Here is a 57,088-nt window from a genome sequence, read left to right on the forward strand (position 1 = left end):
GACCCGCACGCACTCCCCCCAGCGCCCACCTCTCCATCCGGATCGGAGCCCCCCGGTGACCTCGACCGCAACCCGCCCCACGGCATCGGGGCCGGCCGATCGGCCCACACCCGAACGCGTCCCGCGCGTCCTGTCCTTCTCCCACCGCGTGAGCCGCTGGGATCTGAAGTTCTCGCCCTACCTCTACATCTCGCCGTTCTTCATCCTGTTCGCGATCGTGGGACTCTTCCCGATCGTCTACACGGCGGTCATCTCTTTCCAGGAGTGGGACCTCGTCCGCAACTCCGGCACGTTCGTCGGCTTCGACCAGTACATCTGGATCCTGTCGCAGGCCGACTTCTGGGTGGCCCTGCGCAACACGTTCAGCATCTTCCTGCTGTCGTCGGTGCCGCAGCTGATCCTCGCGCTGTTCATCGCGGCGATGCTCGACCGCAACATCCGGGCCAAGACCTTCTGGCGGATGAGCGTCCTGCTCCCGTACGTCATGGCACCGGTCGCCGTCGCGCTCATCTTCAGCAACATGTTCGGCGACAACCACGGCCTCGTGAACAACATCCTCACCAGCATCGGGCTCGACCCCATCGCATGGCACAAGGACCCGTTCTGGAGCCACATCGCCATCGCCACGATGGTCAACTTCCGTTGGACCGGCTACAACGCCCTCATCCTCCTCGCCGCCATGCAGGCCGTTCCCCGGGAGTACTACGAGGCCGCCACGGTCGACGGCGCGAACGCGTTCCGCCAGTTCTGGAGCATCACGCTGCCGTCGCTGAAGCCGACGCTCATCTTCGTGATCATCACCTCGACGATCGGCGGACTGCAGATCTTCGACGAGCCGCGCATGTTCGACCAGACCGGTCGCGGCGGCGCAGCCGGCCAGTGGCTCACGATCACGCTGTACCTCTACAACATCGGCTGGGGCGAGTTCAACTTCGGCCGCGCCGCAGCCCTGGCATGGATCCTGTTCATCATCATCCTCGCCATCGGACTGATCAACCTCGGCATCACCCGTCGCCTCGTGCGCGACGAGGGCGGTCGCGGCGTCATCCAGCGTCGCCGTCGCCGGAAGGGAGCCCAGCAGTGAGCGCAATCAGCACCCCGCCTCTCGCCGTCGTCGAGGAGAACCTCCCGAACGCGCGCGGCAGCCGTCGCACGACCAAGATCCGCGGCGTCCGCGCCGGGTTCTGGGTCTACATCGGCCTGGGCGTCGTCATCGTCTCGGCGATCTTCCCCTACTACTGGTCGTTCCTGATCGGCTCGGGCGACGCCAGCACCATCAACAACCCCAACATGTCGTGGCTGCCCGGCGGCAACTTCATCGCCAACGCTCTGGCCGTCGTCAACGACCCCGCCGTCAACTTCTGGCTGGCGCTCTGGAACTCCATCTTCAGCTCGACCGTGATCGCGGCATCCGTCGTCATCTTCTCGACGCTCGCCGGCTGGGCGTTCGCGAAGCTCCGCTTCCCGGGCGGCAAGTGGCTGCTGGCCTTCGTGGTCGCCACCATGGCCGTGCCCATGCAGCTCGGCGTGGTGCCGCTGTACCTGCTCTTCTCCGACCTGGGCTGGACCGGCCAGATCGGTGCCATCATCGTCCCCGCGCTGACCAGCGCATTCGGGGTGTTCTGGATGACGCAGTACCTGTCGCAGACCGTGCCGGACGAGCTCATCGAAGCGGCACGCGTGGACGGGGCATCCATGATCCGCACGTTCTGGACGGTCGGCGTCACCGCGGCCCGCCCCGCGGCGGCCATGCTGTTCCTCTTCACCTTCGTCGGCGCCTGGAACCAGTTCTTCTGGCCCTTCATCGTGCTGGACCGGCAGAGCCCCACGCTGCCCGTCGCGCTGTCGCTGCTGCAGTCCAACTACTTCGTCGACTACTCCATCGTTCTGGCCGGCGTGCTGCTCGCCACGATCCCGCTGCTCATCCTGTTCGCCTTCGCGGGCAAGCAGCTGGTCAGTGGAATCATGGCCGGTGCCGTCAAGGGCTAGGCCTACCGCCTCGGCGCGGCCTCAGTCATCCTGAATTCAATGCATCCAGAGAGGACCCTCCCCTCATGACGACCGCGATCCCGCGCGCCTTCCCCTCGGACTTCCTGTTCGGCGCCGCCACCGCTGCGTACCAGATCGAGGGAGCCGCCCACGAGGACGGCCGCCGCGACTCCATCTGGGACGCGTTCAGCCGGGTTCCGGGCGCGGTCATCAACGCCGACAACGGCGATGTCGCGTGCGACCACTACCACCGCTACGCGGACGACGTGGCGCTCATGAAGGACCTGGGGCTGCAGACGTATCGCTTCTCGACGTCGTGGTCGCGCGTGCGGCCCGACGGCGGGGCGGTCAATCCCCAGGGCGTCGACTTCTACAAGCGACTGGCCGATGAGCTGCTGGATGCCGGCATCCTGCCATGGCTGACGCTCTACCACTGGGACCTTCCGCAGGCACTGCAGGAGAAGGGCGGCTGGGCGAACCGCGACACCGCGGACCTGTTCACCGAGTACGCGCTGACGATGCACGACGCGCTGGGCGATCGGGTGAACGTCTGGACGACGCTGAACGAGCCGTGGTGCTCGTCGTTCCTGAGCTACACCGCCGGCATCCACGCGCCGGGCCACTACAGCGTCGAAGAGGGCGTGCTCGCCGCGCACCACCTGCTGCTCGGCCACGGGCAGGCCGTCCGCGAGCTGCGGGCGCGCGATTCGTCGCTGAAGCTGGGCATCACGCTCAACCTCACGGTCGCCGAGCCGGTCGACGAGAACGACCCCGCCGACGCCGACGCCGCCCGTCGCATCGACGGCCAGTTCAACCGGTGGTTCCTCGACCCGATCTTCCGTGCGCAGTACCCCGCCGACATCGTCGAGGACATCCGGAAGGTGGATGCCGCAGCCGTCGCCGCGTGGGAGTCCGCCGTCCGTCCGGGCGACCTCGAGACGATCGCGACGCCGATCGACACGCTCGGCGTCAACTACTACCACGGCGAGTACGTCGGCGGTCACGAGCCCGTCAACCCGCCGATCGGCGGCGACGCCCCGACCGACCGCCCCGGCCACTCGCCGTTCCCCTCGCACGAGGGCATCTTCTGGCACGAGCGCGGGCTGCCGCGCACGCCCATGCAGTGGGAGGTGCAGCCCGAGGGGCTCACCACCCTGCTGCACCGGGTGTGGGACGAGTACGCCGAGCCTGCGGGCACGGTGCTCTACGTCACCGAGAACGGCGCGGCGTACGACGACGAGCTCGTCGTAGACGGCGGCGAGAAGCGCGTCCACGACGCGGATCGCGTGGAGTTCCTGCGCGGCCACCTCGGGGCGATCCTCGACGCGGCCGAGGCCGGCGTCGATGTGCGGGGATACTTCTACTGGTCGCTGCTCGACAACTTCGAGTGGGCGTGGGGGTACGAGAAGCGGTTCGGCATCGTGCGCGTGGACTACGACACGCAGGAGCGCACGCCGAAGGACAGCGCCCTCGAGTACCGCCGGATCATCGGCGCACGTGCCCTCGACCTGGAGTCCGCCCGCGCGGCGGCCACCACGCCGTAGCGGCCCCGGCCCTCACGTCGGGCCGTAGCATTCGGGAGGAGGACAGATGAGCACCGAGATCATCCGATCGGCTGTCACGATCGAAGAAGTCGCCGCCGCGGCGGGCGTCTCCCGCTCCACCGTGTCGCGCGTCGTGAACGGCTCGACGGCTGTCAGCCCCGAGGCCCTGGAGTCGGTCAAGCGCGCCATCGCCGATCTCAACTACGTCCCCAACCGGGCCGCGCGGTCGCTGGCGAGCCAGAAGACCCACGCCGTCGCGCTCATCGTTCCCGAAGACACCACGAGATTCTTCGGCGACCCCTTCTTCGCCGCCATCGTCTCGGGCATCAACTCCCGCCTGAGCCGCTCGGACTACGTCCTCAACCTGTTCATCGCGAGCGACGACCCGGGCGACAAGACGACCAGCTACGTCCGCAGCGGCGCCGTCGACGGCGCCGTGGTGGTCTCGCATCACACCAGTGACACGTTCATCGACCGCATCGCCAGCGTCGTGCCGGTCGTCTACGGCGGCCGGCCGGTGCGCGAGCGCGAGCGCGACTACTACGTCGACGTCGACAACGTGCGAGGGGCGTACGACGCAACGGTGTACCTCATCGAGAGCGGGCGGCGTCGCATCGCCACGATCACCGGTCCGCGCGACATGCCCGCCGGCATCGACCGGCTGCAGGGCTACCGCGACGCGCTCGCGGCGTGGGAGCTCGACGAGATCGCCATCGAGGACGGCAACTTCACCGCCGACGGCGGCGCCGACGCGATGCGGCGGATCCTCGCGACGGGCGCACAGCCCGACGCGCTGTTCGTCGCGAGCGACCTGATGGCGCGGGGCGTCCTCACGGTGCTCGCCGGGGCGGGGCTCCGGGTCCCGGAGGACATCGCCATCGTCGGCTTCGACGACTCACCCGTGGCGACGTCGGTCACTCCGCAGCTGACGACGGTGCGCCAGCCGTCGTTCCAGCAGGGGGAGCGCATGGCGTCGGTGCTGATCGATCTGCTCGCGGGGCGGCATCCGCGTCACGTCACGATCCTCGAGACCGAGCTCGTCGTCCGCGAGTCCGTCTAGCGCCGCGTTTCCGCGGGCTCCGGCGGGCCCTCGGGCCCGTGGTCTCGTCGAGACGGGGGATTCGCGCCGAAACCGGGGGCGACGCCCCCTGGCTCGCCGGGATTCGCCTGTCTCGGCGAATCCGAGGTGAATCCGCCGGCCGGATCGCCGGGCGCGGGACGGCTCCGGTCAGCCGCGGCCGGGAACGGTGGCGTGCAGGAGGTTGCGCCAGGGGTCGTCGAACGACAGCGTGCGGCCGTCGTCGCGCACCTCGAGGCCGTGGTGCCGCAGACGCTCGGCGAGTGCGCCGAGCGCGTCGGCGTCGGGCAGCGACAGATCCACCCGGCCGAGGCCGAGCGCCGGCATCCGCGGTCCCGCGCCGCGCGAGTTCCACACGTTCATCGCCATGTGGTGGTGGTACCCGCCGGCGCTCACGAACAGCGCCTGATCGCCCATCGCGACGGTCTGATCGAACCCGAGTGCGTCGACATAGAACGCCCGCGCGCTCGCGACGTCGCCGACCGACAGGTGCACATGACCGACGGATGCCGCGTCCTGCCCGCTCGCGCCGCTCAAGGCTCGCTCGGTGAGATGCTCGCGCAGGAAGGTGTTGGGATCGAGGTAGAGGGTCGCCATCTCGATGCTGCCGTGGGTCCACGACCACTCGGTGCGGGCGCGGTCCCAGTACAGCTCGACGCCGTTCCCCTCGGGATCCGTCAGGTAGAAGGCCTGGCTGACCAGGTGATCCGCCGAGCCGGTGAAGGTCTGCGGCGCGTGCTGGGCGACGCTGTACAGCGCGGCGGCGAGGGCCTCCTGGGTCTCGAAGAGGATCGCGGTGTGGAACAGGCCCGCCGCGCCCGGCGCCGCATGGCGCAGCGCCGGCTCGTGGCGCAGCATCACGACGGCGCGGCCGCCGCGGCCGAGCACGACCTCGTCGCCGTCGGCCGCGAGCACCTCGAGCGTGATGACGTCGCGGTAGAACGCCGTCATGCCGTCGAGGTCGCCCACGAGGAGCGTGACGGCTCCCATCGAGGTGTCGGCGGCGAGACGGTCGGGCACCGCGAGTTCTGCATTCACATGAATGAGAACCTCTCGCCTCCGCCCTTCATTCCCCCGCCCGATGGCTCCAGGTGGCCCGGAGGCCCCGGGGTCATCTGGGTTTGGGGCGCGCCGCGACCGTTCGGGGCGCGCGCGGCACGCCCCGAACGGCCGCCGTGCGCCCCAAACCCGAGAAGGACGACGGATGCCGCCACCCGGGGTCGACTCGACGGCCGGGGTGGCGGCATCCGCTGTCCGGCTACTGCGGGTCGCCGCCCAGCTGACCCACCGCGGGGATGGGGCCGCCGTCGTCGGCGCCGGTCTTGCGCCAGCGGGCGATGGCGTTGCCGAGGTGGTAGATCAGCAGGGCTGCCGCCGCGCCGATCACGATCGCGCCGAGCTGGAAGTCGCCCCACTGCATGGTGAAACCGGCGATCGCGATGACGAGCGCGACGGCGCCGGTGTACTGGTTCACCGGGCGCGAGAAATCGACGCGGTTGTCGACCCAGATCTTGATGCCGATGATGCCGATGAGACCGTACAGCGCGGTCGTCACCCCGCCGAGCACGCCGGCAGGGATCGAGTTGAAGACCTCGCCCACGACCGGCGACAGCGACAGCAGGATGGCGAACAGTCCCGCGACCCAGTACGCGGCGGTCGAGTACACGCGGGTCGCCGCCATGACGCCGATGTTCTCGCCGTACGTCGTCGTGCCCGAGCCGCCGAAGCTGCCCGCGAGCACCGTGGCGGCGCCGTCGGCGATGAGTGCACGGCCGGTGTACTGGTTGACGGAGGACTCCGTCATCGTCGCGACGCCGCGCACGTGGCCGACGTTCTCGGCGATGAGCACGAGCACCACGGGGAGGAACATCGCGATGACGCTCCAGGTGCCCGGGTCGCCGAACGTCGGGAACGCGAAGGTCGGGAGGCCCACCCACTGCCCGCTCGCGACGAGCTCGTCGACGGCGCTGAAGTCGACCTCACCGCGCAGCAGTGCGACGACGTAGCCGACGATCACGCCGAGGAAGATCGAGATGCGTCCCAGGAAGCCGCGGAACAGCACGCTGAACAGGATCACGGCCACGAGCGTGATGGTGGCGGTGATCGGCGCCTGCTGGAAGTTCGTCCACGCGACGGGTGCGAGGTTGAAGCCGATGAGCGCCACGATGGCACCGGCGACGACCGGCGGCATGAGCTTCTCGATCCAGCCGAGGCCGGCGAACTGGACGATGAAGCCGACCGCTGCGAGCAGCACGCCGACAGCGACGATGCCCGCGAGCGCCGAGCCCATGCCCTGCGAGGCGGTGGCGGCGGTCACCGGCGCGATGAACGCGAACGATGAGCCGAGGTAGCTGGGGAGCCGGTTCTTCGTGATGAGCAGGAACAGCAGCGTTCCGATGCCCGAGAATAGCAGCGTCGTCGAGACCGGGAAGCCGGTGATCGCCGGCACGAGGAACGTGGCGCCGAACATGGCGATGACGTGCTGCGCGCCGATCGCGACGGTGGCGGGCCAGTTCAGACGCTCGTCGGGCTTCACCACCTTGCCGGGTTCGACGGTCCGGCCGTTGCCGTGAATGGTCCACGTTGGCATGTGCGCTCCTTGCGCTCGGGGGATGGTGCGAGCATCACCCTAGCGAGCGCCGGCGGGCTGCGAGTTGCCCTGGCGGCGCGGCATCCGAGAGGCTGGTATGACGCCCCCGGCGCCGACGCGTGCGAAACCGATGTGACGGAGAGATGTGACCGATCCAGCGATGCCCCCGACCTCCCCGCCTCCGGCCGCCCCGGGTCCGGCGCCCGCACCTGCGAGCGCGGGCGTACCTGCGGCGTACGCTGCTCCGGCGAGCGCCGGTGTCCCTGCCGCGGACGGAGCGCCGGCGGCCTTGGAGCTCCGCGGCCTGCACAAGCGGTTCGGCCAGAAGGTGGCGGTCGAGGATCTGAGCCTGCGGGTGCCGGCCGGGTCGTTCTACGGGCTCGTCGGGCCCAACGGCGCCGGCAAGACCACGACACTGTCGATGGCGACGGGTCTCCTCGCACCCGACGCGGGCCAGGCCTTGGTGCACGGGGTCGACGTCTGGCGTGATCCCGTCACCGCCAAGGCGATGCTCGGAAACCTCGCCGACGGCGTCAAGCTGTTCGACCGGCTCACCGGCGAGCAGCTCGTCACCTACAACGGCCTGCTGTTCGGCATCCCGCACGATGAGATCGGGCGCCGCACGACGGACCTGCTGGCACTGATGGATATGACGGATGCCGCGGGCACGATGGTCGTCGACTACTCGGCGGGCATGACCAAGAAGATCGCGCTCGCGTGCGCGCTCGTGCACGCGCCGCGGCTGCTCGTGCTCGACGAGCCGTTCGAGTCGGTCGACCCGGTGTCGGCCGCGAACATCCAGGACATCCTGACGAGCTATGTCGCCGGCGGTGGCACGGTGATCGTCTCGAGCCACTCGATGGACCTCGTGCAGCGCATGTGCGACCACGTCGCGGTCGTCGCCGCGGGACGCCTGCTCGTCGCCGGGCGCGTCGACGACGTGCGGGCCGGGCAGTCGCTGCAGGACCGCTTCGTCGAGCTCGTCGGGGGCCGCCGCCACACGGAAGGGCCGGAATGGTTGCGACGCTCCTGAGGCTGCGCTTCCGGGTGCTCGGCAATCAGCTCGCGCGGAGCCCGTGGCAGCTCGTCGGCTTCATCTTCGGCGCCCTGTACGGCCTCGGCCTGCTGGTCGGCATCGCCGTGGGGCTGGTGCTGCTCGGCTTCGGCACGCTGCCGCTGGCGAGCAGCGTGATCGTCGGAGTCGGCTCGGTGGTGACGCTGGGGTGGGCCCTCGTGCCGCTGGTCGCCTTCGGCGTGGACACCACGCTGGATCCGGCTCGGCTCGTGGTGTTCCCGATGTCGCTGTCGCGCATGATGGTCGCTCTCACGTTCGCGGGGGTCTGCGGCATCCCGGGCATCATCACCTCCGCCGCGGCGATCGCGACGATCGCCACCTGGGTGCACTGGCCGGCGGCGATCGTCGGCTGGCTCGTCAGCACGCCGCTGGCCGTGCTGACCGCCGTCGTGGCGTCGCGCACGGTCGCCTCGCTCGCCTCCGGGCTCGGCGGAGGCCGCCGCTTCCGCGAGGCCGCGGGCATCGTCGTCTTCATCCCGCTCATCCTGGCCGGGCCGATCATCGCCGGGGTGGCGACCGGCTTCGCGGTGAACGTCGACACGCTGGCGTCGACGATCCCGGTGCTGGGCTGGACGCCGCTCGGTGCCGCGTGGGCCGTCCCGGCGGCTGCCGCAGCGGGTGATCTCGCGGGGGCGGCCGCCAAGCTCCTGATCGCCCTCGTGACGCTCGCGGTGCTCTGGCTGGTGTGGAAGGCGTCGCTCGGAAGGTCGCTGGCACACCCTCGCCAGACGTCGGCAGCCCCGGTGCGCGCCGGCTCCATCGGCTGGTTCGGCCGGGTGCCCACCGGTGCTGCGGGCGCCGTCTTCGCGCGCGCGGTCACCTACTGGACGCGCGACCCGCGCTACCTGCGCCAGCTCATCGGCGCGCCGCTGGTGCCCGTGCTGCTGTGGTTCTACGCCCGCGACGGCGACCCGCTGATCGCGCTGACCTTCTCGGGTCCGATCATCGCGATCGTGATCGGCATCGTCGTGTACGCCGACATCTCGTACGACGGCACGGCGTTCGGCACCGAGCTCATCACGGGCGCCCCGGGGCGCGCCGACCGGATCGGCCGCAGTCTCGCCGCCGCCGCGGTGGCGCTGCCCCTGGTGCTGCTCGCCGTGATCGTGCCGATCGCCCTGTCCGGCGAGTGGGAGCAGTTCCCTGGCATCCTCGGCATGTCCGTGGGCATCCTGCTCACCTGCTACGGAGTGTGCGCGGTCACCTCGGCGCACCTGGTGGTGCCCGTGTCCGCCTCCGGCGACAACCCGTTCAAGCGGGTGCCCGGCACGACGTTCCTGCAGGGCATGGCGTTCTTCGGCATCTGGCTGGTCGCGCTGGTGCTGTCGGCACCCGTCGTGATCGTCGGCCTGATCGGCTACTTCACGCAGAACGCGACGCTCAGTTGGTTCGCGTGCGCGGTCGGGATCGTCGTCGGCACCGCTGTGCTCGTCGGCGGCATCCTGATCGGCGGCCGCGCACTGGACACCACGGCGCCGGTGCTGCTCTCACGGCTCAAGGCGATGAAGAACGCCTGACGCGTTTCGTCTCGCTCGTTCCTCGCTCGCTCAACGACCGGCATCGTCCCGCTCGCTCAACGACCGGCATCGTCCCGCTCGCTCAACGACCGGGATCCGGAACGGAGCGCCCCTGGCCCGGTATTGCCGCGGCCGGAGGTCAGGCGCCGGTGAGGCGCTCGAGCAGCTCGCGGTAGCGCGCGGTGGTGCGCGCGACGATGTCGGCGGGAAGCGCCGGCGGCTCGCCCTCGCGCGGCGCGGGCCAGTTCGCGGCGAGCCAGTTGCGCACGATCTGCTTGTCGAAGCTCGCCATGCGCTCGTCGGGGGTGGTGCCCGAGGCCCAGGCCGCGGCATCCCAGTACCGTGACGAGTCGCTGGTGAGCACCTCGTCGGCGAGGGTCATCACGCCGTTCTCGTCGAGCCCGAACTCGAACTTGGTGTCGGCCAGGATCACGCCGTGCGCCTCGGCCGTCGAAGCGGCGCGGGCGTAGATCTCGAGCGACAGGTCGCGCAGCTCAGCCGCACGCTCGGCGCCGACGAGCTCGACGGTGCGCTCGTACGAGATGTTCTCGTCGTGCTCGCCCATCGGCGCCTTGTAGGCGGGCGTGTAGATCGGCTCGGGCAGCCGATCGCCGTTCGACAGGCCGTCCGGCAGCGTGATCCCGCACACGGTGCCGCTCTCGCGATACTCCGACCACCCCGAGCCGGTGAGGTACCCGCGGACGACGCACTCGATCGGCTGCATGTCGAGACTCTTCACGACCATCGCACGCCCGATGACGGCATCCGGGATCAGGCTCTGGAGGTCGTCGGCGGTGTTGGCCTCGCCGTCGGCGCCCAGCGTGAGGGTGTGCGATGCGGCGAGATGATTCGGGATGCTGCGCCCGCCGTCGGCGCCCGCCAGCTGGTCGAACCACCAGAGGCTGAGGGTGGTGAGCAGCTCGCCCTTGCCCGGGATGCCGGGCGAGAGCACGTGGTCGAATGCGCTGACGCGATCGCTGGCCACGACCAGAAGCCGCGCGGGGTCGCCGCCCTCGGGCGCTGAGCCTGTCGAAGCGTCGGCCGGGACGTAGAGGTCGCGCACTTTGCCGGAGTACGCGTGGCGCCAGCCGGGAAACTCGGTCGTGGGGGTGGGGGTAGCCGTCACCCGCCCCATTATCCCGGCTGGCGGTCGCGGATGACGGGTGGGCGCGTGATCCTCCGGGTCGGGTCAGCGTGATCGGGTCACGGGGTCATCGCGTCTACGTGCGCGAAGGCCTCTGCGACGAGCGGGGCCCACAGGTCCGCGGCATCCGTCCCCACGGTCGCCCATTCGCGCATCGGCCTGCCCCGCATGACCGCCGGCTGCGCCTCGTTGGCCTCCGCCAGCTCGCCGACGCGGCTCTCGGGCAGCTTGACCATCAGCTCGCCCGCGAAGGTCACGAAGGCGAACACCTTGCCGCGGACGTTCAGACCCTCCGAGCCGAACATCGCCCCCAGGGCGACGTCGGGGCGCGCGGTCCATTCCGCCACGATCGGGTCGAAGATCGCGTAGGACTCCGGGAACTTCTGGCGGCGCACGACGGCCTTGTCTGCCATGCCCTCACGGTACGACGCCCCTGTGACATCGCACGAGGGGTGACGGCATCCCGATTCGAGAGGTATAGTCCATGTGGACTAATTGACATGGAGGATCACTGTGACGGACGCTGTCGCACGCCTGACCCCGCTCGGGGTGGCCGTGCTCGCCCTCCTCAGCGAGGGTGACATGCACCCGTACGAGATGATCCGGCTCATGCACCTGCGCCGGGACGACCGCCTGGTCACCATCACGAACGGCACGGTCTACCACACGGTCGCGCGCCTCGAGCGTGCGGGGCTCATCGCCGAGGTCGGCGTGGACCGCGACGGCAATCGCCCCGAGCGCACCACCTACACGCAGACGGATGCCGGAGCCGCCGCGGTGCTGGAATGGGTGCGCCGAGAGCTCTCGCGCGTCGATCGCCCAGCCGAGTTCCGCGTCGCGCTCGCGGAGGCGCACGGCCTCGCTCGCGAGGAGGCGGTCGCTCTGCTCGACGCGCGCCGAGCGGCGCTCGCGGACGCCCTCGACTCCCTGGCCACCGGCCGCCGCCACGCCGTCGGCAAGGGCGTGCCGGAACAGTATCTCCTCGAGCTCGGCCGCGAAGAGGCGCTGCTCCAGGCCGAGCTGGCCTGGATGGACGCGACGCTTCCGCGTATCGCCGCTCCCGATTTCCCCTGGGGTCCTGACGTGACGCCCTCGGAACGCTATTTCGCCCAGAGAAAGGCAGCACGCCAGTGACCGACGCATCGACAAGCTCAGCAACCGGGGCACGCGGCCCGGAAGCCACCCGCGCCGCGGGCGCGGCATCCGGGACCGCCTCGGCGGCACACCCGCCCACCGGTGCCTACGCCGCCGGACACAAGCCCCGCAGCCCGTGGCCGGCCCTCTGGGCCCTCGTCATCGGGTTCTTCATGATCCTCGTCGACACGACGATCGTCTCGGTCGCCAACCCGGCGATCAAGGCCGCGCTCGACCCCGACACCAACAACCTGGACAACGTGGTGTGGGTCACCTCCGCCTACCTGCTGGCCTACGCGGTGCCGCTGCTCATCACCGGGCGGCTCGGTGACCGGTTCGGCCCGAAGTACATGTACCTCGGCGGCCTCGCCGTCTTCACCCTCGCCTCGCTCGCGTGCGGGCTGTCGCCGACGCTGGGCGCGCTCATCGCGTTCCGCGCGGTGCAGGGCCTGGGTGCGGCGCTCATGACGCCGCAGACGATGGCGATCATCACACGCACGTTCCCGCCGAACCAGCGCGGTGCGGCGATGGGACTCTGGGGCGCGACCTCGGGCGTCGCGATGCTCGTCGGGCCGCTCGCCGGCGGCCTGCTCGTCGACGGCTTCGGCTGGGAGTGGATCTTCTTCATCAACCTGCCGGTCGGCGTCGTGGGCTTCGTGCTGGCGTGGATCCTCGTGCCCAAGCTCGAGACGCACCCGCACAAGTTCGACCTCGTCGGCGTCTTCCTCAGCGCCATCGGCCTCTTCCTCATCGTGTTCGGACTGCAGGAGGGCGAGACCTACGACTGGGGCGTCATCTGGGGTCCGATCACGGTGTGGGGGCTGATCATCGCGGGGGTGCTCGTGATGGGGCTGTTCATCTGGCAGCAGGCGAAGACCAAGAGCGAGGCGCTGGTGCCGTTGGAGCTGTTCCGCGACCGCAACTTCTCCGTCGCCAACATCGGCATCTCGACGGTCGGCTTCACCGTCACGAGCATGTCGCTGCCGCTGATGTTCTTCCTGCAGCTGGCGCGCGGGCTCACGCCCACGGAGTCGGCGCTGCTCCTCATCCCGATGGCCGTCGCGGCCGGCGTGCTCTCGCCGCTCGCGGGCCGGTGGCTCGACCACACCGACCCGCGGGTGCTGCTCGTTCCGGGTCTGTTGCTGGTGGCCGGTGCCCTCGTCCTCTACTCGGTGCTGATGAACCTCGACACGCCGATCTGGATGTTCCTCATCCCATCGCTGATCATGGGCATCGGCAACGCCGGCATGTGGGGGCCGCTCGCGACCACCGCCACTCGCAACCTCGCTCCGCGGCAGGCGGGCGCCGGTGCGGGCATCTACAACACCACGCGCACCATCGGCTCGGTGCTGGGCTCGGCCGCCATCGCGGTGTTCATGCAGAGCCGCATCGAGGCGAACATCCCCGGTGCCGCCGACGCGGCCGGTGGCAGCTTCGGCTCCGGCGCGCTGCCCGAGGTCGTCGCCGAGCCCTTCGCGACGGCGATGGCGCAGTCCGTGCTGCTGTCGGCGGCCGTGATGCTGATCGGCGTCGTCGCGGTGCTGTTCCTTCGCCGGCCGAAGGCTACGTCGACCGAGGACTGGCAGGCCGCGAACGCGGCGGTCGCCGCCGACTGAGCCTGACCGCGGATCCACCCGCTCGCCGCCGGCGAGCGGGTGGATCGCGACCTCGGCGCCTGGCTCAGTCCGGGTCGGACGGGTCGATCGGCGCGTGGTGATCGAAGCCGGCAGCGCCGCGTTTCCAGTACCCGCTGAGCGAGACCTGCTCGGCCGGCAGTGCGAGCGTGCGGCGCAGATGACGGCGGACGGGAATGAGAGCGGATGCCTCGCCCGCCGCGAAGACGAAGGTGGAGGCATCCACGCCCACCGTGTCGAGAGCCGTGACGAGCGCGTCCGGGTCGCCGGCGTCGGGCCGGTGCACCCTCACGTCGGTGCGGCCGGACGTCTCGGCGATGTACGCGTCGACCCACGCGCCACCGTCCGCTGCGGTCGCGACGAGGTCGACCGTCGTGGTGGCGGGCACTTCGGCCGCCCACCGGGTCGCCGAGGGCAGGGCCGTCTCATCGACGACGAGCACGAGCCGGGCCGCGCCCTGGGGCGCCGCCTGCGAGCCGCGCGGACCCACGATCACCAGCTCGTCGCCGACGCGCGCGTCGCTCGCCCAGCGCGAGGCGGGACCGGGCGACGGGTGGAGGTAGAAGTCCAGGTCGACAGCGACCTCCGCCTCCGCCGTGGTCACGCGCAGCGGCGTGAAATCGCGGGCGTGCATCGGGGCCTCCGGCCGTACGATGCCGTCCTGACCGGGGCCGGCGGCGGTGGGTGCGACGAGATCACCGGTCTCGGGATCCGGGAAGAACACACGCACATGGTCGGCGGGTCCGCCGCTCTGGAAGTCGGCGAACTCCGGACCGGCGACGCGCACACGGAGCAGCACCGGCGAGACCTGCTCGACCGAGACGACGCGCGCCCGGCGGGCCGTGAAGCGGTGGCGGCCGCCGGCGCGGTAGAAGGGCGAGGTCGGGTCGGGGCCGGGCCGGGCAGCGCGGGGGCTCTGCGCGGAGGTCGCGGTCGGGGCATCCGTCATGGTCTTCTCCTCACCGGGGCGGCACGAGCCGCCCGTTCCAGCAAACCACGCGACGCTATGGACGGGCTGCTCGAGGCTGAGATGGGCCTAATCCCGACGAGGTGCGGTTGTCAAGCGGTTGGCCCGAGCGCCGGCATCCGGCCACGATGGTGTCATGACCGGACTTGCAGTGATCCTGCTCATCGTCGGAATCGTCCTGCTTCTGCTGGGTGTGTTCATTGAAGCGGCGAAGTTCCTCCTCTGGATCGGCCTCGTCATCATCGTCATCGCGGTGATCGCCTGGCTGATGCGCTTCATCCGCCGCCAGACCTGATCCCGCCTGGAACGCGTTCTGGCACTGCCGCAGCGCGTGACATCGGCGTAGCCTGACCGATAGGGACGTCCCGGACCCCGACATCCGCGGACCGCACGCGCGTGCGGCCGGAGGATCGGGGGCGAGCACATGACCGACCAGCTCACCGGAGGCGTTCGCGCCACGGTGGCACGAACCCCCCGAGCGGGCAACGACTTCACGGACCTTGCCAAGATCATCGGCGCCAGCGGTCTGATGCGCCGGCGCTACGGGTACTACTGGACCAAGCTCGTCGGCGCGGTGGTTGTGCTCGCCGCAGCCCTTGTCGTGTTCTTCCTGATCGGCGACACCTGGTGGCAGCTCTTCACGGCCGCAGGTTTCGCGATCCTGTTCACACAGATCGCCATGCTCGGTCATGATGCCGCGCATCGGCAGATCTTCGTCTCGGGACGCTGGAACGACTGGACGTCGATGGTGCTGGGCAACCTGCTGGTCGGGATGAGCTACGGCTGGTGGCAGCACAAGCACACGCGCCACCACGCGAATCCGAACAAGATCGGCTCCGATCCCGACATCGAGCTGCCGGTCGTGTCGTTCACGAGCGATCAGGTCGAGCAGCGCGCCAAGAGGTACGGGCCCGGGCTGGCGTGGGTCATGGCCCATCAGGGGATGTTCTTCTTCCCGATCCTGCTGCTCGAAGGCCTGTCGCTCCATGCATCCAGCGTGCGCCGCGTCGTCGCGCGTGAGCCGCTGCGTCGACGCAGCGCCGAGATCGTCTTCCTCGTCCTGCGCATCGGCGGCTATCTCGCCCTGGTGTTCCTGGTGCTGTCGCCCGGTATCGCGGCGGTCTTCCTGGCGGTGCAGCTGGGCCTCTTCGGCGTCTACATGGGAATGGCCTTCGCCCCCAATCACAAGGGGATGCCGCTGGTGCCGGCCGAGGTGAAGGTCGACTTCCTGCGCAGACAGGTGCTGATGAGCCGCAACATCCGGGGCAGCAGGCTGCTCGACGTGGCGATGGGCGGGCTCAACTACCAGATCGAGCACCACCTCTTCCCGTCGATGCCGCGTCCTCATCTGAGGACGGCCTCCGGAGCGATCAGGGACTACTGCGCGGCTCACGACGTGCAGTACACCGAGACAGGGCTCTGGGAGTCGTACCGGATCGTCACGCGCTACATCAACCGGGTCGGGCTCGGGGAGCGCGACCCGTTCGAATGCCCCCTGCTGCAGCAACGGCAGGCGGTCTGACCGGCCTGGGGCCGGGTGCGAGCTCGGGCGTCCTCCGCGACCTGCTGTGGGGTCGAGTCGCGGACGACGGGTCGATCTCCCGCCCGGAGTGCCGGCTCAGGCGTCGTCCGCGACCCGATGTTGGGGGACGGGTCGCGGACGACGCAGGGCCTCGGACGGACCCGCGGAGAGAGTCCGACCGCCTTCATTCAGGAGGGCGGCTCCGTCCCGGTCCCCGTGCGGGTGCGCCTGGGTCTCGGCCCGATCGTCGCCGCACCCGGGGACGGGTCCGCCCGTGGAGCACCGAGATAGTGATCGATGATGTACTCGGCGATCGCGATCGAGCTGGTGGCGGCAGGCGAGGGGGCGTTCCGCAGCAGCGTGACGGGCCCGACCTGGTCGACGGCGAAGTCGTCGAGGAGCTCGCCGGCGCGGCCCCATGCCTGCGCGCGAACGCCGGCGCCGTGCTTGTGGGTGAGGTCGGACGCGCGCAGCTCGGGGATGAAGCGGCGTGCCTTGCGGAAGTACAGCGGCTTGATCAGCGACCCGGAGATCTCGTCGACACCCATCCGCCAGTGCTGCTTCGCGAGCGGCCACGCACCCGGCCAGCGGAGGGACTCGACGGTGTCCTTCACCGACCACTGCAGCCAGTTGTACCCCTCGCGGGCGAGCGCCGGCACGGCATTCGGTCCGACATGCACGTTGTCGTAGACGCCGCGGGTGAAGTGCACCCCGAGGAACGGGAACCGCGGGTCGGGCACCGGGTAGATCATGCCCTTCACCAGGTCGGTGCGCCCGGGAGCGAGCTCCCAATATTCGCCGCGGAACGGCAGGATCTTGGGCGATTCGTCGGCGCCGACGAATCGGGCGACGACGTCCGACTGCAGACCGGCGCACACGATCACCCGGTCGAAGAGGTCCTCCGACACCGGCGTCACCACCCGTACCCGGCCGTTCTCCAGCGACATCGCGGTCACCTCGTGCCCGAGCCGGATCGTGCCGCCCGCGACGCGAACGTCCTGCGCCATCGCCTCGGTGATCGACGCGTAGTCCACCACCGCAGTGTGCGGCGAGTGCACCGCCGCGACGCCGGCGACGTGCGGTTCGATCTCCCGCAGCTGCGCGACGTCGTCGATGCGCGCAAGATCCGGCACGCCGTTCTCCCGCGAACGCCGCTCGATCTCCGCCAGCGCCGAGAGCTCCGACTCGTCGACCGCGACCACGAGCTTGCCCACCTCGCGGTACGGCAGCCCTTTCTCCTCGCAGAACTCGCGGATCGAGATCCGCCCGGCCGCGCACAGCGTCGCCTTCAGCGAACCCGGCTTGTAATACAGCCCGGCGTGCACGACACCGGAGTTGTGCCCGGTCTGATGCTGCGACAGCCGCGACTCCTTCTCCAGCACCGTCACCTCGTCGCCACGCGCACTCAGCGCCCGCGCCAAAGCCACCCCGACGATCCCGCCGCCGATGACCCCGGTGCGTCGGGCGGTTCCTGCGTCCGGCATCAACAGTCGGCCCCCGTGGCGGTACCCACTCCGACGCCTGAGTGAAGGCGTCCGGGTCGGCGAGTGTGGAGGAGTCGGCGCGTCTCCGCGTGCCGGGCGGGTTTGCCCTGTGCACCGGTCGGGGAGCGGCCCTCGTCGAGATGAGGGTGGAAAAGCGCGCTCACAGATCCTCCGATCACGACTCCGCCATATGCCGGAGTCGGCGAAGGTGGTTCGACCAAGCTTCGCAGGAGAGTGGCGAGGCAGCAACGCGGGTGCTTTCGCCGATGACGAGGCCAGGACTGAGCTCCCATCTCGTAGCCCGGCGCCGCTGGACGTCCCCACCGCCGAGGAACCGCGCCGCGACCCCGTAGTGTCGGACTCAGACATGGCAGACGACGAGGGGAAGTCCGTGACCGGTACCGGCGGGACGAACAGGTGGAAGCGCTTCTGGGAGCGGGGCGGATGGTGGCGGGCGCTCATCCTCGTCGTGGGGTACTTCGTGCTCTACCAGGGCGCAGGGCTCGCGCTTGCCCCGATCGCACCGTCGATCGACGACACCGAGAGCGCCGGATACGTGCTGTTCTTCGTCGCCCTCCCGATCTTCATCGGCGGGGTGATCCTCGTCCTGTTCGCCCTGTCGGTGGGCTGGCTTCGAGAGCTGTTCGGCCCTCAGCCGATCCGCGGCCGCGGATGGATGTGGATCGCCGTCGCCGTCGTGCTGCTGTTCAACGTGCTCCGCTTCGCCACCGTCGATTACGCCGAGCTCGACTTCGGCTACGTGGCGGCGTGGCTTCTGGCGGGCCTGTGCATCGGCTTCGCCGAAGAGGTGCTCACGCGGGGCTACGTCGTCAACCTGATGCGCAAGGCGGGGCACCCCGAGATCGCGGTCGCGCTCGTGTCGGCGGCGCTGTTCTCCGTGCTGCACGCCAGCAACCTGCTCACTGGTCAGTCGCTGTTCGCCACACTCCTGCAGCTGCTCTACACCTTCGCGTTCGGCATCTGCATGTATCTCACGCTGCGGGTCACGGGCAACCTGATCTGGCCGATCCTGCTGCACGCCAGCACCGATCCCAGCATCTTCCTGCAGGGCACCCACCACGTCGACGGTCCGCTCGCGACCATCGCGGGGTTCGGGAACATCCCCGTCATTCTGGTCGGCCTGCTGGCGATCATCTTCATCCGCGGGCGCGTGACGACCGACACGGATGCCGCGACCGTCGTCGGCGGTCCCACTCCGGCCTACGACCGCTGACGTGAACGACGGGCGCCCCTGATCCAGGGGCGCCCGCCGTCCTTCTGAAGCTCGTGGAACCGACCGGGCTCAGAGTCCCTCGGCGACCCGCGCGGCGATGTCGGTGCGGTGCTGGCCGCCGTCGAGCCGGATCTTGCCGAGCGCGCGATAGACGTGCTCGCGGGCCTGCGCGAACGTCGTGGCGACGGCGACCACGTTGAGCACGCGGCCGCCGGTGGCGACAAGACCGCCGTCGGTCTCGGCGGTCGCGGCGTGTGCGATGTGCACGCCGTCCGCTGTCGCCGCTTCGCGAAGACCGGTGATCGCGCGCCCGGTGATCGGCGCCGCGGGGTAGCCCTCGCTCGCGAGCACAACAGCCACGGCGACATCGTCGGCGAACGCGGGACGGGGGAGATCCTCCAGATGACCGGATGCCGCGGCCAGCAGCAGCTCCGACAGCGGGTCGACGAGCCGGGGGAGCACGACCTGGGTCTCGGGATCGCCGAAGCGTGCGTTGAACTCGATGACCTTGACGCCCGTGTCAGTGAGGATGAGCCCGGCATAGAGCAGTCCGATGAACGGCGTGCCCTCGGCATCCATCTGGCGGATGACCGGCTCGGCCACCTCGCGCGTGACCAGGTCGACGAACTCGCGCTCGCTGCCGAACTTCCCGTCGAGCCACGGCAGGGGCGAGTAGGCGCCCATGCCGCCGGTGTTGGGGCCCTCGTCGCCGTCGAGCAGGCGCTTGTAGTCCTGCGCGGGGCTGAGCGGCAGCACGTGGTCGCCGTCGCTGAGGAAGAAGAGCGACACCTCGGGACCGGCGAGGAACTCCTCGACCAGCAGGGGACCCGACGGCAGGTAGTCATCGGCGTGGGCGAGCGCCGCGGAGCGGTCGGACGTGACGATGACGCCCTTCCCCGCGGCGAGGCCGTCGGCCTTCACGACGTACGGGGCGCCGAGCGCGTCGAACGCGGCCTCGACCTCCGCGCGGTTCGTCGCGCGTACGGCCCGTCCCGTCGGCACGCCCGCGGCATCCATGATGCGCTTGGCGTACGCCTTGGACCCCTCGAGCTGCGCAGCTGCCTTGCCCGGCCCGAAGACGGGGATGCCCCGCTCGCGCACCGCATCGGCGACGCCGGCGACCAGCGGTGCCTCGGGGCCGATCACGACCAGGTCGATGTTGTACTCGTTCGCGAAGATCGTGACGGCGGCGGGGTCGTTCACATCGAGGGCGACGAGCTGCGCGTCCTGCCCGATGCCGGCGTTGCCGGGAGCCGCGAAGACCTCGTGCTCGGTCGCCTCCGACCGCAGCGCCAGGATGATGGCGTGCTCCCGCGCGCCCGAGCCGAGAACCAGGATCTTCACGCGTTCCAGCCTACCGACGCGCTTCGCGGGGTTTCGGGTCGCGCCGCGCTGCTGCACGAATTCCTCAAGCGCGGCCGGCTTCGGCGCGTTCGTCGCGGGAGGCCGGAGATCGCGGCCGGATCTGAGGAGTTCTGGGCGGCGTACGGTGGAGGGCGTGGCACGCAAGATCTCGATCGACGACGGCCGCGCCGCGCTGAGCGCCGTTGCGGCGGCGGCCGCGGCATCCGTCCCACCCGTCCGCACCGACAATGCGACAGCGGTGCGGTATCTGCTGCAGCTGCTCGCCGAGAAGGCGCCCGGCAACTCGGTCGAGGTGCGGGTGCCGCCGTTCGGCGCGGTGCAGATCATCGAAGGGCCGCGGCACACCCGGGGCACGCCGCCGAACGTGGTCGAGACCGACCCTGCGACCTGGATCGCGCTGGCGACCGGTGCCGAGCAGTGGACGGATGCGGCAGCCGCCGGCCGCATCAGCGCCTCGGGCACGCGCGCCGATATCTCCGACCTGCTCCCGCTGCGTCCCTGACGGCTGCCGTCGTCGGCGTCCCTAATCGAGGAGCTCAGCGGCGGGGCATGACGACCGGCGTGCCGGTGCCGGGGTGCGGGAAGACGTCGACGGCCTGCCCGTAGACCTCCTCGATGGCGCTCGCCGTGAGCACCTCGGCCGGTGCGCCGGAGGCCACCACCCGCCCCCGCGAGAGCAGCGTCACGCGATCCGCCACGCCGAGTGCGGCGTTGAGGTCGTGGAGCACCACGGCGACCGCGGCGCCCTCGTCCGCGCGGTGGCGGGCGATGCGCAGGACGTCCTCCTGATGCTTGAGGTCGAGCGCCGCGGTGGGCTCGTCGAGCAGCAGCACGTCGCACCCCTGCGCGAGCACGCGGGCGAGCGCGGCCCGTGCGCGCTCGCCGCCCGACAGCGATGTGACGCCGCGAGCGGCGAGCCCCACGAGGTCGGTGACCTCGAGTGCCCGGGCGACCGCGGCGTCGTCGTCGTCCTCCGCGGCGGTGCGCGCCCACGGCGCTCGCCCCATCCGCACCACCTGCTCGACGGTGAACGGGAACGACACCGCGTTCTGCTGCAGCAGCACGGCGCGCTGCCGGGCCAGCTGACGGGGAGGGATGCCGCTCAGCGGCGTCCCGTCGAGGCTCACGTCGCCCGCGTCCGGCGTGATGTCACCGGCGAGCACGCCGAACAGCGTCGACTTGCCGGCGCCGTTCGGACCGACCAGGGCGTGCAGTTCACCGGCGCGGACATCGATCGCGGCGTCCGCCAGTACCGGTCCGGGCGCGCCGGCGGGAGTCACCGTAAGGCCGCGGGCGGCGAGGCGCACCGGGCCGGGCGCGGCGCCGGGCGAGGGTGTGGCGACCGTTCCGCTCATCCCCATCCTCCGGCCCGGCGGCGCGTCCGCAGCAGCAGCCAGAGGAAGAACGGGCCGCCGACCAGCGACGTGATCATGCCGATCGGCAGATCGGCGAGGGGGACGGCGGTCCGGGCGATGAGGTCGGCCACGGCGATGAGCAGCGCCCCGCCGAGCGCGCTCGAGATCATGAGCGGCAGATGGGCCGGACCGATCGCCATGCGCATCAGGTGCGGTACGACGAGCCCGACGAATCCGATGATCCCGGCGAAAGCCACAGCGGCGCAGACCAGCAGCGCGACCATCACGATCACCGTGACGCGCAGCAGCTCGACCCGCACGCCGAGGTGGCGTGCGGTGCGCTCGCCGAGGGCGAAGAGGTCGAGGCGACGCGCGACCGCGACAGCTGCCGCGACGCCGATGGCGACCAGCGGGGCGACGAGGGCGATGTTCTGCCACAGCGCGCCGTTGAGACTGCCGAGCTGCCAGAACACGATCTGCTCGCGCGTCGCCGTTGTACCGAGGAATGTGAGGAACGCGAGGCCGGCACCCGCGATCGCGTTGATCGCGATGCCGGTGAGCAGCAGCGTGACGACCTCGGTGCGCCCGCCCGACCGGCTGATGAGGTAGACGGAGAACACCGCGACGAGCCCGCCGGCGAAGGCGAAGGCCGGGGTGGTCCACATGCCGAACACGGCGAGTCCGAAGGTGAGGCTCGCGGCAGCCCCGAACGCGGCGCCCGATGAGACGCCGACCACCGCCGCGTCGGCGAGCGGGTTGCCGAAGATCGCCTGCATCAGCACGCCCGACACCGCAAGGGCGGCGCCGACCAGCAGCCCCAGCACGATGCGGGGCAGCCGGATGTCGAGGATCACGCCCGCCGCCATCGGCGCGTCGGGCGCCCAGGCCGTCTCGACGCCGACCGCCTGCAGCAGCACGCCCGCCACCTGCGTCGGCGTCAGCCAGTACTGGCCGAGGCCGAGTGACACGATCACGACGACCGCGATCGCCGCGGTGAGGGCCGCGACGACGATCGCGAATCGGCGAGCCCGGTGCGTCGTGGGCACCGCCGTCACCACCTCCGCCGTCGCGACGTCGGCCGTCACGACGCGGGTTCTTCGGTCGGCGTCGCCGCGGCGGGTGTCGGCGCCGGGGCATAGACCGCTCGCGCGAGCGCCCGGATGACGTCGGCAGTGCGCGGCCCGAAGCTCAGGATCTCGGCATCGGCCATATCGACCACTCGCCGATGCGCGCCGGCGGGAGTCTGCTGCAGAGCCGGGATGCGCTCGAGCAGCCCGTCGACCCCGCCGACCGACGCGAGACCGTCCGTCATCATCACCAGCACGTCGGGCTGCGCGGCGGCGAGCGCCTCGGCGGTCATCGGCTTCATGCCCTCCCAGCCGATCTCGCTCGCGACGTCGACGCCGCCGACGGCCTCGATGAGGGAGTCCGCGCCCGAGTCGCGGCCGAAGATGTAATACACGTTCGCGCTGCCCCGCACGTAGAGGAAGAGCATGCGGGGGCGATCGGATGCCGCGGCCGGCGCGATCGCACCGACTTCGGCGACTGCGCCGGCGACGTCGGCGTCGAGCCGGGCCGACAGGTCGTCGCCCCGGTCGGGAACGCCGAGCGCCGCGGCGATCTCTCCGACCAGTTCGGAGACGGTGTCGGCCCGCCGCTCGCTCGAGACCACCACGACGGCGATGCCGGCGTCGCGGAGCTGCTGGCGCACCTCCTTGGGGCCGATCGAGGTGTCGGTCAGCATCACCGTCGGAGCGAGCTCGAGGATGGCCTCGGGGTTGAGAGTGTGGCCCGACTTCGTCACCACCGGAAGGTCGTCGGTGCCGTCGAACGACGTCGACGAGTCGCGTCCCACCACAGCATCGCCCAGCCCGAGCCCGAACACCGTCGCGGCGATCGTGCCCGAGATGTCGACGGGCAGGATGCGGCTGACATCGGTGATCTCGACCTCGCGGCCCTCGGCATCCGTCACGGTCGCGGGCAGCTCCGGCGCCTCGTCGGCGGCGACGGCCTCGATCGCGTGCGACGCCAGGCACGCGGTCGATGGACCCGTCGTCGCGCGGGGATCGCCGACCAGGGTGAGGGACGCCAGAGGCCGGTCGGCGTCGGGGCAGTCGGCGTCGGCCGCGTCGGCGCTGGCGGCCGCGCAGCCCGACAGGATCACGGCGGCCGCGAGCAGTGCGATACCGCTCGCAAGACGTCCGGTGGCACGGTGAAGAGAGGTGGAGGAAAACATTAGGTGAGCCTTACCTTAGGCTTGACGTCGGCTGTGAAAGTGCCATACGTTCGAGTCGATATTAGGTTAGCCAAACCTAAGTGACCAACCCGAATCGCACTGATGCGCCGGTGCGCTTCGGCGATCCGGCGCCGGAGACACCGTGAACACGCAGCCGTTCCTCGAGCGCAGCCGGGCGCCCCTGGCCGCCCTCCTCGCCTTCCTGCTCGTCATCGCAGGAGCCCTCACCGCCGTCCCGGCCTTCGCCGCCGGGCCTGCCCTGTCAGCGCCGCCGCTTCCCCGCGACGGGGGCACGATCACCGTCACGGGAACCGGCTTCGCCGGCACCGCACCGGGCATCTACCTCGGGATCGGGCCGGCGGGGCTCGCCGGCTTCTACGCCGGCTCGTCGCAGATCACCGAGGTCGTGTGGATCGCGCCGGGCAATGCGGACGGCTCCTCCGGCATGGGCCGCACGGCCCCGATGAGCGTGGACGGCACCTTCAGTGTGCAGGTCGCGGTCCCCGCCCACACCGAAGGCGCGCAGTACGCGATCTACACCTCGAAGGCGCACGGACAGGGCTTCGCCGATCCGAGTCAGAACACCACGACCCCGCTCGCGTGGGAGGCGCTCCCCGCCGTCGCGACGGCAACGACGCTGACCGTCGATCCCGACGGATCGAGCCCGGCCGGCGCGAGCTTCACGATCCGCGCCGACGTCGAGCCTGCGGCATCCGGAACCATCACGTACTTCGACGGCGAGACGCCGCTCGGCACCTCGCCGGTCGGCGGCACGCTCACCATCAGCATCCCGACCGCCGGCACGGCCCTGCTGAAGGCCGTGTTCACGCCGGACGACCCCGCGGCCTTCGTCGGGTCCACGTCGGCTGTCGTGCCGTACGAGATCACCGCCGTACCGACCGCGCCGCAGCCGAAGCTCGTGCTGTCGAAGTCGACCGGCCTGGACCCCGCGGGGGAGACCATCACGGTGACCGGCACGGGATACAACCCGGATCAGCCCATCTATCTCGCCATCTGCACCGACATCCCGCTGGCAGAGCTCTCGTTCTCGTTCATCTCGGCCGGCTGCACGGTCGGGGCCAAGCAGGTCACGAGCACCCCGACGACACCGACGCAGGTGACATTCGGCGCCGACGGCTCGTTCACGACCGAGTTCCGGGTCGCGCCGAAGACCGGCTCGACTGCCGTCTACACCCTGGCGAACCACACGGCGATGAACGACCGCTCCCAGGACGCGAAGGTGTCGCTGACGTTCGCCGCACCGAAGCCGGTCGCCACGCTGTCGGTCTCGAAGACCGACGGCCTCGACCCGGCCGGAGAGAGCATCACCGTCACGGGAACCGGGTACGAGATCAACCCCGGCGGCATCTACGCGCAGATCGGCTGGATCATCGAGGGTGCGTGGACGCCGCTCTCGGCATCCGACACCCGCGCCTCGAACCGGTCCAGCGCCTTCGCTGCGCTCGTCGGCTCCGGTTACCCCGGTCAGCCCGCGTTCTCGGTCGCCCCCGACGGCTCGGGATCCTTCTCCTGGACGGTCACGGTCGACAAGGCGAAGCTCGACGCGAAGAAGTTCGAGGGCGGCACGCTCGCGGTGTTCACCCTCGGCTCGCACTCGAACTGGGTCCAGCCCGCGAACGAGCGTTTCGTGCCCCTCTCGTTCGCCGACCCCGAGCCCGTCGCCTCGCTCGACGTGACGGTGACGGATGCCGCGGCCACCGTCGGCGCGAAGATCCGCGTCGTCGGCAGCGGGCTCGGCGACGTCGCCGGCGCGTATGCGGCTGTCATCGAGAAGGGCACCGAGTCGCAGGTCACGGCGGCGGGCGGCTATACGGCGTTCGCGCTGCCGTTCCCCGCGGTCTCGGACGGGAACACGGACTTCACGGTCGTGGCGCCGACCGCGAGGCTCGATCGGACCAAGGAGTACGAGGTCCTCGTGTGGCGACAGCACTCGAATCCGACAGCCGAGACGATCTACGCCCGTGCCGGTGTGCCGTTCACCGCCGACCACTGGAAGAGCCTCTTCCCCGACGTCACCCCTCCGACCGATCCTGAGCCGCCGGTCGATCCGGCGACGCCCGTGACCCCGCCGCCTGCGGCGCAGGGCGGGGGCTCGCTCTCCTGGGCGATCTCGTCGAGCTTCGCCGACTACATCACCGAGGGCGCGGCGCACGGATCGATCGTGGTGACGGGCGGCGCGACGCGCGCCGGCGGGGTGTTCCAGTTCGGCCAGGCGACCGGCAGCACCTACGACGCGGCAACGGGCACCGGAACCGTCTCGTACAACGGCTCGGTGCGCTTCACCGGCCATGCCGGACTGCTCGACGTCACCATCGCTAACCCGCAGGTGCGCGTCACGTCGGCGGACGCCGCCACGCTGTCCGTCACCAGCGGCGGCTCGCAGGTCGCCTTCGCGACGCTCGACCTCGCCGCTGCCGTGCGCACCACGGCCAACGGCGTCGTCACGTACTCGCGTGTGCCCGCCGCCCTCACCGCGTCCGGTCGCAGCCAGGTGTTCCAGGGCTATACGACGCAGCTCGACCCGCTGACGTTCACCATCGGCGCCCCCGCGGCCGCGCCCGCCGGATCCACCGGCACCGTCGCGACGGCCTCCGCCACGACGCGCACGACCGCGCTTCCTGCGACTCCGCCCGCCTCCGCGGGCATCGAGTTGGACGATGACACGCTCACTGCCCTCCAGAAAGGCCAGCCGGTCACGGTGTCCGCATCGGGCTTCGCCGCGAACGAGGAGGGCATCCAGGTCGTGGTGTACTCGACGCCTACGCTCCTCGGCGAGGTCACGGCGGACGCCTCCGGCACCGCCACGTGGACCGGCTCACTGCCGGCGACCCTGCCCGCTGGCGAGCACACGCTGACCTTCCAGGGGTCCGTGGACCGCGGCATCCGCTTCACCCTCGCGCGGGCGGCGACGGATGCGGGGTGCGTCGTCGATGCGGCCTCCCTCCGCTGGGGCTTCAAGGAGAGCTTCCGCACGTACATCGAGGGCATCGCGGCGGGCGGCTGGGAGCTCGCCGACGTCGCGTACGAGTACCCCGAATACGTCTGGAACGCCGGCACGGGGACGATGGATGCCGCGGCCCGCACCGGCCTCGTGACCTACGGGGGCAGCATCCGCTTCACAGGACACGAGGGCGCGCTCGACACGACGCTGGCCAACGCGCGGGTCGAGCTCGCGGGAGAAACCGGCTACCTCGTGTTCGACGTCAGCGGCACGACGCAGGCCGGTGAGCCGGTCACCGCGGCCGGCGTCCGGTTCGCCGAGTTCGCCGTCCCCGACCTCGAGGTGACCGACGATGGGCTCGTGCTCGACGCCCTCCCCGCGACGCTGACAGAGGCGGGCGCCGCCGCGTTCGGCACCTACGCGGCGGGCGATGAGCTCGACGCCGTGTCAGCCGTGCTTCCCGTGACGGCGGACTGCGCCGTCGCGCCGGTCGCCGTCGAAGCCGAGACTCCGGTCGCCGAGGTGACGGAGGCCACCCAGGCCGAGGCGATCTCCGTCGAACAGGCGCGGGCGCCGGTGTGGCCGTGGGCGGTCGGGGGCATTGCCGTGGCCCTCGCCATCGGCGCCGTGGTCTGGATCGTGGTCACCCGCCGCCGTGCGACGGCCGGCGGCAGTGGAGACCAGACGGCCGCGTGAGGTCGGCCGTCAAGGGGACGGCGCCCGCGTGGCTTCCGCGGGCGCCGTCCCTTTCTCGTTCGCGGCGCGATCCGGGGCGTCGAGTGGGACAATGGATGCATGCCCGAGCACAGCCAGGACCACATCGAGACCGCGCGCGTGCGACGTGCGCCGAAGATCTCGGTGTTCCTCATCCTCGGCGCCCTGCTCGGCGTGCTCGTCGCGATGATCCTCACGTTCGCCTTCAACGGCACCGCCGAGGCGAGCCCCAACACCGGCGTCGAGTACTCGCAGGCCCAGGTGTTCGGCTTCCTCGCGCTGATCTGCGGCACCATCGGCCTGGCGCTCGGCGCCATCGTCGCGCTGATCTTCGACCGTCGCTCCCGGCGTCATACACACGACATCGCCGTCGGCCACTCGTCGGTGCACGTCGATCCGGAGCCGGGATCGAACGGTCACGGCTCCGCGCACTGACGCCGCGCGCTACGCCAGCTCGGCGATGATCGGGTGGATGGCGGTGTCGAAGGCCGCGACGTCTCCGCGCAGTCCGTCGGTGACGGCGACCGTGAGGGATCCGATCCACCACACGCCGCGCTGATTCAGCGGCAGCACCTGCACGTTGAGCTCGAACGAGTGCGCCCGCCGCCCGACCTGCCGCTCGTGCTCCGCGATCGCGCCGGCATACGCGCGATACGACGTGCCGGTGCTGTGCGAGGCCTCCTTGCGGTACCGCGCGTGGGCCTCCCGCGCGTACGCGAGAGCCTCGGTCGCATGCGGGATGAAGGCGGATCGCAGCTCGTCGCAGCCCTCGACGGGCAGCGCGAGCACGGTGTCGAATCCGTCGACCAGATCGAGGGGAACCTCTGACGGATGCGCCTGCGGCTCGACCGTCATCGCCCAGTACTGGCGCCACTGCCGTTCGAGCGTCGCCTGCGCCTCTTCCGACCGGTCGTTGGCCCGCGGCGGGATCCCGCGCAGGTGCGGCAGCTCATCCGGTGAGCGGATGCCGAGTACCTGACGCAGATAGAGCGCAAGAAGCACCGGCTGACCGGCGTCTTCGCGGATCAGCCACTCCGGTGCACCGGCGCCGCCCATGCCGTCCATTCTAGATCCGGCCTGCGACTCCCGCCCCGTTGCGCGGCATCCCGGTGCCCCGGGTTCCCACATCCGTGGCGGCGAGCGGGCGCGGGCGGCGTCGTCACCCGGCGTCCGTCCAGGTGCGTCGCCGGTAGGCTGGTGACCGTGGCCTCATCCGAACGCGATGCCCCCTCCCGCCCCGCACAGCCCGTGAACCCGTACACGGCTGCCGGCGTCGACACCGCCGCCGGCGACCTCGCCGTCGAGCTGATGAAGTCGGCGGTGCGCCGCACGCAGGGCCCCGAGGTGCTCGGGGGCGTCGGCGGATTCGCCGGGCTCTTCGACGCGAGCGCGTTCAAGGCCTACGACAAGCCGCTGCTGGCCACCAGCACCGACGGCGTGGGCACGAAGGTCGCCATCGCACAGGCCATCGACAAGCACGACACGATCGGCCAGGACCTCGTCGGCATGGTCGTCGACGACATCGTCGTGGTCGGCGCGAAGCCGCTGTTCATGACCGACTACATCGCCTGCGGCAAGGTGTTCCCCGAGCGCATCGCCGACATCGTCCGCGGCATCGCGGCCGGCTGTGCCGAGACCGGCACGGCGCTCGTCGGCGGCGAGACCGCCGAGCACCCCGGCCTGCTGGGAATCAACGACTACGACGTCGCGGGGGCCGCGACCGGCGTGGTCGAGGCCGACCGCGTGCTCGGCCCCGACCGGGTGCGCAGCGGCGATGTCGTGCTGGCGCTGGCCAGCTCGGGCCTGCACTCCAACGGCTACTCGCTCGTGCGCCACATCGTCGCCGGCGCCGGCATCCAGTACGGCGACAAGTCCGCCGACCTCGGGGCGACGTGGGGCGAGGCTCTGCTCGAGCCGACGCGCCTCTACACGCGTCCGCTCCTGCGTCTCATCGCCGACCACGGCGACCGGGTGCACGCGCTCAGCCACGTGACCGGCGGCGGCATCGCGGCCAATCTGGCACGCGTACTGCCGCAGGGCACGTGGGCCGAGCTCGACCGTTCGACATGGTCGCCGTCGCCGGTGTTCCGTGTGCTGGCGGACCTCGGCGACCTCGACCTCACCTCCACCGAAGGCACCTGGAACCTGGGCATCGGGTTCCTCGCCGTCGTGGCGGCCGACAAGGCGGAGGCCGCGGCATCCGCCCTCTCCCAGGAGGGCATCGCAACCTGGCAGGTGGGTGTCGTGCGCGACGGCGAGCGCCCGGAGGGGCACTGGGAGCAGGGCGCCAAGGGCGTCGACGGCGGCGCCGTGCGCCTCGTCGGCTCCTACGCCGACGACGCAGCACCTGCAGACCACCCGGCTCACTGAGCCGCCGGAACGACACAAACCCGGCTGAACGACACGCCGGCTGAACGACAAGACGGAGCAAGCGACACCCATGTGCGGAATCGTCGGAGTGGTGGGCCGTGGGTCTGCGAACCAGGAGATCTACGACGCGCTTCTGCTGCTGCAGCACCGCGGTCAGGACTCCACCGGCATCGCGACCGCCGAGCGCAACGGGGTCGTGCACCAGCACAAGACCCGTGGCCAGGTGCGCGAGTCCTTCCGCACCCGTGACATGCGGGCGCTGCTCGGCGAGATCGGGCTCGGCCACGTGCGCTACGCCACGAAGGGCACCGCGTCCAACGAGGAGGAGGCCCAGCCCTTCTACGTGAACGCGCCCTACGGCATCGTGCTCGTGCACAACGGCAACCTCACGAACACGCGGGAGCTCACCGAGGAGCTGTTCCACAAGGACCGCCGTCACCTCAACACGTCGTCCGACACCGAGCTGCTCGTCAACGTGCTGGCGAACGAACTGCAGGCGTCGATCTCGGGGCTCGAGCTCGACCCCACCCAGGTGTTCCAGGCCGTGAGCCGCGTGCACGACCGCGTCGAAGGCTCGTACGCGGCCATCGCCCTGATCGCGGGCTACGGTCTGCTGGCGTTCCGCGACCCGTTCGGCATCCGTCCGCTCATCCTCGGCACGCGCAAGCACGAGGACGGCCACTACGAGTGGGTCGTCACGAGCGAGTCGCTGGTGCTCGAGAACGGCGAGTTCGAGATCGTCCGCGACGTCGATCCGGGCGAGGCGGTGTTCATCGACCTCGAAGGCAACCTGCACACCCAGCAGTGCGCGACCGACCCGAAGCTCGTGCCGTGCTCGTTCGAGTACGTGTATCTCGCGCGGCCCGACTCGGTCATGAACGGCATCTCGGTCTATGAGGCGCGCCTGCGCATGGGCGACCGGCTCGCCGACACCATCGCGAAGTTCACCCCGCGCGAGGCGATCGACGTGGTCATGCCCATCCCCGACTCGTCGCGACCCGCCGCCATGCAGGTGGCCCGCAAACTCGGTGTGGAGTACCGCGAGGGCTTCTACAAGAACCGCTACGTCGGCCGCACGTTCATCATGCCGGGCCAGGCGGCGCGCAAGCGCAGCGTGCGCCAGAAGCTCAACGCGATGTCGAGCGAGTTCAAGGGCAAGAACGTCCTGCTCATCGATGACTCCATCGTGCGCGGCACGACGTCGAAGGAGATCATCCAGATGGCACGGGATGCCGGGGCCAAGAGCGTCACGTTCGCCTCGGCGGCGCCGCCTGTGCGTTACCCGCACGTGTACGGCATCAACATGCCCTCGCGTCAGGAGCTGGTCGCCCACGGGCGCACGATCCCCGAGATCGCGCAGGAGCTGGGAGCCGACTTCGTCGTGTACCAGGAGGTCGACGACCTGAAGGCGGCGATCCTCGAGGGTTCGGACGTCGAGGACCTCGACATGAGCTGCTTCGACGGCCGCTACATCACCGGCACCGTCACCGACGAGTACCTCGCCTGGGTCGAGGGCTCGCAGGAGAGCTGACGCTGCCCCGCGAGCCCTGACCGCGGGCGTGGCCTCGGGTCAGCGCGGGAGGAGCACCCGCACCTGACGGCGGATGTCGTCCACGATCTCGTCGACCGTGAGGGCGATGTTGACGGTGGCGGCCATGCCGACGAACATGATGGCCGAGACCACGTGTGCGAGCGTGGCAGCGTCTTCGGGACTCGTGCGCCCACCGCGCTGCAGCACGCTCGCGACCGCGTCTTCGGTCTGCACGGTAAGAGCGAGCGCCTCGCGGTGGTGGGGCTCTTCGGGGTCGCCGAACACGATCTCCCGCAGGTACGTGCGCCCGTTGTCGACCTGCACGCGATTGCACTCGACGACTGCCCGGATGATCGCGATGACGGCCTCGAGCGGATCAGCGACGCGCTCGGCCTCGGCCCTGCCCTCCGCGAGGGCGTCGACGTAGCTGGAGTTCTGCACGAGCAGGAGCAGCTCGCCCTTGTTCTTGGCATACAGGAACAGCGTGCCCGTGCCGATGTCGGCCTTGTCGGCGATCTGCTGCGTCGTGACGTCGTCCACGCCGTGCTCCAGGAAGAGCTCTCGAGCCGCGGCGGTGATGCGCTGAAGCTTGTCCTGCTTGTTGCGCTCCCGTCGACCGACCGGGGGAGTGTCGATGGCCATGACGTGATCCTCCCGGAATAAACGCTGACTGACTTCAGTTCTGATTGTAGTCAGAAATGTGTGGACTCGGATGCTCTCTATCCATTCTTCCACGGACGTTCCGCACCACCTCGGTGCCGATCTCGCTCAGCAGACAAAGGAATGCTCACATGCCCTCACTCAACGGAGCCGTCGTGCTCGTCACCGGAGCCAACGGCGGGATCGGGACGCAGTTCGTCCATGACGCGCTGGCTCGGGGGGCGAGCAAGGTCTACGCGACGGCTCGCAACCCGCGCGCGTGGGACGACGACCGGGTCGTGCCCCTCGCGCTCGACGTCACCGACGCGGCCTCCATTCACGCCGCAGCGGAGGCCGCCCGTGACGTGACGGTGCTCGTCAACAACGCCGGTGCTCTTCCCGCCACGGCGAGCCTGCTCACTGCCAGCCCCGACGACATCCGCGCCACGATGGAGACGAACTTCTTCGGGCCTGTCTTCGTGGCCCGCGCCTTCGCAGCGATCCTCGCCGCACGACCCGGATCCGTCCTGGTGGATGTGCACTCGGTGGCCAGCTGGTACGCCATGGGCGGGAGCTACAGCGCATCGAAAGCCGCCCTCTGGTCCGCCACGAACTCACTGCGGGTCGAGCTCGCGGCCGTGGGGGTCCACGTGATCGGCGTGCACATGGGCTACGTCGACACCGGCATGGCGGCACATGTCGACGGACCGAAGATGCTCCCCGAGGAGCTCGTCGCCCAGGTCTACGACGGCGTGGGGGCCGGGGCTTACGAGATCGTCGCGGACGGCATCTCGGCTCACGCGAAGGAGGCGCTGAGCGGCCCGGTCGAGGCGCTCTACCCCGAGCTGACGGCCCTGAGCATCGGGCGTCCGTGATGACCGCCGCGGTTCGGGTCGGGATCGGCGGAGAACCCGTTCCGAGCTGAGGTATGCGGCACCCAACCCGCAGACGACATCGAGGGCCGCGGCGCGCGCTGCCGCCCTCGATGTTCGTTGTCTGCTCCCGCGCCGCGTGGCGTTCACTCCCGATCATTGGGCAGGATGACCCGGGCTTCCTGAGTCATCGAGAGGACTGAAGCGAGCGCGATGGGGTCCCGGGTGTCCGCATCCACGCCCACGACGTCGCTACTGCCCTGACCTATGTCAACGGCTGGGGAATGTGCCGCCAGCCGGATGCCTGACCCCGCTGACGAACCGGTGTCTCGCCCGGCCACCTAGGGTTGATAGGTGAGCTCCTCCTCGTCCCGACCTCTCTGGCAGGTCCGAGCGCTCGCCCTCGTAGGCATCGTGCTGTTCGCCTTCTCGCTGCGTTCGGCAGTCGCGTCGCTGTCGCCGCTGTACGACCACATCGCGGTCGACTTCGACGTGCCGGCCGCGGTGATCGGCCTCATCGGCACCGCACCACCGGTCTGTTACGCGGTGTTCGGCCTGCTCACGCCGGCCCTCGAACGTCGATTCGGCCTGGAACGACTGGCGGTCGTGGCGATGGTGATCGTGGCGATCGGCCTCATCGTCCGCAGCCTTGCACCGGGCGACGGGGTTCTGCTCGCCGGCACGGCCCTGATCTTCGCCGCGGTCGGGGTGGGCAACATCCTGCTGCCGCCGCTCGTCAAGCGGTACTTCCCGGACCGCGTCGGTCTGATGACGACGGTGTTCTCGACGACGATGGCACTCGCGACCTTCCTGCCGCCGCTCGTGGCGGTGCCGGTGGCGGATGCCTCGGACTGGCACGTCTCGCTGGGGCTCTGGGCCGTCTTCGCGCTGGTGGCCACCGTGCCGTGGATCGGACTGGCCGTGCGCCAGGCGGGCGTCGAGAAGAGCCGTGCCGCAGCGGCAGCAGCGTCGGACGACGACATCGAGCAGCCGAGTCCACGCGCCTTCGGCCGCATGTGGCGGCTTCCGATCGCGTGGGCGCTGCTGGTCGGCTTCGCCGTGTCGAGCACCCTCGCCTACACCGCGTTCGCGTGGCTGCCGACGATCCTCGTCGACATCGCGGGCGTGACGCCCGCCGTGGCCGGCGTGCTGCTGGCGCTGTTCGGCTTCATGGGACTGCCGGCATCGTTGGCCGTGCCGCTGCTCGTCACGCGCGCCAACGCGACGCGGGTGCTGTTCGGCGTCGCCGTGGGTACGGGGCTGGCCGGTATCGCGGGGCTGCTCTTCGTTCCGACCATCGCGCCGTGGCTGTGGGTCGCGCTCTTCGGACTCGCGCCGCTGCTCTTCCCGATGATCCTGGTGCTCCTGGGGCTGCGGACCCGCACGCACGAGGGCGCGGTGGCGCTGAGCGGGTTCGTGCAGAGCGGCGGCTATGCCATCGCCGCCCTCTTCCCCGTCGGCATCGGGCTCCTCCACGACGCCACCGATTCGTGGACGGCTCCGCTCATCGTGCTCGCCGCCGTGGTGGCCGCCGCGATTCCCGCCGGCGTCGTGGCGGCGCAGCCGCACACCGTCGAGGACGACTGGGAGCGGCGACACGGCGCCTGGTGAGGCATCCGAAGCTCACAGACGGTTCGCGATATATCGTGTTACGGTCCCGGACGTGACCACTGCCGATCCTGCCGAGACCCCCGTGACGCCTGCGTCTCTCGAGACCCGCGTGCGCACCGACATCGCCGCTGCGGAGGTGCCCCACCGCCCGATTCGGCGGATGCTGCGCCGTGCGCGCGCCTGGATCGACGGGCATCCACGCCTCAACCGCGCCTATCGGTTCGGGGTCGGCACGGTCGGCGGCGTCCTCGCGGTGGGCGGGCTGCTGCTCGTTCCGCTGCCGGGGCCAGGCTGGCTGGTGGTCTTCCTCGGGCTCACCGTGCTCGGCACCGAGTTCCACTGGGCGCGGCGGACGGCCGCGGCGCTCAAGCGCATGCTCGACCGTTTCTGGGCGTGGTGGCGAGCACGGCGCGCCGCGCGCGCAGGCGACACGGCCTAGCGACGCGCGGACCGGGACCGCCACGGCGATGCCGGTATGCGGGCGCGCTACGCACCCCGCACCCGCGCACGAATGCGGGGTGAGGGTGCGGCGACGAAGGAGCCTACGCCTGCGACGACGACGAGACGGGCGAGGTCTCGTCCTCGTCTTCGTCGTTGTACTGGTCGGCCCACTTGTCGACGAACTCGTCGTCATGGTGACCGAGCTCGCGCTCGAGTGCCGAGTAGTTCACGTTGTACGTGTCGTACTTCAGCTCACGGGCGATCTTGGTGTGCTTCGCCTTCTGACGGCCACGCCCCATGCGAGACCCCCTCATTTAAGGTCGCGGGCTATTCTGCGGGCTCTGAGCCTCGCAAACCCGGGCATTCACGAATCCGGCTTCGAACCGGTAAGAGTAGCATTCAGGATAACACGGAGCCCCGGTAACCCGGCGGCTGCGGCCCCACCGGCGTAGGAGGAGTGCGGACATATGACCGATGAGGCATCCGAGCCGCAAGGCGATGCGACGACCGACGAGAGCCTGCACGGTGCGGTCATCGCGGGAGTGATCCCCGACCAGTCGCCGCGGGTCCTGAAGGAGGCCGCACGCTACGCGAAGCTGCTTCAGGTGCCGCTGGTCGTGGTCCACGTCGATGTCACCCGTTTCGTCACTTACGAGGACCCCGACGGGTACGTGCACTCGGCGCCGATCGACATCAACATCGCCGCAGGCGAGGGCGAGCTGGCGAAGGTGCAGGATGCTGCGGCATCCGTTCTCGAAGCAGCAGGGCCGCACTGGACCGTGCGCCAACTGGTCGGCGATCCCGCCATGGCGATCAAGAACTTCGCGGATCAGATCGACGCGCGGCTGATCGTCGTCGGCACCCGCAAGCGCGGTTTCGGCGAGTCGGTCCGCGAGTTCTTCACCGGGTCGGTCGGCGCGCGCCTGGCGCACCGGCAGCACCGGCCCATCCTGATCGTGCCTCTCGGCGAGCCGGTGCCCGACGACGAGGAGATCTGGCCCGCCTGAGCGGTCGACGCAGACGCACAAGGGTGGTCCCGCCGACGGCGGGACCACCCTGGTGCTTCGAGGAGCCTGTGCGAGCAGGATGCCGCGACTCAGCCGCGCAGCGTGCGCGTGATGTCGCGGGCGACGCGGTCGAGCTCGCTCGCGACCTGGTCGACGAGCGAGGCGGCGAGCTCACCGCCGCGCGCCACGTGCACGCGGACGTCGCCGCGAACGTTCGCGCGGAACTCGTTGACGACGGCGTCGAGCCGCTGCATCTGCTCGCGGCTGCGCACGCGCGGGTCGTCCTCGGGGGACGGCTGCGGCGTCGTCTTGCGCTCGTCGCGCGAGGCCGCCGCCAGATCGGCACGAAGGCTCTTCATCGCCTCGCGGACGCTTCCGCGCACCTCGTCGGCGATGAGACGCACCGAATCGGCGAGTCCGGCCTCGATGCCCTCGAGGTCGCCCGAGCGCGACTGCACCTCGGCGTGACCCGCCTCCGTGATCTCGTACACGGTCTTGCGGCCGTCGACGGACTTGGTCACGAGACCTTCCTCCTCGAGCTTCGCCAGGCGCGGGTAGATGGTGCCGGCGCTCGGGGTGTACGTGCCCCCCGTGCGGTCCGACAGGGCCTGCATGATGTCGTAGCCGTGGCGAGGCCCTTCATCGAGCAGGTTCAGCAGGTACAGGCGCAGATCGCCGTGTGAGAAGACCGGGGTCATCACACTTCTCCTCGGTCGAAACCGGCCGCCGCTTCACGGGCAGCCGACTCGTCGGCAGCCGTGTCGCCGGAGGGGGCGGGTGGAGCGGACGTGGTCGGTTCGGGTGCGGCCGCCGTGACGGGCGTGGCGTCCGGGGCAGGGGACGAGGCGCGGCGCAGCACCGTGATGTCGCCCGAGACGCTGTGTGCGCGGACGTCCGCGAAGCTGCCGCTCAGCTCGCCGACCGAGCCGGCGTAGTTCGTCGTCGGGCCCGCGCCATTGCCGCGGCGAACGACGCCGTCGACCTGGACGCGGCCGCTCACGCTGCGGATGACGTAGTTGGCCGGGTAGCCCTCGTCGAGCCGCACGGTCGAGCTGCCGCTCACGGTGTTCAGCCCCACCGAGAGGATCTCACCGGTCGAGTCGACCAGCACGGCACCCGACACGGTGTCGATCGTGGCCTTGCGGAGGGTCCCCGTCGCCGCGACGTCGCCCGAGACGCTGTTGGCGTTCAGCGCGCCGACGAGCTCGCGCACCTGCACGTCGCCCGACACCGCGTTGACCGACAGGTCGCCGGTGAGGCCGTCGACGATGATATCGCCCGAGACGGTGTTGAGCGAGGCGTCGCCGCGGAGGCCCGAGACGAGGGCGCTGGCGCTGACCACGCCGAGAGTGAGAGCGACGTCGCGGGGGACGGCGACGCTGATCTCGGCCTTGGGCCCGCCGGCTCCGAAGTTGCGGAACACCTCGAGGAAGTTGTCCCACCGCAGCTGCGGGTGGTCGATCTCGACGTGGTCCTCGGCCACCTCGATGCGGAGGTCCTTGACGGTGACGTCGTGGACTTCGATGCGGATGCCGGGCTCGTCGTGGGCGATCACGTCGATCTGTCCGCCGACGAGTCCGATCTTGAGCGTGCGCACGGTCTCGATGTCGATGACGCGCGTCTCGCCCGGGTGGATGATCCACTTCTCCAGGGTCATGACTGTATCTCCTGCGTATCTCTGGGGTGATCCGAAAATCGCGATATATCGCGTCTGAAGAGAGTAACACGATATATCGCGACTTTGTCAATGTCCGGTTCCGAATCTTCAGGTTCTTCCGGGTTTGGGGCGCACGGCGGACGTTCGGGGCGCACGCCGCGCGCCCCAAGTGCACGCCGCGCGCCCCAAACCCCGTGGTGACCAGGTGCGGACATTTGACATTGCCGCTACGTCAACCTTTAGCGTGGTGAGCGAACCACGAGAGGAGGCGACATGGGCGAGCAGGAATGGTCGATCCAGCAGATCGCGAAGCTGGCGGGCACCACCAGCCGCACGCTGCGCCACTACGACGACATCGGGCTGCTCCCGCCCTCGAGCATCGGCCACAACGGCTACCGGCACTACGACCGGACGGCGCTCGTGCGGCTGCAGCGCATCCTGCTCCTGCGCGAGCTGGGGCTGGGGCTTCCGCAGATCGCAGACGTGCTCGAGCGCGAGAGCGGCGAAGAGCCGGCCCTCGAGGCTCATCTGGCGTGGCTGCGTCAGGAGCAGGACCGGCTGACGCGGCAGATCGCGTCGGTGCAGAACACCATCGATGCACTGACAGGAGGTGAAGGACTGATGGCAGAGAACATGTTCGACGGCTTCGACCACACGCAGTACAAGGACGAGGTCGAGCAGCGCTGGGGAAAGAAGGCGTACGCCGACAGCGACCGCTGGTGGCGCTCGATGAGCGCCGACGAGAAGGCCGCGTGGCAGCAGCGTGTGGCCGACCTCGGCCGCGACTGGATCGCGGCCGCGGAGGCCGGGATCGCGCCCGACAGCGACGAGGCGCAGGCGCTCGCGAAGCGCCACGTCGAGTGGCTGACAGGGATCCCGGGAACGCCGGCATCCGCCCCCGGCGGAGATGTCAAGGGCTACGTGGTCGGTCTCGGCGAGATGTACGTGGCCGACCCGCGCTTCGGCGCCAACTACGCGACGAGCGAGGGCGGCACCCGCGGCGCCGAGTTCGTCCGTGACGCGCTCCGCGTGTACGCGGACGCGCAGCTGTAGTACGGCAGTCAACCCCGCGAAGACAGACGGATGCCGCGGCCCACTTCGGCCGCGGCATCCGCTGTCTTCACATCTGTGGTGCAGATCAGGTGTTGCGGTTCCCGCTGATCACTCTGAACAGGAATGCGATCAGCGCGATGACTCCGACGATGATGGCCACCCACAGCAGCCAGCTCAGTGCGGAGTTGAGGCCGCCGACGATCGCGAGGACGATCGCGACGACGATGATGATGATCAGGGCGAGGTTCATGGGAGGTTCTCCTTCTGCTTCGTCGATGCACGGGATGCATCGCATGCCTCGTGGGCATGAACCGACACTGGCACCCTGGCGGCGGCGTCCGTAGGGGCTTGACGGCGCTGGTTTTCCGGTGATAAGTCGCCTGGAAGCCACGACTAAGGCCGGGCGGCGGGGATGTCAAGCCCCGTGAGAGAGCGCGCGTGCGGCCGTATTTTCGCCGATATGAGCACACCCTCCGATCCGACGACCGCCCACCACGACGGCTCGTTCCCCGCGCAGGACCAAGAGCAGCCGGGCCTGACGGACGAGACCACGCCCGAGCCCGATCACGGCGAGAACTCGTATCGCGGCGCGCAGCGCCTGAGCAAGCGGCGGGCGCTGATCACGGGCGGCGACTCGGGCATCGGCCGTGCGGTGGCGATCGCCTTCGCGCGCGAGGGCGCCGATGTCGCGCTGACGTACCTTCCCGAGGAGCGCGAGGACGCGGACGAGACGGCCCGCTGGGTGACGGACGCCGGGACTCGCGCCCTGCCGATCGTCGGAGACCTCCGCGAGGAGGACTTCTGCGCCGAGATCGTCGACCGCGCCATCGGCGAGTTCGGAGGCCTCGACGTGCTCGTGCTGAACGCCGCCTACCAGAAGGACCGCGACGGCATCGAGAACATGGAGACCGGCGAGTGGGACCGCGTGTTCCGCACCAACCTGTACGCGCAGATGTTCACGGTGCGTGCGGCGGTTCCCCACCTGCAGCCCGGGTCGTCGATCATCGTGACGACCTCGATCCAGGCGTTCAACCCCTCGCCCGGACTCATCGACTATGCGATGACCAAGGCCGCGCAGGTCGCCTTCATCAAGGCGCTGGCGCAGGAGCTGGGGCCGAAGGGCATCCGTGTGAACGGCGTCGCCCCCGGGCCCATCTGGACACCGCTCATCCCCGCGACGGGATGGGATGCCGAGCGCCTGGAGTCGTTCGGCCAGGACACGCCCCTGGGCCGGGCGGGTCAGCCCGCGGAGCTCGCTGGTGCCTATGTGTACCTGGCCAGCGACGACGCGACGTACACGTCCGGGGCGATCCTGCCGGTGACCGGGGGAAAGGGCTTGTGACACCCGCCCACGAGGCGGTGACCGAAGGAGGAAGCCATGCCAGGAGGACGCGGGTCGAACCTCAAAGACCGCGACATGTACGAGGAGCTGCGAGATCAGGGCGCCTCGAAGGAGAAGGCCGCGCGCATCTCGAATGCCGCCGCGAGCCAGGGCAAGAAGACCGTCGGCCGTCGGGGAGCGACGGCGAAGGACTACGACGATCGCACCGTGCCCGAGCTGCGCAAACGCGCGAAGGAGCTCGGCCTCAAGGGGTACTCGGGCAAAAAGAAGTCCGAGCTCATCTCGATGATCCGCAACCACTGACCGCCTGGTCGCCGGACCCGTCGCCGCATGCGCCGTGGCGTATTCCCACGCGCTCCGCGGCGGGCCCGGCGAGCCGGGGAGCGTGATCGGATGGCGAAACTCGTCCGCTCGCGGCCCTACGAGGATCCGGGCTTCCGGCGCCTGCGCTCCGGATCCGGGTTCCGGTACGTCGATGCCAAGGGTCGTCCGCCGGCGGCCCGGCAGCTGGACCGCATCCAGGGACTGGTGATCCCGCCGGCGTGGCAGGACGTGTGGATCAGCGCGCGACCCGATGGGCATATCCAGGCGGTCGGCGTCGATGACGCGGGTCGCCGTCAGTACGTCTACCACCCGGACTGGACGGCGGGACGAGACCGCGGCAAGTTCGCGCGGGCGCTGGCGCTCGCCGAAGCGCTGCCCCGCGCGCGCGCCAGGGTGACGACATCGCTGCGGCGGGACGAACTGGACCGCGAGCGGGTGCTGGCGGTCGCCTTCCGGCTGCTCGACGACGCCGCGCCGCGCATCGGCTCGGAACGCTACCTGGCGGCGCACGGGAGTCGGGGCCTCACGACCCTGCAGCGACGCGACGTCGCGTCGATGGCCGGGAGCGTCGTCACCTTGTCCTTCCCCGGCAAGAGCGGCAAGCACCAGCTCCTCGACATCGACGACGCCGACCTGGCTGCCGTCATCGAGCTGCTCGCCGCCGGACGGCCTCGCGCCCCCCTGCTCGCGTGGCAGCGCGGCTCGCGCCGCGTGGGGCTGACGCCCGCCGAGGTGAACGCGTACGTGCGGTCGCTCACGGGTGGCCGGTTCACCGCGAAGGACTTCCGCACCCTGAGGGGCACCATCATCGCCGCGGAGTCCCTGGCGCGCATCGGCACGGTCGACACCAAGACCGACCTCAAGCGCGCGGAGGTGCTGGCGGTGCGCGCGACAGCCGAGGCCCTCGGCAACACGCCCGCGGTCGCGCGCGGCTCGTACATCGACCCGCGCGTGTTCGCCCGGTATCGCGACGGCCACCTCCTGGATCTGTCGATCACTCCCGAGTCCGCGATCCGCGGTCTGCTCCGCCCGGGCCGCTGAGCCCTTCGGCCGGCTCAGGGACCGATGGGCTCCGGATGACGACGCCCGCTGCACCACCCGGTCGCTGAGCCTGTCGAAGCGCGCGTCGACAGGCTCAGGGACCGGAGCAGGCTCAGGGACCGTGGCCGTGGGCTCAGCGGGCGTGGGTCCCGGAGTAGCGTGAGGGGATGCCGCAGCCCGTCGACCCGCGCGTGCTCGGGGCGACCGTGGCGGGCGGTGCGGTCGGCGTGCTGGCGCGTGCGCTCATTCTCCAGCCCGTCGGCGATCCCAGTGCCGTCGCCTGGGTGACATTCGGGATCAACGTCGCCGGATCGCTGCTGCTGGGCGTCGTGGTCGGCTGGCTGGACGACCGCCGTCCGCTCCTGCGGGCGGCCCTCGGCACGGGGGCTCTGGGCGGCTTCACGACCTACAGCGCGTTCGCCGTGGCGACGGCGCTGTGGATCTCGACGCCGTGGCTCGCGGCGGGGCTGGCCGCGGCATCCGTCATCGCAGGTGTCGGCGGAGCGATCGTCGGACTCTTCCTCGGACGCCGGATCTCGGACCGGCCGGGCCGGGTCGAACTTCCCGAGGACGCCGAGTGAGCCCGTGGCTTCTGCTGGCAGCGCTGGCCGGCGGTGCCGGCGCGGGCCTTCGCTACGTCGTCGACCGGCTGCTCACGCCGGCGGCCGGCATGCGGTTCCCGTGGGGGATCCTCGTGGTGAACGTCTCGGGATCCCTCGCACTCGGCGTGATCACCGGGCTCGGTGCCGCCATCGCACCCGAGCTGTCGCTGGTGCTCGGGCTCGGTCTGCTCGGCGGCTACACGACCTTCAGCACCGTCTCGGTCGAGACCGTGCTGCTCGCCCAGCGGAGACGTCGGCGGGATGCCTTCCTCAACCAGCTCGGCACGCTCGCGCTCGCGGTGCTCGCCGCAGGGCTCGGCGTGCTGTTCGGCGCCTGGCTCGCGGCGGCCTGAGGCCAGCCGGGCTCAGGAATCTCATATGAGAACAGCATGAAATACTGACAACCGATACATCTCCGTATCGTGCGGGCTCCCGCATCCCTTGCACCACCCCACCAGCGAAGGCCTCCGTGTGTCGAACCTCGCCGTCCTGAGTCTCAAGAACCGCGCCCTGATCGCGCTCATCACGATCGTCGCCGCCATCTTCGGCGGGCTCGCGCTCACGAACCTCAAGCAAGAGCTCATCCCCTCGATCGAGTTCCCCGCGCTCGTCGTCGTCTCCACCTACCCGGGCGCGTCGCCCGAGGTCGTGAGCAACGACGTGTCGGTGCCCATCGAGACCGCCATCCAGGGGGTTCCGGGGCTCGAGTCGTCGAGCGCGACGAGCACCACGAACGCCTCGATCGTGCAGGCGTCCTTCACCTACGGCACCGACCTCGCGACCGCCGAGCAGAAGATGACGCAGGCGATCAACCGCATCAAGAGCCAGCTTCCCGAGGGGGTCGATCCGAACGTCATCTCGGCGAGCATCGACGACTTCCCGGTGATCCAGCTGGCGGTCACCGGATACGACGACGAAGCGACGATCCAGGCCCAGCTCGAGGCATCCGTCGTTCCCGATCTGGAGGATGTCGACGGCGTCAACGCGGCGCAGATCGTCGGCGGCGTCGGCGAGCGCATCACGATCACGCCCGACCAGGCGGAGCTGGCCGCGTCGGGCTTCACCCAGCAGGCGATCAGCGACGCGCTCGAGCAGAACGGCGTGCTGTTCCCCGGCGGCGAGGTCACCGAGAACGACGAGACGCTCACGGTGCAGACCGGCTCGAAGATCACGTCAGTCGACGAGATCGCGGCCCTGCCGCTCGTGCCGTCGACGGGCGAGCAGCTGCAGGCCGGCGCGACGACGATCGGGGATGTCGCGACCGTTGTCGAGGAGACCGATCCGGTCACCACGGTCTCGCGTGTGAACGGCGAACCTGCCCTGACCATCGCGGTGACCAAGCTGCCGTCCGCCAACACCGTCGACGTGTCGCGCGGCGTGCTGGCGATCCTTCCGGACCTCGAGGACTCGCTCGACGGCGCCGAGTTCACTGTCGTCTTCGACCAGGCCCCCTACATCCAGGAGTCGATCGACACGCTCGCCAAGGAGGGGCTGCTCGGCCTCGTCTTCGCGGTCCTGGTGATCTTCATCTTCCTGCTGTCGGTGCGCTCGACGCTCGTCGCGGCGATCTCGATCCCGACGAGCCTGCTGATCACGTTCATCGGCCTGCAGGCGTTCGGCTACTCGCTGAACATCCTGACGCTCGGTGCGATCACCATCGCGATCGGGCGCGTGGTCGACGACTCCATCGTCGTCATCGAGAACATCAAGAGGCATTATGTCGGCGACGCCGACAAGAAGACCGCGATCCTGCGCGGCGTCCGCGAAGTGGCCTCGGCCATCACGGCGTCGACGATCGTGACCGTCGCGGTGTTCCTGCCCATCGCCTTCGTCGGCGACGTCACGGGCGAACTGTTCCGTCCGTTCGCGATGACCGTCACGATCGCGATGACCGCGTCGCTGTTCGTCGCGCTGACGATCGTGCCGGTGCTGGCCTACTGGTTCCTCAAGCCGGGAAAGCAGATCCTCGATGCCGAGGGCGCGGCGATCGACCCCGAAGACCCGTCCGCACCCCCGAGCCGCCTGCAGAAGGCGTACCTGCCGATCCTGCGCTGGACGCTCAAGCACTCCTGGGTGACGCTCGCGCTCGCCGTCCTGGTGCTCGTCGGCACGATCGCCCTGGCGCCGTTCATGAAGACGAACTTCCTGGGCGACTCGGGTCAGAACACCTTCACCATGACGCAGGACATCGGTCCGTCGCCCTCGCTCGAGGCCGAGAGCGCCGCGGCGGAGCAGGTCGAGGAGGTGCTCCTCGACATCGACGGCATCGACACGGTGCAGGTGTCGATCGGCTCGAGCGGCTCGGCGCTGCGCGACGCCTTCTCGGGCGGCGGCAGTGGCATCACGTACTCCATCACCACCGATTCCAACGCCGACCAGGTGGCACTGCGCCAGGAGGTGCAGGACGCCGTCGCCGAACTCGACGACGCAGGGGAGTTCAACGTCGCGGCGGGCGGCGGCGGATTCGGCTCGACGGACATCGCGATCGACGTGACGGCTCCCGATTCCGACACCCTGCAGACGGCGACGGATGCTGTCATCGCAGCGGTGGACGGCCAGGACGGCGTCGGCCAGGTCACGAGCAACCTCGCGGCCTCGCTGCCGTACATCGCCGTGACGGTGGACCGCGACAAGGCCGCCCAGCTCGGCCTGTCGGAGGTCGCCGTCGGCGCGCTGGTGTCGAACACGATGCAGCCGCAGTCCATCGGCACGGTCGAGATCGACGACACGTCGCTCACGGTCTACCTCGCGGCGTCTGAGACGCCGGCGTCGCTCGATGAGCTGCGCCAGCTGCAGGTGCCGAGCGCCACCGGCCCGATCGCGCTCGAAGAGGTCGCGACGGTCGAGCAGAGCGAGGGGCCCGCCTCGATCACGACCGAGGCCGGTGAGCGCACGTCGACCGTCACGGTGACCCCCTCGACCGACGACCTGGCCACCGCCTCCGCCTCGGTGACGACCGCCCTCGCCGACGCCGACCTGCCCGCGTCGGCCGACGCGACGCTCGGCGGTGTCGTGACGCAGCAGCAGGACGCGTTCTCGCAGCTCGGCCTCGCGCTGCTCGCCGCCATCCTGATCGTCTACATCGTGATGGTGGCCACGTTCAAGTCCCTGCGCCAGCCGCTGCTGCTGCTCGTGTCCGTGCCCTTCGCGGCGACGGGTGCGATCCTGTTGCAGATCATCACGGGTGTGCCGCTCGGCGTCGCCTCGCTCATCGGGGTGCTGATGCTGATCGGCATCGTGGTGACCAACGCGATCGTCCTCGTGGACCTGGTCAACCAGTACCGCGTGAAGGGCCTCACGGCCCACGACGCGACAGTCGCGGGCGGCTCGCGACGTCTGCGCCCGATCCTCATGACGGCGCTGGCCACGATCTTCGCCCTCACGCCGATGGCGCTCGGCATCACCGGGCAGGGCGGCTTCATCTCGCAGCCGCTGGCGATCGTCGTCATCGGCGGTCTGGTGTCGTCGACCGTGCTGACGCTCCTGGTGCTCCCGACGCTGTACAACCTCGTCGAGGGCGCCAAGGAGCGGCGCGCTGCCCGCCGGCGCGGCGACGACCAGGGTGGCGACGGCGGCCCGGCTCCGGAAGACGACGGTCCGACGGACGGTACGGATGCCGCGGACGAGCGCGAGCTCGTCGGCGCCGGTGTCGGCGCGGGAGTCGGCGCTGGGCTCGCTGCTGGTGCTGGTGCTGGTGCTGGTGCGGCGGGTGCCGGTGGTGGCGGTGCCGGAGGTGCGGGCCTCGCGGCCGGTGCCGCGGGCGCGGCCATGGCCGAGACCCGGCGTGCGCGGCGGCAGCGCGAGCGCGGCGGGGCGGTCGAGGCTGCAGAGATCGCCGTGCCCGTGATCGAGGAGGGGCCCGACGTCGAGGTGTCGGAATCGGCGCCCGCGCCCACGATCGTCGACGCCGCGCCCGGGCAGCCCGAGGAGCAGCCTGAGGCGTCCACCGAGTCCGACGCGCCGCTCGACGCCGGGGCCGACGTGCCGGTCGGGTCGCCGGCGCCCGTCATCGATGCCGTGCCGGCCGCTCAGCCCTCGGGCGACGTGACCGCTCAGCCGCTCGAGGTCACGGATGCCGCCGGCTCGGATGCCGCTGGACAGAGAGCCGCGGCCGCTGCGGAGGCGTTCGCGGTCACGGCTTCGGATGGTGCCGACGAGCCCGTCGCCGCACAGCCGGACGAGCCCGATGGGGTGAACGCGGACACGTCCGAGGCGGAGGCCGATTCGGCGGAGTTCACGGCGGTCGAAGCGGAAGGCGAAACGGGCGCCCCTCTCGAGTCCGACAGTGCGCCCGCAGAGCAGCTCGACACCCCGGCGGGCGAGCCGCAGCACGAGTCCTCGACCGATGCGGAAGACGAGCGCGAACACCAGTCCGAGGCGGTTTCCGTCGAGGAGCCCGAGACCGCGGCTGACGTCCAGGAGTCGGAAGCCGAGCCCGTCGTGGACGAGGCGCGTCCCTCGGACGAGCCCGAACCGCTGCAGACCGACGACGTCGAGGCGCGCCCTGGGTTCTCACCTGAGCCCGAGGCCCAGCACGAGCCGGAGGCCGACCGCGAGCAGCTGGCCGACCGCGAGCCGCAGTCTGAGGCGGAGGCCGAAGCCGAAGGTCAGCCCGGCGCCGCCGAGGAATCCGAGACGAACGAGGAGCCCGCTTCCGGCCGCGAGAGCGGGGACGGCGACGGTCGCCACGACGGCTGACGCCGGCCTCCAACGAGGCTGAACGGGGACGGTCCCCGCGCCCGCCGGGTGCGTGGGACCGTCTCCGTCTCCGCCCCGTGGGCGCGAGCTGTGACGTGACCCGCGGCGCGCCGGAGCCGGCAGCCGCTCGCCGAGCAGTCCCGCCGGCGGGTCGTCAGTTCTTCTTCAGCTCCTGGGCGAACATCACGAGGATGCCGCTGGGACCGCGGAGATACGTCAGCTTGTAGACGTCCTGATAGTTCGCAACGCCCCGGAGCGGATAGCAGCCGTGCCGCGCGGCGATCGCGAGCGCTTCATCGATGTCGTCGACGGAGAAGGCCACCCGGTGCATGCCGATCTCGTTCGGGAGAGTGGGCTCCGTCTCGATGGCCTCGGGATGGATGTACTCGAAGAACTCGAGCTGGCCGTGGCCGTCGGGCGTCTGGAGCACCGCGATCTTGGCGTGGTTGCCGTCGAGGCCGACCGCGGTGTCGGCCCACTCGCCGCTGACCGTGTCACGGCCGAGCACCGTGAGACCGAGGTCGGTGAAGAAGTCGATCGTGGCGTCGAGGTCGCGAACCGCGATGCCGACGTTTTCGAGTTTGATGGGCATGGGGGAATGCTACTGACCGCTCCCGACGCGGCGGTGGGAACCCTGTCGGACATCCCGGGAGGGCGACCGCGGGCGCGCGGTCGCACCCTGCCATCTAGTGCGCGGTCAGCCCCGACTGCCACCGGTGCTGCTCGCGGGCGAAGAGCATCGCGAAGATGCCCCACACGCCGATGTCGTCCGCGAAACCCAGCGGGCCCAGCAGCAGCTCGGGGATCAGGTCGATCGGCGCGAACGTGTAGACCACCGCGGCGATCGCGACGACCCATGTCGTCGGCGCGACGCGGTGCTCGCGACGCTTGACAGCTCTGAGGAATCTCCACCACATGCACCCAGTGTGCGCGTGCCGCCTGTCGGTCGGCCCGTCGAGACGGAATCGTGATCGTTCAGACAGCAGACACACAGCCCAGGTCAGCGGGTCACGGCTCTTCCCGGTCGGTCTCCTCGTCGGCCTTCTCATCCTCTTCCGGCTCGAACGTCGACGGTACGCCGGTATGTCCGGCCGCCACGCCGTCGGGCGCGTCGGGGATCGTGCCGTCGCGACCAAGGCCGCCCGGCTTGCGGGTGCCCTCGTCGTCCGTCGTCGGCTCTTCTGCGTTGCGGTCCATGTGAGGTGCCCTTCGTCGGTGGTGGAAAGATACGTCTGCCCGCGGTCGCACGGATCCCGCTTGACAAACGCGGCAGTGGCCTGGTTCGTGTGCGTGTCCGGTGACCCGACGCCGATGTCGGGGCACCGGCTACCGTGGGATGCATGGTCTTCGCGAACGCAGGGAGTCTGGGCGCTGCGCCGGGCCGGCGTGATGAGCTCGTGCACCACCTCACGCGTCGCAGCGACCATCTGCGCGACGTCGGCTGCCTTCTGTACGAGGTGGGCGTGAACGACGCGGAGCCCGACACGGTGTACGTGGTCGAGCTCTGGGAGAGCGCCGACGCACACCGTGCCTCGCTGGCGCTCCCCGAGGTGCAGGCCTCGATCGCAGCCGCCCGCCCGCTGCTGTCGGGAGAGTTCGGGGGATTCCGGTTCGAGGTCGTCGGGTCCCCCCTGCGGGACGGGCCTGCTCCCGGCCCCGCGCCGAAGCACGTTCCCGCGCCGGATGAGCCGAGCATCCCCGAGCTCGAAACCGATGAGACCATCGCTCCGCGCCCCGAGGAGGAGATCGCCGACATCCTGCGCGCCGAGCCCGATGTCGAGGACCACAGCCGCCGTCCTGGCTGAGCGCTTGCCGCGGCAGTGATCGGGATGCCGCGGGCCGCGGCATCCGTCCCTCTCAGTCCTGCTGGCCCGCGACCCCGAGGAAGCGGATGAAGACCGCGATCCACCCGAAGATCAGCGCGAACACGATGATCTCGAAGGCGGTGAGCGAGAAGAAGCCGACCGCCGGGATGAAGAGGATCACCGAGGCCGCCATCGCCGCGAGGAACGCCCACGATGCGACGAAGTAGGTGCGCGGCATCCCGCGGAGGAAGTTCGGCCCGCCGATGAGGAGGACCAGGAACATCGCCGCCATGCCGGACGCCGAGAGGTTGTGCAGGGCGAGGTTGACGTCGACGGGGAAGATGCCCACGCACGCGAGCATGATGCCCATCACCGCGAAGAGCACCGGCACGATGCGTGGGCCTCGCGGGTTCTCGAGCACGCCCGCGGCGGCGAGGGTCCGCATGTCGTTGGCGATGTAGACGGCGAAGGTCGTCACGAGCAGCCCTGCCGCGATGAGGGTGCCGTTGAACACCCAGCTCGACAGGTCGTCCTCGAAGGTGCCGAGATGGCTGAAGTGGATCGTCCACCACTTCGGGTCGGGCGTCGTGACCATGGCGGTCAGCGTGCCGATCGCGATGAAGGCGAGGAGCAGCGACGACATGCGCTGCGTCGTCATCGCCGAGACCGACAGGAAGACGACCCACGTGGTCATGCCCAGCGTCACCGCCATCAGCACGACGGACCAGAACGTCACGATCGGCAGTCCGATGAAGCCCATCGCGAGCACGCGATACAGCGCGTACACCGCCACGAACGCCAGCGCCGTGTGGACGATGACCACGGAGACGGTGTTCACGATGAACTTCCACGACGGCAGCGTCTGCCGCCACTCCTGACCGGGACGGTTGCGGGCGCGCCAGTACTCGGTGGTCGAGGCGGCGGCGGCGACCACCGCCGCGCCGCACGCCGCCCACACCCCGAAGGAGTCGGCTTGGCCGGCGATCTGCAGATCCGGTGCGAACACCCCCACGAGGAGTCCGTAGACGGCGCCGATCGCGCCGGCGGCCAGACCGGCGTAGACGGCCTGGGACTCGGCCCGGCGGCCGGGAGTCGGCGCCACCGTGTCGGGCAGCGGCGACGTGTTGCTGGTGCTCACGAGGTCAGAGTACGACCGCCGCCGGGCGTGCGGGGCGTTCGGCGCGACACGATCTCGCAGAGATGCGAGGGCGGCGCGTCTCGCGGGGGCTCAGGCGCCGCGCTGCAGCCAAGGACGCAGCATCCGTGTCACCCATGGCAGCACCGCGTACGTCATCACCGGGGTGAGCAGCACCGTCGCCAGCAGCACGCGTGCGATCAGCGGCCACTCCGAGAACCCGGGGACGAAGCCCAGGAGCCACGACGCGAGGAGATTCGTGGGGAAGAAGCCGAGCCAGATCGTGACGGCCTGCTTCCAGCGCGGCGGGGCGGGCGGGATGGGCTGGAGAATCGGTCCGGTGGGCGGTGACGCAGCGCCATGCGGATGCCGCGACTCGACGTCCGTCGCGAACGGAGCGTCGAACCACCCCTCGATGCCGGTGCGTCGCTCGACCCTGACCTCGTCCGCGAAGGCGCGCCCGGAATCGAGCCACCACGAACGCTGCGGCGAATCCTCCCAGGCCTCGAGGGTCGGGATGTCGCGGAAGCGGTAGAGCATGTACCAGAGGTCGCTGCCCTCGCCGGCGCGGACCCAGCCCGAGCCGAGGAAGCCCGCGAAGCCGGTCGCGAGGTCGGTTCCGGCTTGCATCCAGCTGGTGGCTTCGGCAGTGCGGGAGGGGTCGATGCGCCGTTCGATCGCGACGGTGATGGGGTGGGCCACAGGTTCTGCCATGGCACCCATTCTGCGGTCGAGCGCGTCCTCACGCGGCGCACGCGGGCGGGCGCGCGGGTGGCGGGGGCCATCGCGAGGGTGCGGGGGAGCGCCAGCAGCCAGGCGCCCATCGTCACGAAGGCGACGAACTCGAAGAGGGCCAGCGTGATGAAGCCCGCGGTCAGCACGACCATGCCGGCGGCGAGCAGTGCGACGCAGTACGCGGTGATGCGGCGGAACCGGCGGCTGCGCCCCGGAATCGCGAGACCGGTGGCGACGGTCGCGAGGAACGACAGGCCCAGGCCTGTCGCGATGAGGTCGTGCATGACGGCGCTCACCGGGATGGGAACGAGTCCCACGGCGGTGAGGTGGAGGCCCGCCGACGTGACCGCCCCTCGGAAGCCGCGAGCCGTGCGGCGACCCATGCCCGTGGGAAGCGCGACGGCGACCAGCACGCCGTAGGCGGCCAGGAAGAACCCCGAGAAGATCGTGACGGAGTTGAACGCACGACCCGAGAAATCGGAGTGCGTGCCCAGCTGTGAGAAGTGGTGGTGCCACCACGTCGGGTCGTGGCTGGTCAACACGGAGACGAGGACGCCGACCGGGAGCGACAGCACGGCCAGTCGTCCGACGCGGTGGGCCAGGACCGCATGGTCGGCGGTGCGAGCGGGCGGCGCCTCCGCAGGCGTCGCGGCGGGTGCGGCATCCGGTCTCGGTGGGTCGGCGTCGTCCGCCGTCGCCGCGTGAGCGGCCCGGGGCGAGGGGGCGGTGGCACGGTGAGCGGTCGCGCGCGGGCGGGCGGCTCGGATGGCAGCGGCGCTTCCAGGCGGCAGCATGGCGGCCGCGCTGGGTGCGTCGGAAAGGGTCGTGGGAGGCATTCGACTCACGATCGGTTCTATTCGACGCACCCGATGCCGACATCCCCCAAAGACCCCGACACCGAGGCCCGCCGGTTCTGACGACAATTCCCCAGTTCAGCAACGAGTGCTGTTCAGCGGCGAGCCGCTGGATCTTACAGTAGCCGGGTCTCGTGGGAGAATGCCCCGCGGAGGTCGGACCGGTTGTGCACGCGGTGCACAGCGCTCGTGCAGGCGGGGCCGGGTACGCTTGCGATGTCGGCTCTGGACACCGCGCGTGGCGCGGATGGGTTTGTGAGTCTTTGGGGCCGATGGTCTGGGCACGTCCGCCCTGACGACCATCACATCGAATGGCCCCCGGCCCACGAAGAGTCCGGGTTACTCCCCGCCGCTGAGAGCGGCATCGCGCCGCGCGCAGGGGAGCGCTGTTCCGCGAGAACAACCCAGCGAAGGACACCACCGTGCCCAAGAACAAGAAGCCGGCCGGCGGCCGCGCCGCCAAGAACTTCGAGCCGCGCTACGGCGCGAAGTCGAGCTATCAGGATCGCAAGCGCCGTCCCGGCGAGTCGTCGTCCGGTCAGGCGGGCAGCCGCAGCGCCGGCCACCGCGGCCACCGACCTACGGAGACGGATGCCGTGGCCAAGGGTCGCTGGAACGCCCAGGAGCGTGCGGGCCGAGACGAAGCACGCGCCATCCGCACTCACGCCCGCGATGACCGCCCGGCGCGTTCGCAGGGTGACCGTCCGGTGCGTTCGTACGACGACCGCCCCCGCCGCGACGACCGTCCGGCGCGTTCGTACGACGACCGCGCCCGCCGCGACGACCGCCCGGCGCGTTCGTACGACGACCGCCCCCGCCGGGACGATCGTCCGGCCCGTTCGCAGGGTGACCGTCCGGTCCGTTCGTACGGGGATCGCCCGGCGCGTTCGTATGACGACCGCCCGGCCCGTTCGTACGGTGAGCGTCCGGCTCGTTCGTACGATGACCGTCCCCGTCGGGACGATCGTCCGGCCCGTTCGCAGGGTGATCGTCCGGCCCGCTCGTACGGGGATCGTCCGGCTCGTTCGTATGACGACCGTCCCCGCCGGGACGATCGTCCGGCCCGCTCCCAGGGTGACCGTCCGGCTCGTTCCTACGACGACCGTCCCCGTCGGGACGACCGTCCGGCCCGTTCGTACGACGACCGTCCCCGCCGGGACGACCGTCCGGCCCGCCCGCAGATCGATCGCCCCCGTGGCGACGGGGCGGCGAATCGCTCGGATTGGAACGCTCCCGCCCGCACCGCGGCCTACGACGCGCACGTCGACGTCGTGCACGAGCGCCTGCAGGCCGAGGCTGTCCAGGCGGGCGAGGTCGCCGAGACGACCTTCGCCGATCTCGGGCTCGGCGACAACATCGTGGGCGCCCTGGCCGAACTGGGCGCCGCGGCGCCGTTCCCGATCCAGGCCGCGACGATCCCGCCGATCCTCGGCGGCAAGGACGTGCTCGCGCGTGGCCGCACCGGTTCCGGCAAGACCATCGCCTTCGGCGCGCCGCTCGTCGAGAGCGTGCTGCGCTCGCAGGCCGGGAAGCGCCGCGAGTTCGGTCGCGCCCCGAAGGCGCTGATCCTGGCCCCGACGCGCGAGCTGGCGCTCCAGATCGACGGCACGATCCAGCCGATCGCGCGCAGCGTCGGCCTGTTCACGACGCAGATCTACGGCGGCGTGCCGCAGGGTCGTCAGGCGGGCGCGCTGAAGCGGGGCGTCGACATCGTCATCGGCACCCCCGGCCGCATCGAGGATCTCGTCAACCAGGGCAAGCTCGATCTCTCCGAGATCCGCATCGTGGTGCTCGACGAGGCCGACCACATGTGCGAGCTCGGGTTCCTCGAGCCGGTGCAGCGCATCCTCCGTCACACCGCCGAGGGCAGCCAGAAGCTCCTCTTCTCGGCCACGCTCGACCGCGAGGTCGCAGCGCTCGTCGACGAGTTCCTGGTCGAGCCCGCCGTCTACGAGGTGGCCGGTGAAGACCAGGATTCCGGCACGATCGAGCATCGCGTCCTCGTGATCGAGCACCGCGAGAAGGCCGAGATCCTCGATTCGCTTGTCAGCCGCAGCGGCAAGACGCTCGTCTTCGCCCGCACCCGCGCCTACGCCGAGATGCTCGCCGACCAGTTCGACGACGCCGGCATCCACGCGGTCGCGCTTCACGGCGACCTCAACCAGGCCAAGCGCACCCGCAACCTGGAGAAGCTGACCTCCGGCCGGGTCAACGTGCTGGTGGCGACGGATGTCGCGGCACGAGGCATCCACGTCGACGACATCGATCTGGTGATCCAGGCCGACGCGCCCGACGAGTACAAGACCTACCTGCACCGTTCGGGCCGCACCGGCCGCGCCGGACGCTCGGGCACCGTGGTGACGCTCATCACGCGTCAGCGCCGCCGCCGCATGGGCGAGCTGCTGGATCGCGCCGAGATCGACGCGCCGTTCGAGGAGGTCGCCCTCGGCGACGACCTGCTCGAGGAGCTCTCGGGTCGTCAGCTGGCGGACGTCGACAGCTGATCGCGCTGCCCGGCGAAGCCGAGCATCATGGCGAAGGCGGGCGTCCCTCCGGGGGTGCCCGCCTTCGCCCGTCTCGCGGAGACGGCGTTCGGTTCGGGAGGCGCGTTCTGTTGCTTCCGCGTCGCGGTTGCCGCGCGTCGTGACCCCCGAACCGGGCCATGACCCCCCGGGAGTGGGATGCCGGCGGCTGTCGTCAGTCGGCGGCGGCGGCGCCGATAGACGCGACCAGGGTGGGGTTGGCGCCGAGAGCCGTCAGACGGGAGCGCAGCGCGACCTCGGCGCGGCGGTAGGGCTCGTCGCTCACGTAGAGCAGGGAGCGGGTGTTCGCCGCCTCGAGGAAGGACACCATCTCGAACGTGAGCTGAGCGGCGTCGTCGAGCAGGGGCAGCTCGCCGGCCGCCATGGCGTGCTCGATGCTTCCGGTGAGGTAGTCCTCCCAGTCGACGGATGCCGCGACGATGGCGTCACGGACGATGCCGGGCTTGGCGTCGAACTCGACGGAGGTCGCGGCGAAGAAGCACCCGCCGCTGAAGACCCGGTCGCGTGAGTACGCCAGCCAGTCCGATAGCAGTGCGCACACGCGCGCGAGGCCGCGAGGCGTACGCGCGCGCGCCGGTGCCACCACGCGATCGATGAACACCTCGCGGGCCGCAGCGACCACAGCGAGCTGCAGCTGCTCCTTGGAACCGAACAGGGTGGCGATCCCGCTCTTGCTGTGCCCCGAGGCATCCGCCAGCCGGCCGATCGTCAGCCCGTCGAGCCCATCGACCGTAGCCGTGTCGACCGCGTGCGCGAGGACCGCGCGGCGAGACTCATCGCCGCGGACGCGGCGGCGATCGATGGGGGCTTGTGTCACGTCCCGAGGTTACCGTACGATCGTTCGTATTCATAAGTACGATCGTTCGTATTCATCGGATCGGAGCACCATGAATCCCGCCTTCGCCGCAGCCGGCGCCTCCATTCGCGCGGTGAGCGCGCTGTCTCCGCGAGCCGGGGCCGCTATCGCCATGCCCCTGTTCGCCTCTGTCGCGAAACCGCGCCCGGTGCACGACGACGACGCCGCCACGATGTCGCAGGCTCGGCGGCGCACGGTGCGCATTCCGGGCGTCGATCGACGCGGCGTCGAGGTCGTCACCTACGAGTGGGGACGTGGTCCGCGCACGGTGGTGCTGTCGCACGGGTGGCTCGGTCGTGCGAGCCAGTTCTCGCGCCTCGTGCGTGAGCTCGTCGCCGAGCAGTATCGCGTGGTCGCCTTCGACGGTCCCGCGCACGGCGAGTCTGGCGGACGCCAGATGTATCTCGTCGACTGGCTCGATGTGTACGCCGATCTGCAGCAGCGCCATGGTGCCTTCGAGGCGATGATCGGCCACTCGTTCGGTGGGCTCGCGACGCTCGTCGCCGTCGCCGGAGGGACGGATGCCGCACGGGTCGTCACGATATCGTCGCTGGCCGATGCCGACGAGCTGCTGCGTCAGTTCCAGCGTATGGTCGGGTACTCGGATGCCGTCACGGTGCGCCTGCGTGAACGCTTCGCCGCCCGGTACTTCCCCGGCGACCCCGATCCGTTCGCGTGGCTCTCAGCCGTGCGCCGCCCACTGCCCGCCGGGGTGCCGCTGCTGATCACGCACGACGAGAGGGACCGTTTCGTGCCGTTCGGCGAGTCGGTGCGCATCCGGTCCGCGAACCCCGATGCGACCTTCCTCCCGACGACGGGTCTGGGGCACAACCGGATCCTGGGGGCGGACGTCGTCCTCGACGCGGTGCTCGAGCATCTCGAGTCGCCCGTCGGCGCCCCGGCTGGCGTGCTCGAGCGCCCTGCTGCGACGGTCGAGCCGGGGATACCGGTCGACCAGCCGGCGACACCGGTCCCCGTGTAAGTACCGGCGGTTCAGAACAGCCGGGCGGATGCCTCCTCACCCGGTGTGAGACGAGCCGCCGCCGCGCGCAGCGAAGTGGCGGCCGCGCGTCCGCGCGACGTCGTGACGATGGGCGGCGCGCTGCGGGCATCGGCTCGGTCGGCCAGCCCGGCGACGGGTGTACCGCGAGGGCTCTCGTCCTCGGCGCTGCCGTCGAGACCGTGCACGCGCAGGAGGGGTCGGACCCGCCTCGCAAGCCATGCGCGGTACGCCTTCGGGGCGGTGGTCGTCACGCCGGGGTAGAGGCCGCGGTAGGACGACACGAGCTCGGGGTGGCGCTCCGCCAGCCACTGCAGGAACCACTCCTTCGCACCGGGGCGCAGGTGCAGGGCGCCGTACACGACGCGCACGGCGCCCGCCGACTTGATGCGGCTGAGCGCGTGGTCGATCGCGGCGATCGAATCCGTGAGGTGCGGAATGATCGGCATCAGGAACACGGTGACGCGGAAACCGGCCTCGGTCGCCGCCCGCACCGTCTCGAGGCGCGCGGTCGCGTTCGGCGTGCCCGGTTCGATGAGGTGCTGCAACTCGTCGTCGAACACCGCGATCGACATCGCGAGCGTCACGTGCACGTCTGCCGCGGCATCCTTCAGCAGCGGCAGATCGCGCCGCAGCAGCGTGCCCTTCGTGAGGATCGAGAACGGCGTCCCCGACTCCGTCAGCGCCGAGACGATGCCGGGCATGAGCTTGTAGCGCCCCTCGGCACGCTGATACGGGTCGGTGTTCGTTCCGAGCATCACCGGATCGTGCTGCCAGCTGCCGCGACGCAGCTCTTTCTGCAGCACATCGGCGACGTTCACCTTGACGACGACCTGGGTGTCGAAGTCCCGCCCGGCGTCGAGCTCGAGGTATTCGTGCGTCCCCCGCGCGAAGCAGTTGTGACTGATGACGCCGTTCGCGATGAAGTCGCCCGTGCCGGTCGTGATGTCGACCATGTCGATGTCGTGCCCGAGGTCCTCGATGCTGACGATCTTCAGATCGGCGACCGTCTTCACCGCGGTTCCGACGATGTCGAGCTTTCGCGTGATGGCTGGCTCGGTGGGCCCCAGAGCTGTTCGACCGCCCAGACCGAAACCCATCAGGCGGTTGCTGGTCGTGAGATAGGGGCGCCGATCGCTGCCGCTCATCGCGCCGATGACGTGTTTCCATCCACGTTCGGTCAGGAATCGATGGTCACCGCTCGCGACGAGCTCCGTTCCGTCGGCGAGCGTCACGCGGAACGCACGCTTGCGGGTGGCCCACTTCGCCCTCACCTCTGTGCGGACATAGCGTCGGTAGTCACCGCTCTGCTCCGTTCCGATGATCTCCTGGCCGATCGTCAGCTCGTCGATGCGCCGCTGGCGGCCGTCTGCGCAGAGCACGAGAGTGTCGGGGCTGACGCAGTAGACGCAGGCATGGCTGCAGCCG

General features: G+C 70.3%; 52 protein-coding genes and 2 pseudogenes (1 of these 54 cut by a window edge). 30 read left to right on the forward strand and 24 right to left on the reverse strand.

Translation table 11 applies throughout. The features are described from left to right. Positions 1-55 precede the first annotated feature (55 nt). The 4 genes from NCG93_RS13915 (at position 56) to NCG93_RS13930 (ending at position 4,593) form a co-directional block, all read left to right on the forward strand. Complete coding sequence (locus NCG93_RS13915; protein ID WP_194412070.1) at positions 56-1,084, forward strand: carbohydrate ABC transporter permease; 1,029 nt, start codon at positions 56-58, stop codon at positions 1,082-1,084. Further along, complete coding sequence (locus tag NCG93_RS13920) at positions 1,081-1,989, forward strand: carbohydrate ABC transporter permease (RefSeq protein WP_194412069.1); 909 nt, start codon at positions 1,081-1,083, stop codon at positions 1,987-1,989. Before NCG93_RS13915 ends, NCG93_RS13920 begins: the two co-directional genes overlap by 4 nt. Before the next feature lie 65 nt (positions 1,990-2,054). Further along, entirely contained in the window at positions 2,055-3,533 is a 1,479-nt protein-coding gene (locus tag NCG93_RS13925) for a glycoside hydrolase family 1 protein (protein ID WP_194412068.1), read from the forward strand. A 46-nt stretch (positions 3,534-3,579) separates the two neighbouring features. Continuing rightward, positions 3,580-4,593, forward strand: coding sequence for a LacI family DNA-binding transcriptional regulator (locus NCG93_RS13930; RefSeq protein ID WP_194412067.1), 1,014 nt, complete (start codon positions 3,580-3,582; stop codon positions 4,591-4,593). Positions 4,594-4,761: 168 nt separating this feature from the next. On the opposite strand, the gene NCG93_RS13935 is transcribed toward NCG93_RS13930, so the two are convergent. Together NCG93_RS13935 and NCG93_RS13940 are read right to left on the reverse strand one after the other, a co-directional pair. Continuing rightward, positions 4,762-5,601, reverse strand: a complete 840-nt coding sequence (locus NCG93_RS13935) for a VOC family protein (RefSeq protein ID WP_194413680.1) — start codon at positions 5,599-5,601, stop codon at positions 4,762-4,764. Between the two features lie 268 nt (positions 5,602-5,869). Continuing rightward, the gene (locus NCG93_RS13940; RefSeq protein WP_194412066.1) at positions 5,870-7,201 is read right to left on the reverse strand and encodes a uracil-xanthine permease family protein; all 1,332 of its coding nucleotides are present in this window, start codon (positions 7,199-7,201) and stop codon (positions 5,870-5,872) included. Positions 7,202-7,361: 160 nt separating this feature from the next. Between NCG93_RS13940 and NCG93_RS13945 the strand changes: the two genes are divergently transcribed. After that, complete coding sequence (locus NCG93_RS13945) at positions 7,362-8,234, forward strand: ABC transporter ATP-binding protein (RefSeq protein WP_241741547.1); 873 nt, start codon at positions 7,362-7,364, stop codon at positions 8,232-8,234. Continuing rightward, a complete protein-coding gene (locus tag NCG93_RS13950; RefSeq protein ID WP_194412065.1) occupies positions 8,216-9,793 on the forward strand; it encodes a hypothetical protein in 1,578 nt (525 codons plus the stop codon). The genes NCG93_RS13945 and NCG93_RS13950 overlap by 19 nt, the downstream gene beginning before the upstream one ends. 139 nt (positions 9,794-9,932) lie before the next feature. On the opposite strand, the gene NCG93_RS13955 is transcribed toward NCG93_RS13950, so the two are convergent. Continuing rightward, complete coding sequence (locus NCG93_RS13955; RefSeq protein WP_194412064.1) at positions 9,933-10,928, reverse strand: phosphoribosylaminoimidazolesuccinocarboxamide synthase; 996 nt, start codon at positions 10,926-10,928, stop codon at positions 9,933-9,935. A 68-nt stretch (positions 10,929-10,996) separates the two neighbouring features. Next, positions 10,997-11,350: a hypothetical protein gene (locus NCG93_RS13960; protein WP_194412063.1), complete on the reverse strand. Its 354-nt coding sequence runs from the start codon at positions 11,348-11,350 to the stop codon at positions 10,997-10,999. Between the two features lie 100 nt (positions 11,351-11,450). On the opposite strand from NCG93_RS13960, the gene NCG93_RS13965 reads away from it, so the two are divergent. After that, positions 11,451-12,071, forward strand: a complete 621-nt coding sequence (locus NCG93_RS13965) for a PadR family transcriptional regulator (RefSeq protein ID WP_194412062.1) — start codon at positions 11,451-11,453, stop codon at positions 12,069-12,071. After that, on the forward strand, positions 12,068-13,687 hold the full coding sequence (locus NCG93_RS13970) for a DHA2 family efflux MFS transporter permease subunit (RefSeq protein ID WP_194412061.1): 1,620 nt from the start codon (positions 12,068-12,070) through the stop codon (positions 13,685-13,687). Before NCG93_RS13965 ends, NCG93_RS13970 begins: the two co-directional genes overlap by 4 nt. Positions 13,688-13,751: 64 nt before the next feature. On the opposite strand, the gene NCG93_RS13975 is transcribed toward NCG93_RS13970, so the two are convergent. Continuing rightward, positions 13,752-14,654: a siderophore-interacting protein gene (locus NCG93_RS13975; RefSeq protein ID WP_194412060.1), complete on the reverse strand. Its 903-nt coding sequence runs from the start codon at positions 14,652-14,654 to the stop codon at positions 13,752-13,754. A 154-nt stretch (positions 14,655-14,808) separates the two neighbouring features. On the opposite strand from NCG93_RS13975, the gene NCG93_RS13980 reads away from it, so the two are divergent. Together NCG93_RS13980 and NCG93_RS13985 are read left to right on the forward strand one after the other, a co-directional pair. Continuing rightward, complete coding sequence (locus NCG93_RS13980; RefSeq protein WP_169583593.1) at positions 14,809-14,967, forward strand: hypothetical protein; 159 nt, start codon at positions 14,809-14,811, stop codon at positions 14,965-14,967. 129 nt (positions 14,968-15,096) lie between these two features. Next, entirely contained in the window at positions 15,097-16,194 is a 1,098-nt protein-coding gene (locus tag NCG93_RS13985) for a fatty acid desaturase family protein (protein ID WP_194412059.1), read from the forward strand. A 188-nt stretch (positions 16,195-16,382) separates the two neighbouring features. Here NCG93_RS13985 and lhgD read toward each other — a convergent pair whose 3' ends face one another. Continuing rightward, positions 16,383-17,678: an L-2-hydroxyglutarate dehydrogenase gene (lhgD, locus tag NCG93_RS13990; RefSeq protein ID WP_194412058.1), complete on the reverse strand. Its 1,296-nt coding sequence runs from the start codon at positions 17,676-17,678 to the stop codon at positions 16,383-16,385. Between the two features lie 367 nt (positions 17,679-18,045). Here lhgD and NCG93_RS13995 point away from each other — a divergent pair, with 367 nt between their 5' ends. Further along, complete coding sequence (locus tag NCG93_RS13995) at positions 18,046-18,912, forward strand: CPBP family intramembrane glutamic endopeptidase (RefSeq protein WP_194412057.1); 867 nt, start codon at positions 18,046-18,048, stop codon at positions 18,910-18,912. Positions 18,913-18,981: 69 nt separating this feature from the next. On the opposite strand, the gene purD is transcribed toward NCG93_RS13995, so the two are convergent. Then, positions 18,982-20,256: a phosphoribosylamine--glycine ligase gene (gene purD / locus NCG93_RS14000; protein ID WP_194412056.1), complete on the reverse strand. Its 1,275-nt coding sequence runs from the start codon at positions 20,254-20,256 to the stop codon at positions 18,982-18,984. A 154-nt stretch (positions 20,257-20,410) separates the two neighbouring features. On the opposite strand from purD, the gene NCG93_RS14005 reads away from it, so the two are divergent. Beyond that, positions 20,411-20,779 carry a sterol carrier family protein gene (locus NCG93_RS14005; protein ID WP_194412055.1) on the forward strand — a complete coding sequence of 123 codons (369 nt, stop codon included), beginning with the start codon at positions 20,411-20,413 and terminating at the stop codon, positions 20,777-20,779. Between the two features lie 34 nt (positions 20,780-20,813). Here NCG93_RS14005 and NCG93_RS14010 read toward each other — a convergent pair whose 3' ends face one another. The 3 genes from NCG93_RS14010 to NCG93_RS14020 are packed head-to-tail and all read right to left on the reverse strand — an operon-like array spanning position 20,814 to position 23,868. After that, the gene (locus NCG93_RS14010) at positions 20,814-21,632 is read right to left on the reverse strand and encodes a heme ABC transporter ATP-binding protein (RefSeq protein ID WP_206687271.1); all 819 of its coding nucleotides are present in this window, start codon (positions 21,630-21,632) and stop codon (positions 20,814-20,816) included. Further along, entirely contained in the window at positions 21,629-22,717 is a 1,089-nt protein-coding gene (locus tag NCG93_RS14015) for a FecCD family ABC transporter permease (protein WP_194412053.1), read from the reverse strand. The genes NCG93_RS14010 and NCG93_RS14015 overlap by 4 nt, the downstream gene beginning before the upstream one ends. Further along, positions 22,714-23,868 (reverse strand): heme/hemin ABC transporter substrate-binding protein, encoded by a 1,155-nt coding sequence (locus tag NCG93_RS14020; protein WP_194412052.1) that lies wholly within the window; start codon positions 23,866-23,868, stop codon positions 22,714-22,716. Before NCG93_RS14020 ends, NCG93_RS14015 begins: the two co-directional genes overlap by 4 nt. A 142-nt stretch (positions 23,869-24,010) precedes the next feature. Between NCG93_RS14020 and NCG93_RS14025 the strand changes: the two genes are divergently transcribed. Both NCG93_RS14025 and NCG93_RS14030 read left to right on the forward strand, forming a co-directional pair. Further along, positions 24,011-27,526, forward strand: coding sequence for an HtaA domain-containing protein (locus NCG93_RS14025; protein ID WP_194412051.1), 3,516 nt, complete (start codon positions 24,011-24,013; stop codon positions 27,524-27,526). A gap of 99 nt (positions 27,527-27,625) precedes the next feature. Further along, positions 27,626-27,979, forward strand: a complete 354-nt coding sequence (locus tag NCG93_RS14030) for a potassium transporter Trk (RefSeq protein ID WP_194412050.1) — start codon at positions 27,626-27,628, stop codon at positions 27,977-27,979. Positions 27,980-27,988: 9 nt separating this feature from the next. Here the strand turns inward: NCG93_RS14030 and NCG93_RS14035 are convergent, their stop codons facing one another. After that, positions 27,989-28,600, reverse strand: coding sequence for a zinc-binding alcohol dehydrogenase (locus NCG93_RS14035; protein ID WP_194412049.1), 612 nt, complete (start codon positions 28,598-28,600; stop codon positions 27,989-27,991). 147 nt (positions 28,601-28,747) lie between these two features. Between NCG93_RS14035 and purM the strand changes: the two genes are divergently transcribed. Together purM and purF are read left to right on the forward strand one after the other, a co-directional pair. Further along, complete coding sequence (purM, locus tag NCG93_RS14040; protein ID WP_308212174.1) at positions 28,748-29,914, forward strand: phosphoribosylformylglycinamidine cyclo-ligase; 1,167 nt, start codon at positions 28,748-28,750, stop codon at positions 29,912-29,914. Positions 29,915-29,984: 70 nt separating this feature from the next. Beyond that, positions 29,985-31,445, forward strand: coding sequence for an amidophosphoribosyltransferase (gene purF / locus NCG93_RS14045; RefSeq protein ID WP_194412048.1), 1,461 nt, complete (start codon positions 29,985-29,987; stop codon positions 31,443-31,445). 39 nt (positions 31,446-31,484) lie between these two features. Here the strand turns inward: purF and NCG93_RS14050 are convergent, their stop codons facing one another. Then, positions 31,485-32,087: a TetR/AcrR family transcriptional regulator gene (locus NCG93_RS14050; RefSeq protein WP_194412047.1), complete on the reverse strand. Its 603-nt coding sequence runs from the start codon at positions 32,085-32,087 to the stop codon at positions 31,485-31,487. A 149-nt stretch (positions 32,088-32,236) separates the two neighbouring features. On the opposite strand from NCG93_RS14050, the gene NCG93_RS14055 reads away from it, so the two are divergent. The 3 genes from NCG93_RS14055 to NCG93_RS14065 all read left to right on the forward strand — a co-directional run bounded on the left by NCG93_RS14055 (position 32,237) and on the right by NCG93_RS14065 (position 35,006). Next, positions 32,237-32,959 carry an SDR family oxidoreductase gene (locus NCG93_RS14055; RefSeq protein WP_194412046.1) on the forward strand — a complete coding sequence of 241 codons (723 nt, stop codon included), beginning with the start codon at positions 32,237-32,239 and terminating at the stop codon, positions 32,957-32,959. Positions 32,960-33,310: 351 nt separating this feature from the next. Further along, complete coding sequence (locus NCG93_RS14060) at positions 33,311-34,567, forward strand: MFS transporter (RefSeq protein ID WP_194412045.1); 1,257 nt, start codon at positions 33,311-33,313, stop codon at positions 34,565-34,567. 52 nt (positions 34,568-34,619) lie between these two features. Then, positions 34,620-35,006, forward strand: coding sequence for a TIGR02611 family protein (locus tag NCG93_RS14065; protein WP_252787559.1), 387 nt, complete (start codon positions 34,620-34,622; stop codon positions 35,004-35,006). Positions 35,007-35,109: 103 nt separating this feature from the next. Here the strand turns inward: NCG93_RS14065 and NCG93_RS14070 are convergent, their stop codons facing one another. Then, on the reverse strand, positions 35,110-35,307 hold the full coding sequence (locus tag NCG93_RS14070) for a DUF3073 domain-containing protein (protein ID WP_194412044.1): 198 nt from the start codon (positions 35,305-35,307) through the stop codon (positions 35,110-35,112). Positions 35,308-35,475: 168 nt separating this feature from the next. Here NCG93_RS14070 and NCG93_RS14075 point away from each other — a divergent pair, with 168 nt between their 5' ends. Next, positions 35,476-36,015: a universal stress protein gene (locus tag NCG93_RS14075; protein WP_194412043.1), complete on the forward strand. Its 540-nt coding sequence runs from the start codon at positions 35,476-35,478 to the stop codon at positions 36,013-36,015. Positions 36,016-36,104: 89 nt separating this feature from the next. Here NCG93_RS14075 and NCG93_RS14080 read toward each other — a convergent pair whose 3' ends face one another. Both NCG93_RS14080 and NCG93_RS14085 read right to left on the reverse strand, forming a co-directional pair. After that, positions 36,105-36,713, reverse strand: coding sequence for a PadR family transcriptional regulator (locus tag NCG93_RS14080; RefSeq protein WP_194412042.1), 609 nt, complete (start codon positions 36,711-36,713; stop codon positions 36,105-36,107). Further along, positions 36,713-37,672 carry a DUF4097 family beta strand repeat-containing protein gene (locus NCG93_RS14085; RefSeq protein ID WP_194412041.1) on the reverse strand — a complete coding sequence of 320 codons (960 nt, stop codon included), beginning with the start codon at positions 37,670-37,672 and terminating at the stop codon, positions 36,713-36,715. Before NCG93_RS14085 ends, NCG93_RS14080 begins: the two co-directional genes overlap by 1 nt. Before the next feature lie 273 nt (positions 37,673-37,945). Between NCG93_RS14085 and NCG93_RS14090 the strand changes: the two genes are divergently transcribed. Beyond that, on the forward strand, positions 37,946-38,725 hold the full coding sequence (locus NCG93_RS14090) for a MerR family transcriptional regulator (protein ID WP_194412040.1): 780 nt from the start codon (positions 37,946-37,948) through the stop codon (positions 38,723-38,725). 85 nt (positions 38,726-38,810) lie between these two features. Here NCG93_RS14090 and NCG93_RS14095 read toward each other — a convergent pair whose 3' ends face one another. Continuing rightward, positions 38,811-38,975, reverse strand: coding sequence for a hypothetical protein (locus NCG93_RS14095; RefSeq protein ID WP_194412039.1), 165 nt, complete (start codon positions 38,973-38,975; stop codon positions 38,811-38,813). A gap of 210 nt (positions 38,976-39,185) precedes the next feature. Here NCG93_RS14095 and NCG93_RS14100 point away from each other — a divergent pair, with 210 nt between their 5' ends. The 6 genes and pseudogenes from NCG93_RS14100 to NCG93_RS14125 form a co-directional block, all read left to right on the forward strand. Beyond that, complete coding sequence (locus tag NCG93_RS14100) at positions 39,186-40,067, forward strand: SDR family oxidoreductase (RefSeq protein WP_194412038.1); 882 nt, start codon at positions 39,186-39,188, stop codon at positions 40,065-40,067. Between the two features lie 36 nt (positions 40,068-40,103). Continuing rightward, positions 40,104-40,370, forward strand: a complete 267-nt coding sequence (locus NCG93_RS14105) for a DUF7218 family protein (RefSeq protein ID WP_194412037.1) — start codon at positions 40,104-40,106, stop codon at positions 40,368-40,370. 90 nt (positions 40,371-40,460) lie between these two features. After that, positions 40,461-41,432 (forward strand): DNA topoisomerase IB, encoded by a 972-nt coding sequence (locus tag NCG93_RS14110; protein WP_194412036.1) that lies wholly within the window; start codon positions 40,461-40,463, stop codon positions 41,430-41,432. A gap of 167 nt (positions 41,433-41,599) precedes the next feature. Continuing rightward, on the forward strand, positions 41,600-42,013 hold the full coding sequence (locus tag NCG93_RS14115; RefSeq protein WP_194412035.1) for a fluoride efflux transporter FluC: 414 nt from the start codon (positions 41,600-41,602) through the stop codon (positions 42,011-42,013). Beyond that, entirely contained in the window at positions 42,010-42,387 is a 378-nt protein-coding gene (locus NCG93_RS14120; protein WP_194412034.1) for a fluoride efflux transporter FluC, read from the forward strand. Before NCG93_RS14115 ends, NCG93_RS14120 begins: the two co-directional genes overlap by 4 nt. Before the next feature lie 118 nt (positions 42,388-42,505). Continuing rightward, positions 42,506-45,655, forward strand: a pseudogene (locus NCG93_RS14125) (efflux RND transporter permease subunit); the annotation flags it as partial. Positions 45,656-46,886: 1,231 nt separating this feature from the next. Here the strand turns inward: NCG93_RS14125 and NCG93_RS14130 are convergent. From NCG93_RS14130 to NCG93_RS14140, 3 genes are all read right to left on the reverse strand, one after another. Then, positions 46,887-47,324: a VOC family protein gene (locus NCG93_RS14130; RefSeq protein WP_194412033.1), complete on the reverse strand. Its 438-nt coding sequence runs from the start codon at positions 47,322-47,324 to the stop codon at positions 46,887-46,889. Positions 47,325-47,418: 94 nt separating this feature from the next. Further along, complete coding sequence (locus NCG93_RS14135) at positions 47,419-47,649, reverse strand: YkvA family protein (protein ID WP_206687270.1); 231 nt, start codon at positions 47,647-47,649, stop codon at positions 47,419-47,421. Positions 47,650-47,740: 91 nt separating this feature from the next. Further along, on the reverse strand, positions 47,741-47,929 hold the full coding sequence (locus tag NCG93_RS14140) for a hypothetical protein (protein ID WP_194412031.1): 189 nt from the start codon (positions 47,927-47,929) through the stop codon (positions 47,741-47,743). A 143-nt stretch (positions 47,930-48,072) separates the two neighbouring features. On the opposite strand from NCG93_RS14140, the gene NCG93_RS20375 reads away from it, so the two are divergent. Then, positions 48,073-48,537: a putative quinol monooxygenase gene (locus tag NCG93_RS20375; RefSeq protein WP_308212175.1), complete on the forward strand. Its 465-nt coding sequence runs from the start codon at positions 48,073-48,075 to the stop codon at positions 48,535-48,537. A gap of 52 nt (positions 48,538-48,589) precedes the next feature. On the opposite strand, the gene NCG93_RS14150 is transcribed toward NCG93_RS20375, so the two are convergent. From NCG93_RS14150 to NCG93_RS20450, 3 genes and pseudogenes are all read right to left on the reverse strand, one after another. Continuing rightward, positions 48,590-49,675 (reverse strand): DUF998 domain-containing protein, encoded by a 1,086-nt coding sequence (locus NCG93_RS14150; RefSeq protein ID WP_252787560.1) that lies wholly within the window; start codon positions 49,673-49,675, stop codon positions 48,590-48,592. Positions 49,676-49,765: 90 nt separating this feature from the next. Next, entirely contained in the window at positions 49,766-50,395 is a 630-nt protein-coding gene (locus NCG93_RS14155) for an antibiotic biosynthesis monooxygenase (RefSeq protein WP_194412030.1), read from the reverse strand. Positions 50,396-50,532: 137 nt separating this feature from the next. Then, positions 50,533-51,243: pseudogene (locus NCG93_RS20450) on the reverse strand (DUF998 domain-containing protein); the annotation flags it as partial. A 440-nt stretch (positions 51,244-51,683) separates the two neighbouring features. Here NCG93_RS20450 and NCG93_RS14160 point away from each other — a divergent pair. Then, the gene (locus tag NCG93_RS14160; protein ID WP_194412029.1) at positions 51,684-53,765 is read left to right on the forward strand and encodes a DEAD/DEAH box helicase; all 2,082 of its coding nucleotides are present in this window, start codon (positions 51,684-51,686) and stop codon (positions 53,763-53,765) included. Positions 53,766-53,958: 193 nt separating this feature from the next. Here NCG93_RS14160 and NCG93_RS14165 read toward each other — a convergent pair whose 3' ends face one another. Continuing rightward, entirely contained in the window at positions 53,959-54,621 is a 663-nt protein-coding gene (locus NCG93_RS14165) for a TetR/AcrR family transcriptional regulator (protein ID WP_194412028.1), read from the reverse strand. Between the two features lie 151 nt (positions 54,622-54,772). Between NCG93_RS14165 and NCG93_RS14170 the strand changes: the two genes are divergently transcribed. Beyond that, complete coding sequence (locus NCG93_RS14170; protein WP_194412027.1) at positions 54,773-55,642, forward strand: alpha/beta hydrolase; 870 nt, start codon at positions 54,773-54,775, stop codon at positions 55,640-55,642. A gap of 11 nt (positions 55,643-55,653) precedes the next feature. On the opposite strand, the gene NCG93_RS14175 is transcribed toward NCG93_RS14170, so the two are convergent. Next, positions 55,654-57,088: the 3' portion of an Rv2578c family radical SAM protein gene (locus NCG93_RS14175; protein ID WP_194412026.1), read on the reverse strand. It continues 200 nt past the right edge of the window; 1,435 of the gene's 1,635 nt are visible here — the last part of the coding sequence; its start codon lies beyond the right edge, outside the window — the gene reads right to left on this strand; its stop codon occupies positions 55,654-55,656.

Source organism: Microbacterium yannicii, assembly GCF_024055635.1.
Classification (GTDB): Bacteria; Actinomycetota; Actinomycetes; order Actinomycetales; family Microbacteriaceae; genus Microbacterium; species Microbacterium yannicii.

Coding starts and splice junctions, on each gene's coding strand:
- NCG93_RS13925 (WP_194412068.1), top strand. CDS start 2,055: ATGACGACCGCGATCCCGCGCGCCTTCCCCTCGGACTTCCTGTTCGGC.
- NCG93_RS13930 (WP_194412067.1), top strand. CDS start 3,580: ATGAGCACCGAGATCATCCGATCGGCTGTCACGATCGAAGAAGTCGCC.
- NCG93_RS13935 (WP_194413680.1), bottom strand. CDS start 5,601: ATGGGAGCCGTCACGCTCCTCGTGGGCGACCTCGACGGCATGACGGCG.
- NCG93_RS13940 (WP_194412066.1), bottom strand. CDS start 7,201: ATGCCAACGTGGACCATTCACGGCAACGGCCGGACCGTCGAACCCGGC.
- NCG93_RS13945 (WP_241741547.1), top strand. CDS start 7,362: ATGCCCCCGACCTCCCCGCCTCCGGCCGCCCCGGGTCCGGCGCCCGCA.
- NCG93_RS13950 (WP_194412065.1), top strand. CDS start 8,216: ATGGTTGCGACGCTCCTGAGGCTGCGCTTCCGGGTGCTCGGCAATCAG.
- NCG93_RS13955 (WP_194412064.1), bottom strand. CDS start 10,928: ATGGGGCGGGTGACGGCTACCCCCACCCCCACGACCGAGTTTCCCGGC.
- NCG93_RS13960 (WP_194412063.1), bottom strand. CDS start 11,350: ATGGCAGACAAGGCCGTCGTGCGCCGCCAGAAGTTCCCGGAGTCCTAC.
- NCG93_RS13975 (WP_194412060.1), bottom strand. CDS start 14,654: ATGACGGATGCCCCGACCGCGACCTCCGCGCAGAGCCCCCGCGCTGCC.
- NCG93_RS13980 (WP_169583593.1), top strand. CDS start 14,809: ATGACCGGACTTGCAGTGATCCTGCTCATCGTCGGAATCGTCCTGCTT.
- NCG93_RS13985 (WP_194412059.1), top strand. CDS start 15,097: ATGACCGACCAGCTCACCGGAGGCGTTCGCGCCACGGTGGCACGAACC.
- lhgD (WP_194412058.1), bottom strand. CDS start 17,678: ATGCCGGACGCAGGAACCGCCCGACGCACCGGGGTCATCGGCGGCGGG.
- NCG93_RS13995 (WP_194412057.1), top strand. CDS start 18,046: ATGGCAGACGACGAGGGGAAGTCCGTGACCGGTACCGGCGGGACGAAC.
- NCG93_RS14010 (WP_206687271.1), bottom strand. CDS start 21,632: ATGAGCGGAACGGTCGCCACACCCTCGCCCGGCGCCGCGCCCGGCCCG.
- NCG93_RS14020 (WP_194412052.1), bottom strand. CDS start 23,868: ATGTTTTCCTCCACCTCTCTTCACCGTGCCACCGGACGTCTTGCGAGC.
- NCG93_RS14030 (WP_194412050.1), top strand. CDS start 27,626: ATGCCCGAGCACAGCCAGGACCACATCGAGACCGCGCGCGTGCGACGT.
- NCG93_RS14035 (WP_194412049.1), bottom strand. CDS start 28,600: ATGGGCGGCGCCGGTGCACCGGAGTGGCTGATCCGCGAAGACGCCGGT.
- purF (WP_194412048.1), top strand. CDS start 29,985: ATGTGCGGAATCGTCGGAGTGGTGGGCCGTGGGTCTGCGAACCAGGAG.
- NCG93_RS14050 (WP_194412047.1), bottom strand. CDS start 32,087: ATGGCCATCGACACTCCCCCGGTCGGTCGACGGGAGCGCAACAAGCAG.
- NCG93_RS14055 (WP_194412046.1), top strand. CDS start 32,237: ATGCCCTCACTCAACGGAGCCGTCGTGCTCGTCACCGGAGCCAACGGC.
- NCG93_RS14070 (WP_194412044.1), bottom strand. CDS start 35,307: ATGGGGCGTGGCCGTCAGAAGGCGAAGCACACCAAGATCGCCCGTGAG.
- NCG93_RS14075 (WP_194412043.1), top strand. CDS start 35,476: ATGACCGATGAGGCATCCGAGCCGCAAGGCGATGCGACGACCGACGAG.
- NCG93_RS14080 (WP_194412042.1), bottom strand. CDS start 36,713: ATGACCCCGGTCTTCTCACACGGCGATCTGCGCCTGTACCTGCTGAAC.
- NCG93_RS14085 (WP_194412041.1), bottom strand. CDS start 37,672: ATGACCCTGGAGAAGTGGATCATCCACCCGGGCGAGACGCGCGTCATC.
- NCG93_RS14090 (WP_194412040.1), top strand. CDS start 37,946: ATGGGCGAGCAGGAATGGTCGATCCAGCAGATCGCGAAGCTGGCGGGC.
- NCG93_RS14095 (WP_194412039.1), bottom strand. CDS start 38,975: ATGAACCTCGCCCTGATCATCATCATCGTCGTCGCGATCGTCCTCGCG.
- NCG93_RS14100 (WP_194412038.1), top strand. CDS start 39,186: ATGAGCACACCCTCCGATCCGACGACCGCCCACCACGACGGCTCGTTC.
- NCG93_RS14105 (WP_194412037.1), top strand. CDS start 40,104: ATGCCAGGAGGACGCGGGTCGAACCTCAAAGACCGCGACATGTACGAG.
- NCG93_RS14110 (WP_194412036.1), top strand. CDS start 40,461: ATGGCGAAACTCGTCCGCTCGCGGCCCTACGAGGATCCGGGCTTCCGG.
- NCG93_RS14115 (WP_194412035.1), top strand. CDS start 41,600: ATGCCGCAGCCCGTCGACCCGCGCGTGCTCGGGGCGACCGTGGCGGGC.
- NCG93_RS14130 (WP_194412033.1), bottom strand. CDS start 47,324: ATGCCCATCAAACTCGAAAACGTCGGCATCGCGGTTCGCGACCTCGAC.
- NCG93_RS14135 (WP_206687270.1), bottom strand. CDS start 47,649: ATGTGGTGGAGATTCCTCAGAGCTGTCAAGCGTCGCGAGCACCGCGTC.
- NCG93_RS14140 (WP_194412031.1), bottom strand. CDS start 47,929: ATGGACCGCAACGCAGAAGAGCCGACGACGGACGACGAGGGCACCCGC.
- NCG93_RS20375 (WP_308212175.1), top strand. CDS start 48,073: ATGGTCTTCGCGAACGCAGGGAGTCTGGGCGCTGCGCCGGGCCGGCGT.
- NCG93_RS14155 (WP_194412030.1), bottom strand. CDS start 50,395: ATGGGTGCCATGGCAGAACCTGTGGCCCACCCCATCACCGTCGCGATC.
- NCG93_RS14170 (WP_194412027.1), top strand. CDS start 54,773: ATGCCCCTGTTCGCCTCTGTCGCGAAACCGCGCCCGGTGCACGACGAC.